Annotated in this window: 51 protein-coding genes (2 of these 51 cut by a window edge); 34 read left to right on the top strand and 17 right to left on the bottom strand. The window is 53.4% G+C overall.

Going from position 1 to position 57,671, the window contains the following annotated elements:
• The 4 genes from F7R27_RS13540 to F7R27_RS13555 all read left to right on the top strand — a co-directional run.
• A protein-coding gene (locus F7R27_RS13540; protein ID WP_151704801.1) for a TRAP transporter small permease crosses the window boundary here: on the top strand, positions 1 to 538 show its 3' portion. The gene continues 14 nt to the left of window position 1, outside the view; the window shows 538 of its 552 coding nt (coding positions 15–552); its start codon lies beyond the left edge, outside the window; its stop codon occupies positions 536 to 538.
• A 15-nt stretch (positions 539 to 553) separates the two neighbouring features.
• Positions 554 to 1,852 carry a TRAP transporter large permease gene (locus F7R27_RS13545; RefSeq protein WP_206060516.1) on the top strand — a complete coding sequence of 433 codons (1,299 nt, stop codon included), beginning with the start codon at positions 554 to 556 and terminating at the stop codon, positions 1,850 to 1,852.
• The gene (locus F7R27_RS13550) at positions 1,852 to 2,388 is read left to right on the top strand and encodes a winged helix DNA-binding protein (RefSeq protein ID WP_151704803.1); all 537 of its coding nucleotides are present in this window, start codon (positions 1,852 to 1,854) and stop codon (positions 2,386 to 2,388) included. The genes F7R27_RS13545 and F7R27_RS13550 overlap by 1 nt, the downstream gene beginning before the upstream one ends.
• Before the next feature lie 120 nt (positions 2,389 to 2,508).
• A complete protein-coding gene (locus tag F7R27_RS13555; protein WP_151704804.1) occupies positions 2,509 to 2,757 on the top strand; it encodes an HP1242/YdcH family protein in 249 nt (82 codons plus the stop codon).
• 49 nt (positions 2,758 to 2,806) lie between these two features.
• Here the strand turns inward: F7R27_RS13555 and F7R27_RS13560 are convergent, their stop codons facing one another.
• Positions 2,807 to 3,841: a DUF2157 domain-containing protein gene (locus F7R27_RS13560; RefSeq protein ID WP_151704805.1), complete on the bottom strand. Its 1,035-nt coding sequence runs from the start codon at positions 3,839 to 3,841 to the stop codon at positions 2,807 to 2,809.
• Positions 3,842 to 3,956: 115 nt separating this feature from the next.
• On the opposite strand from F7R27_RS13560, the gene F7R27_RS13565 reads away from it, so the two are divergent.
• Both F7R27_RS13565 and F7R27_RS13570 read left to right on the top strand, forming a co-directional pair.
• Positions 3,957 to 4,205, top strand: coding sequence for a GNAT family N-acetyltransferase (locus tag F7R27_RS13565; RefSeq protein ID WP_151704806.1), 249 nt, complete (start codon positions 3,957 to 3,959; stop codon positions 4,203 to 4,205).
• A 63-nt stretch (positions 4,206 to 4,268) separates the two neighbouring features.
• Complete coding sequence (locus F7R27_RS13570; RefSeq protein ID WP_151704807.1) at positions 4,269 to 4,715, top strand: DUF411 domain-containing protein; 447 nt, start codon at positions 4,269 to 4,271, stop codon at positions 4,713 to 4,715.
• Positions 4,716 to 4,822: 107 nt separating this feature from the next.
• Here the strand turns inward: F7R27_RS13570 and F7R27_RS13575 are convergent, their stop codons facing one another.
• From F7R27_RS13575 to F7R27_RS13595, 5 genes are read right to left on the bottom strand one after another with little or no spacing between them, the layout of a single operon-like run.
• Positions 4,823 to 5,089 (bottom strand): YfiM family lipoprotein, encoded by a 267-nt coding sequence (locus F7R27_RS13575; RefSeq protein WP_151704808.1) that lies wholly within the window; start codon positions 5,087 to 5,089, stop codon positions 4,823 to 4,825.
• Entirely contained in the window at positions 5,086 to 6,231 is a 1,146-nt protein-coding gene (locus tag F7R27_RS13580) for a glycosyltransferase (protein WP_151704809.1), read from the bottom strand. Before F7R27_RS13580 ends, F7R27_RS13575 begins: the two co-directional genes overlap by 4 nt.
• Complete coding sequence (locus F7R27_RS13585; RefSeq protein ID WP_151704810.1) at positions 6,215 to 7,576, bottom strand: TolC family outer membrane protein; 1,362 nt, start codon at positions 7,574 to 7,576, stop codon at positions 6,215 to 6,217. Before F7R27_RS13585 ends, F7R27_RS13580 begins: the two co-directional genes overlap by 17 nt.
• 9 nt (positions 7,577 to 7,585) lie before the next feature.
• The gene (locus F7R27_RS13590) at positions 7,586 to 8,911 is read right to left on the bottom strand and encodes an HlyD family type I secretion periplasmic adaptor subunit (RefSeq protein WP_151704811.1); all 1,326 of its coding nucleotides are present in this window, start codon (positions 8,909 to 8,911) and stop codon (positions 7,586 to 7,588) included.
• Between the two features lie 13 nt (positions 8,912 to 8,924).
• Positions 8,925 to 10,664, bottom strand: coding sequence for a type I secretion system permease/ATPase (locus F7R27_RS13595; protein WP_151704812.1), 1,740 nt, complete (start codon positions 10,662 to 10,664; stop codon positions 8,925 to 8,927).
• Between the two features lie 299 nt (positions 10,665 to 10,963).
• On the opposite strand from F7R27_RS13595, the gene F7R27_RS13600 reads away from it, so the two are divergent.
• The 8 genes from F7R27_RS13600 to F7R27_RS13635 all read left to right on the top strand — a co-directional run bounded on the left by F7R27_RS13600 (position 10,964) and on the right by F7R27_RS13635 (position 19,656).
• Entirely contained in the window at positions 10,964 to 12,373 is a 1,410-nt protein-coding gene (locus F7R27_RS13600) for a mannose-1-phosphate guanylyltransferase/mannose-6-phosphate isomerase (RefSeq protein WP_151704813.1), read from the top strand.
• An 84-nt stretch (positions 12,374 to 12,457) separates the two neighbouring features.
• Positions 12,458 to 13,438: a GDP-mannose 4,6-dehydratase gene (gene gmd / locus F7R27_RS13605; RefSeq protein WP_151704814.1), complete on the top strand. Its 981-nt coding sequence runs from the start codon at positions 12,458 to 12,460 to the stop codon at positions 13,436 to 13,438.
• Between the two features lie 49 nt (positions 13,439 to 13,487).
• Complete coding sequence (locus F7R27_RS13610) at positions 13,488 to 14,468, top strand: GDP-mannose 4,6-dehydratase (protein WP_206060517.1); 981 nt, start codon at positions 13,488 to 13,490, stop codon at positions 14,466 to 14,468.
• Positions 14,469 to 14,500: 32 nt separating this feature from the next.
• Positions 14,501 to 15,589: a glycosyltransferase family 4 protein gene (locus F7R27_RS13615; protein WP_168927510.1), complete on the top strand. Its 1,089-nt coding sequence runs from the start codon at positions 14,501 to 14,503 to the stop codon at positions 15,587 to 15,589.
• A gap of 3 nt (positions 15,590 to 15,592) precedes the next feature.
• Positions 15,593 to 16,672 carry an acyltransferase family protein gene (locus F7R27_RS13620; protein WP_151704817.1) on the top strand — a complete coding sequence of 360 codons (1,080 nt, stop codon included), beginning with the start codon at positions 15,593 to 15,595 and terminating at the stop codon, positions 16,670 to 16,672.
• A gap of 99 nt (positions 16,673 to 16,771) precedes the next feature.
• Positions 16,772 to 17,455, top strand: coding sequence for a transposase (locus F7R27_RS13625; protein ID WP_151704818.1), 684 nt, complete (start codon positions 16,772 to 16,774; stop codon positions 17,453 to 17,455).
• Between the two features lie 189 nt (positions 17,456 to 17,644).
• Positions 17,645 to 18,559 carry a DUF4214 domain-containing protein gene (locus F7R27_RS13630; RefSeq protein WP_151704819.1) on the top strand — a complete coding sequence of 305 codons (915 nt, stop codon included), beginning with the start codon at positions 17,645 to 17,647 and terminating at the stop codon, positions 18,557 to 18,559.
• 155 nt (positions 18,560 to 18,714) lie between these two features.
• Positions 18,715 to 19,656 (top strand): DUF4214 domain-containing protein, encoded by a 942-nt coding sequence (locus tag F7R27_RS13635; RefSeq protein WP_168927511.1) that lies wholly within the window; start codon positions 18,715 to 18,717, stop codon positions 19,654 to 19,656.
• A gap of 57 nt (positions 19,657 to 19,713) precedes the next feature.
• On the opposite strand, the gene F7R27_RS13640 is transcribed toward F7R27_RS13635, so the two are convergent.
• Complete coding sequence (locus tag F7R27_RS13640) at positions 19,714 to 21,081, bottom strand: glycosyltransferase family 4 protein (RefSeq protein ID WP_151704821.1); 1,368 nt, start codon at positions 21,079 to 21,081, stop codon at positions 19,714 to 19,716.
• 245 nt (positions 21,082 to 21,326) lie between these two features.
• On the opposite strand from F7R27_RS13640, the gene F7R27_RS13645 reads away from it, so the two are divergent.
• From F7R27_RS13645 to F7R27_RS13685, 9 genes are all read left to right on the top strand, one after another.
• Entirely contained in the window at positions 21,327 to 22,106 is a 780-nt protein-coding gene (locus F7R27_RS13645; protein ID WP_151704822.1) for an ABC transporter permease, read from the top strand.
• A 14-nt stretch (positions 22,107 to 22,120) separates the two neighbouring features.
• On the top strand, positions 22,121 to 23,341 hold the full coding sequence (locus F7R27_RS13650; protein WP_151704823.1) for an ABC transporter ATP-binding protein: 1,221 nt from the start codon (positions 22,121 to 22,123) through the stop codon (positions 23,339 to 23,341).
• The gene (locus F7R27_RS13655) at positions 23,338 to 24,411 is read left to right on the top strand and encodes a DUF4214 domain-containing protein (RefSeq protein WP_151704824.1); all 1,074 of its coding nucleotides are present in this window, start codon (positions 23,338 to 23,340) and stop codon (positions 24,409 to 24,411) included. The genes F7R27_RS13650 and F7R27_RS13655 overlap by 4 nt, the downstream gene beginning before the upstream one ends.
• 86 nt (positions 24,412 to 24,497) lie before the next feature.
• A complete protein-coding gene (locus F7R27_RS13660) occupies positions 24,498 to 25,112 on the top strand; it encodes a class I SAM-dependent methyltransferase (RefSeq protein WP_276612567.1) in 615 nt (204 codons plus the stop codon).
• A gap of 30 nt (positions 25,113 to 25,142) precedes the next feature.
• Entirely contained in the window at positions 25,143 to 26,171 is a 1,029-nt protein-coding gene (locus tag F7R27_RS13665) for a glycosyltransferase family 4 protein (RefSeq protein WP_151704826.1), read from the top strand.
• A gap of 8 nt (positions 26,172 to 26,179) precedes the next feature.
• On the top strand, positions 26,180 to 28,561 hold the full coding sequence (locus F7R27_RS13670) for a glycosyltransferase family 4 protein (protein ID WP_151704827.1): 2,382 nt from the start codon (positions 26,180 to 26,182) through the stop codon (positions 28,559 to 28,561).
• Positions 28,562 to 28,940: 379 nt separating this feature from the next.
• Positions 28,941 to 31,484, top strand: coding sequence for a DUF4214 domain-containing protein (locus F7R27_RS13675; RefSeq protein ID WP_151704828.1), 2,544 nt, complete (start codon positions 28,941 to 28,943; stop codon positions 31,482 to 31,484).
• Between the two features lie 96 nt (positions 31,485 to 31,580).
• On the top strand, positions 31,581 to 32,342 hold the full coding sequence (locus F7R27_RS13680) for a SapC family protein (protein ID WP_151704829.1): 762 nt from the start codon (positions 31,581 to 31,583) through the stop codon (positions 32,340 to 32,342).
• 14 nt (positions 32,343 to 32,356) lie between these two features.
• Positions 32,357 to 32,560 (top strand): DUF6447 family protein, encoded by a 204-nt coding sequence (locus F7R27_RS13685; RefSeq protein ID WP_151704830.1) that lies wholly within the window; start codon positions 32,357 to 32,359, stop codon positions 32,558 to 32,560.
• A gap of 505 nt (positions 32,561 to 33,065) precedes the next feature.
• On the opposite strand, the gene F7R27_RS13690 is transcribed toward F7R27_RS13685, so the two are convergent.
• The gene (locus F7R27_RS13690; protein ID WP_151704831.1) at positions 33,066 to 33,440 is read right to left on the bottom strand and encodes a transposase; all 375 of its coding nucleotides are present in this window, start codon (positions 33,438 to 33,440) and stop codon (positions 33,066 to 33,068) included.
• Between the two features lie 200 nt (positions 33,441 to 33,640).
• Between F7R27_RS13690 and F7R27_RS13695 the strand changes: the two genes are divergently transcribed.
• The 3 genes from F7R27_RS13695 to F7R27_RS13705 all read left to right on the top strand — a co-directional run bounded on the left by F7R27_RS13695 (position 33,641) and on the right by F7R27_RS13705 (position 37,138).
• On the top strand, positions 33,641 to 34,615 hold the full coding sequence (locus tag F7R27_RS13695; protein WP_151704832.1) for an Rpn family recombination-promoting nuclease/putative transposase: 975 nt from the start codon (positions 33,641 to 33,643) through the stop codon (positions 34,613 to 34,615).
• 103 nt (positions 34,616 to 34,718) lie between these two features.
• The gene (locus F7R27_RS13700; RefSeq protein WP_151704833.1) at positions 34,719 to 35,681 is read left to right on the top strand and encodes an Rpn family recombination-promoting nuclease/putative transposase; all 963 of its coding nucleotides are present in this window, start codon (positions 34,719 to 34,721) and stop codon (positions 35,679 to 35,681) included.
• A 236-nt stretch (positions 35,682 to 35,917) separates the two neighbouring features.
• Positions 35,918 to 37,138, top strand: a complete 1,221-nt coding sequence (locus F7R27_RS13705) for a methyltransferase regulatory domain-containing protein (RefSeq protein ID WP_206060518.1) — start codon at positions 35,918 to 35,920, stop codon at positions 37,136 to 37,138.
• 333 nt (positions 37,139 to 37,471) lie between these two features.
• Here the strand turns inward: F7R27_RS13705 and F7R27_RS13715 are convergent, their stop codons facing one another.
• The 3 genes from F7R27_RS13715 to F7R27_RS13725 all read right to left on the bottom strand — a co-directional run bounded on the left by F7R27_RS13715 (position 37,472) and on the right by F7R27_RS13725 (position 39,029).
• Positions 37,472 to 37,774, bottom strand: coding sequence for a type II toxin-antitoxin system RelE/ParE family toxin (locus F7R27_RS13715; protein WP_151704835.1), 303 nt, complete (start codon positions 37,772 to 37,774; stop codon positions 37,472 to 37,474).
• A complete protein-coding gene (locus F7R27_RS13720) occupies positions 37,768 to 37,953 on the bottom strand; it encodes a hypothetical protein (RefSeq protein ID WP_151704836.1) in 186 nt (61 codons plus the stop codon). The genes F7R27_RS13715 and F7R27_RS13720 overlap by 7 nt, the downstream gene beginning before the upstream one ends.
• Positions 37,954 to 38,078: 125 nt before the next feature.
• Positions 38,079 to 39,029 carry an RpnC/YadD family protein gene (locus F7R27_RS13725; protein ID WP_151704837.1) on the bottom strand — a complete coding sequence of 317 codons (951 nt, stop codon included), beginning with the start codon at positions 39,027 to 39,029 and terminating at the stop codon, positions 38,079 to 38,081.
• Positions 39,030 to 39,417: 388 nt separating this feature from the next.
• Here F7R27_RS13725 and F7R27_RS13730 point away from each other — a divergent pair, with 388 nt between their 5' ends.
• The gene (locus F7R27_RS13730; RefSeq protein WP_151704838.1) at positions 39,418 to 41,439 is read left to right on the top strand and encodes a DUF4214 domain-containing protein; all 2,022 of its coding nucleotides are present in this window, start codon (positions 39,418 to 39,420) and stop codon (positions 41,437 to 41,439) included.
• An 82-nt stretch (positions 41,440 to 41,521) separates the two neighbouring features.
• On the opposite strand, the gene F7R27_RS13735 is transcribed toward F7R27_RS13730, so the two are convergent.
• Positions 41,522 to 45,166, bottom strand: a complete 3,645-nt coding sequence (locus F7R27_RS13735; RefSeq protein WP_151704839.1) for a choice-of-anchor U domain-containing protein — start codon at positions 45,164 to 45,166, stop codon at positions 41,522 to 41,524.
• Positions 45,167 to 45,418: 252 nt separating this feature from the next.
• Here F7R27_RS13735 and F7R27_RS13740 point away from each other — a divergent pair, with 252 nt between their 5' ends.
• From F7R27_RS13740 to F7R27_RS13755, 4 genes are all read left to right on the top strand, one after another.
• Positions 45,419 to 46,378, top strand: a complete 960-nt coding sequence (locus F7R27_RS13740; RefSeq protein WP_168927513.1) for a DUF4214 domain-containing protein — start codon at positions 45,419 to 45,421, stop codon at positions 46,376 to 46,378.
• Between the two features lie 93 nt (positions 46,379 to 46,471).
• Positions 46,472 to 47,239 (top strand): SapC family protein, encoded by a 768-nt coding sequence (locus F7R27_RS13745; protein ID WP_151704841.1) that lies wholly within the window; start codon positions 46,472 to 46,474, stop codon positions 47,237 to 47,239.
• Positions 47,240 to 47,339: 100 nt separating this feature from the next.
• Positions 47,340 to 47,996 carry a hypothetical protein gene (locus F7R27_RS13750; RefSeq protein ID WP_151704842.1) on the top strand — a complete coding sequence of 219 codons (657 nt, stop codon included), beginning with the start codon at positions 47,340 to 47,342 and terminating at the stop codon, positions 47,994 to 47,996.
• 120 nt (positions 47,997 to 48,116) lie between these two features.
• The gene (locus tag F7R27_RS13755; protein ID WP_151704843.1) at positions 48,117 to 49,052 is read left to right on the top strand and encodes a SapC family protein; all 936 of its coding nucleotides are present in this window, start codon (positions 48,117 to 48,119) and stop codon (positions 49,050 to 49,052) included.
• Between the two features lie 191 nt (positions 49,053 to 49,243).
• Here F7R27_RS13755 and F7R27_RS13760 read toward each other — a convergent pair whose 3' ends face one another.
• The 5 genes from F7R27_RS13760 to rpmH form a co-directional block, all read right to left on the bottom strand.
• Positions 49,244 to 50,455, bottom strand: a complete 1,212-nt coding sequence (locus F7R27_RS13760) for a Calx-beta domain-containing protein (RefSeq protein ID WP_151704844.1) — start codon at positions 50,453 to 50,455, stop codon at positions 49,244 to 49,246.
• A 95-nt stretch (positions 50,456 to 50,550) separates the two neighbouring features.
• Positions 50,551 to 51,918, bottom strand: a complete 1,368-nt coding sequence (mnmE, locus tag F7R27_RS13765) for a tRNA uridine-5-carboxymethylaminomethyl(34) synthesis GTPase MnmE (protein WP_151704845.1) — start codon at positions 51,916 to 51,918, stop codon at positions 50,551 to 50,553.
• A gap of 130 nt (positions 51,919 to 52,048) precedes the next feature.
• Positions 52,049 to 53,734, bottom strand: a complete 1,686-nt coding sequence (gene yidC / locus F7R27_RS13770; protein ID WP_151704846.1) for a membrane protein insertase YidC — start codon at positions 53,732 to 53,734, stop codon at positions 52,049 to 52,051.
• A 17-nt stretch (positions 53,735 to 53,751) separates the two neighbouring features.
• Positions 53,752 to 54,123 carry a ribonuclease P protein component gene (rnpA, locus tag F7R27_RS13775; RefSeq protein ID WP_151704847.1) on the bottom strand — a complete coding sequence of 124 codons (372 nt, stop codon included), beginning with the start codon at positions 54,121 to 54,123 and terminating at the stop codon, positions 53,752 to 53,754.
• Positions 54,124 to 54,148: 25 nt separating this feature from the next.
• Positions 54,149 to 54,283 carry a 50S ribosomal protein L34 gene (gene rpmH, locus F7R27_RS13780; RefSeq protein ID WP_151704848.1) on the bottom strand — a complete coding sequence of 45 codons (135 nt, stop codon included), beginning with the start codon at positions 54,281 to 54,283 and terminating at the stop codon, positions 54,149 to 54,151.
• A 449-nt stretch (positions 54,284 to 54,732) separates the two neighbouring features.
• Between rpmH and dnaA the strand changes: the two genes are divergently transcribed.
• The 3 genes in view from dnaA to recF are tightly spaced (at most 33 nt apart) and all read left to right on the top strand, a layout consistent with a single transcriptional unit that may run on beyond the window.
• Positions 54,733 to 56,379: a chromosomal replication initiator protein DnaA gene (gene dnaA, locus F7R27_RS13785; RefSeq protein WP_151704849.1), complete on the top strand. Its 1,647-nt coding sequence runs from the start codon at positions 54,733 to 54,735 to the stop codon at positions 56,377 to 56,379.
• Positions 56,380 to 56,407: 28 nt separating this feature from the next.
• Positions 56,408 to 57,514, top strand: a complete 1,107-nt coding sequence (dnaN, locus tag F7R27_RS13790) for a DNA polymerase III subunit beta (RefSeq protein WP_151704850.1) — start codon at positions 56,408 to 56,410, stop codon at positions 57,512 to 57,514.
• A 33-nt stretch (positions 57,515 to 57,547) separates the two neighbouring features.
• Positions 57,548 to 57,671 carry the 5' end (the start) of a DNA replication/repair protein RecF gene (recF, locus tag F7R27_RS13795; protein WP_151704851.1) on the top strand. 974 nt of this gene lie beyond the right edge of the window, so only the first 124 of its 1,098 coding nucleotides appear in the window; its start codon is at positions 57,548 to 57,550; its stop codon lies off the right edge, out of view.

Raw genomic sequence — 57,671 nt, forward strand, 5'->3', positions numbered from 1 at the left:
GACTCCTCTGTACAAAGCCGGTGCCTATGGCTCGGTTATCTGCCTCTGCCTGATCTGTGGGATGATCACGACCCAGATTCTGGGTCGCATGGCAGACAAATTCATGGTCTGGATCGGACAGGACAGCCTGGGGCTAGCGATCCCCGGTCTGTCGGAAATCTCCGGGTTTCTGCTGGTTGGGGCCAGCTTTCTTGGTCTGGCCTACACCTTCGTTAATGGTGGGCATATTCGTGTCACACTGCTGATCAGCCATCTCTCTCCCAGAATCAGGGTTTATCTGGAACTCTGGTGTCTGACTCTGGCATTGGCACTCTGCAGCTACCTGGCCTGGTACACCTTCTGGCTGGTGGAGGACAGTATCGCGTTCAATGAAGTTTCCTACGGCATACTCCGGATACCTCTGTGGATTCCGCAAAGCGGCATGATGCTGGGCATACTGCTGTTCTGTGTGGCGCTGTTTGAAGCCTGGCTTCAGGTTGCCATCACGGCCTTTACCCGACCCACTGAGTTCATCATTGATGACAGTGGCCACGAATAAGAGCGGAGACTGATTATGTTATTCATGATGCTGGTGCTGACTGTAGCACTGTTTGTTCTGCTGGGGACGGGTGTCTGGGTTGCCTTTGCTCTGCTGGGGCTTGGTTGGCTGGGTATCAGCCAGTTCACCTCGATCCCGGTCGGCGATATGATGGCGTCGGATATCTGGAGTGCGAGCTACAGCTGGGAGCTGACTGCCCTGCCGATGTTTATCTGGATGGGCGAAATTCTGTTCCGTTCGCGCCTGGCCGAGGACATGTTCACCGGTCTGTCACCCTGGATGCAGCGTATCCCGGGCCGCCTGCTGCATACAAACGTGATCGGTTGTGGTCTGTTTGCGGCCGTATCCGGCTCCTCTGCCGCGACCTGTGCGACCATGGGCAAGATGACCATCCCCGAACTCAAGCGCCGAGGCTACGATGATAAGCTGGTGCTGGGAACGCTGGCAGGTTCTGCAACCCTGGGTTTGTTGATTCCACCATCAATCATTCTGATCGTTTTTGCCGTGGCAACCGATCAATCCATAGCGCGCCTTTTCGTCGCCGGTATTTTCCCCGGCCTGATGCTGATCGCGCTGTTTGCCACCTATCTGATGATCTGGTCCTGGCGTTATCCAGACAAGGTACCGCCGGCTGATCCGGTAATCCCTTTTCGGGAAAAACTCTATCGCTCACGTCGCCTGATACCGATGATGGCATTGATCATAGGTGTTATCGGCTCCATCTACGCCGGCTTTGCATCACCGACCGAAGCCGCCGCCATAGGCGTGGTACTGTCACTGGTGCTGGCTGCCTGTAATGGTGCGCTGAGCTGGAATACCTTCATGGAAGCGGCACTGGGAGCAGTCAAAACCTCCTGCATGATCGCCTTCATTCTGGCAGGTGCCTCCTTCCTGACGGCAGCGATGGGCTTCACCCGCATGCCGAGTGAGCTGGCATCCCTGATTGCGACGATGGATCTGTCACCCTTCATGCTGCTGGCGGTGCTGACGCTGTTCTTTATCGTGCTGGGATGTTTTCTGGATGGGATCTCCGTAGTGGTGCTGACCACCTCCATCATGCTGCCGATGGTCGAGGCGGCCGGAATTGATCTGATCTGGTTCGGCATCTATCTGGTGATCGTGGTCGAGATGTCGCAGATCACGCCGCCGGTCGGGTTCAACCTGTTCGTGCTGCAGGGGATGACAGGGAAGAATATCCTGCATATCGCCAAAGCAGCCTTGCCCTTCTTCTTCCTGATGCTTCTGGGTGTTATCCTGATCAGCTTGTTCCCGCAGATAGTCACCTATCTGCCAGAAGCCATGGGTAATCGTTGATGACACAGGAAAAAAACAGCCGTCGCGTGGCCGACCCACGCGGCCCGATTGTCTCCTCGGAACATCTGTCACGCAGTGCACAGGAGTTGTCGGAGTTTGAATTTGGTCTGATCATATCCAGCCATGCATTCAATCGCTGGATGGTGCGCTGCATGACGGCAGTTGGCTTTCCCGAGCTTGGCTCGCTGGATATTCTGGTGCTGCACAGCATCAACCATCGCGAGCGGGCCAAGCGCCTGTCGGATATCTGTCTGGTACTGAATGTCGAAGACAGCCATACCGTCAGCTATGCGCTGAAGAAACTGACCAAGCTGGATTTGATAGAGGGAGAGAAAATGGGCAAGGAGTCCTTCTTCAAGACCACGGAAGAGGGGCGTCGGGTGTGTACCAGCTATGCTGAGATTCGTGAGGCCTGTCTGATCGAATCTCTGGCATCGATTGGTATTGCCCGCGAAGATATGCACCAGATCGCCAACGCACTGCGCGCCATATCCGGCCTGTACGACCAGGCGGCTCGCTCCGCGGCTTCACTGTAAACGATTATGGAGTCTCTGGTCGCAGTGTCAGGTTGACTCCTTGCGCTGAATCAATGCTATGTGGCTGATAAAGGTATAGGATGATACTGAGCCTAATCTGATACACAAGGAAGCCGAAAAATGGTAGAAAAACACGACCTGATCCATGAACTGCCTGAGTTTCGTGAGCAGATTCACCAGATGAAAATGGACAATGCACACTTTGCCAAGCTGTTTGATGAGTATCATCAGCACGATCACGAAGTACGTCGCATCGAGAACGGTGCTGAAGTGAGCAGCGACGAATATATCGAAAACCTGAAAAAGCAGCGACTCAACCTGAAAGACCAGCTCTTTGCGATGCTGAAGAGCGCTGAAGCTTCAGCCTGATCAGAAAAAGTGCCCGGTAACGGGCACATTCTCCTTTTATATCTCTCCGCTAATGGCGCCTTGCCAGCAGCATCTGTAGCCGTTTTGGCAGCAGGTTCTGAATTCTGTGGTTGATGCGTTCTTCATGCCTTTGCCAGAGTATACCCAGCCAGATAATGCCGAGACCGATCATAGTCAGTATGAATGGAAACAGAATACTGTCCTGGAAGACGTTATAGGCCAGATGCCCGAGATAGGTTGCAGCGCCCAGAGCACCGAAAACCACGAACACACGGCGCGACAGCACTGCCCCGATCAGAATCATGCCCAGATTGATACAGAAGTAGACAAACTTGTTCAGCTCACTGTCGGATGAGAGCAGTGTCATGCCACTCCAGAAAGTGATCACGCCAAACAGATAGAGCCAGAAGGCAAAATCCTGACGACTGCTGGTGCGGATATCGATCCAGAAGGCCAGCAGTGTCATCAGCAGTCCGAACCAGATAGAAGTCAACTTGCGCAGCTCCCAGTTGTAGTCCAGATCGTTAAACAGAAAAGGTACCAGATCCATGCTCATGTACCAGAGCGTGACAGCAATCGGCATCACCAGAAATGGCAGGCGATAGCGCCAGAGCAGGATGGCACCGACCGCCAGTGTTGCCAGCTCCATGATCAACCAACGCCAGTCTATCCAGTGGTGCAGATCGCGATAGAAGCGCCCCTCTGCCCACAGGCCAAGGCCATTTTGCAAACCATAGATAGCCAGAGGCGTCAGCACCAGCACAAAAGTGGCCGTGATACCGGCCGGGATCGGTAAGCGCTTGCCATACAGCAGATACTCAGTCAGCCACAGACCGGCTACGGCATAGGCCAGCGCGATAAAGAGCAGCCCCCAGCCACCGAAGCTTTCCCAGCCCAGCGTCATGAACAGGGTCATGGCACCTATGGCGAGCATGCCTCCCAGATAATAGAGTATATGGGTAAAGCGAAACCCGGGCGTGTCCTGAGAAGCCTCTTTCAGAAACGTCCAGAGTGCCTGTGCCTGTTCCTCAGTGATAATGTCTTGATGACTGGCCTGTGTCAGCAGATCACGATTCAATTTCATGGCCACTCCTTGTGCGGAAAAGTCTGTTTCAAATGCCTGAGTAATTACCACAGCGGTCTGTTTGCTGTGCTAACATCAACGTTTGTCTTGTCTGCTTTAGTCTGTCGAGGTTGCAATGAACGAACAAATGGTCGAACACCAGATGGAGTATAACCGCTTTGTGCTCTCTCAGGATGGTCATGATTGTGTGCTTGAGTACCAGATTTCAGATGACCGGATCAACTTCAGCAGCACCTACGTGCCACCTGAACTGCGCAACCATGGGCTGGCAGAAAAACTGGTCAGAGCCGGATTGAAGTGGGCCAGAGACAATGGCTATCAAATCACGGCCACCTGCTGGTATGTGCAGAAGTTTCTGCACTGACAGAACCTGTATCGCTTCCAACTGTCTTATGATTAACCATTTTCCGACCTCCAGAGAATTACAATGCTATCACGTACAATTCTCCTGACAGCAGTGCTCAGCGGTGCTATGTTCAGCAGCAGTGCACATGCTGACTCCATCATGCAGGTATACAAAAGCGAATATTGCGGCTGCTGCAACGACTGGATCACTCATGTTGAGTCTGCCGGCATCAAGGTTGAAGCTGTTAATATTGATGACATTTATGGCAAGAAGGCAGAGTTGGGCCTGCCACAGGAACTGGCCTCCTGTCATACAGGTGTGATTGATGGTTACCTGATTGAAGGACATGTTCCCGCTGATGATATCCTGCGTCTGTTAAAAGAGAAGCCAGTGATCAAGGGGCTGTCAGTACCTGGCATGCCTCATGGCTCACCTGGCATGGAAACAGGGCGTCTGGATCATTACAGAGTGTTTGCGTTTGACCAGTCCGGGCAAGCACCAGAAGTCTGGTCGGAATATAACCAGTAGTGATAGGTTGGGGTCGATAGATTAGATAGGATAGATTGGGGTCAGAGTCGCTGACTCTGACCCCAATCTATCGACCCCAATCTATCCCCAATCTATCTCCAGCCTCTTTACCAAAGCGATAGGCAGAGTGCTGCCAGCAGGATACCCAGGATGTTGGCGATCATATCTATCCAGCAGAAACCTGAACCACGATAGTGATCCCATACCTCTTTTGCCAGCCCGATCAGCAAGGCAATGCTGATCCCTGCCGTCAGACCCAGTAGCCAGCCAAAAAACAGTGTCAGTATCAGGCTGTACACCAGGTGCTGACGTTTGTCGTGCTCCAGTAAATGCTGGCCCATTTTCAGTCGCAGTGTATAAATCATGCTTTTCATGAGAGCAACTTGCCAGCTAAGTCTGAATAAAGCTTCAAATAGGCTTCCCCCATGACTCTGGATGTAAACAGTTCATGAAAACGTTGATGTCCTGCTTCCCCGAAGATCTTCCTCTGAGTAGGGTTGTCTGCCAGGTCAAGCATGCTCTGTGCAAGTGCTTTACTGTTTGCTGGTGGGATGACAAGGCCCGTCTGTCGGTCGCTATTGACGAAACTTGTACCGGTGCCCAGTTCGCAAGTGATTAAAGGAAGCTTAGCAATCTGAGCCTCCAGCAAACTGATGCCAAAGGCTTCTGATCGCAGGTGGGAAGGAAAAACAAACACACTGGCCAATGACAACAATGCCCATTTATCAACTTCATCCACATCAGTGATAAAACGGATATTGCTGGCACCTGCTGCCTGCGCCCTTAACTCGCCCTCAAGTTCACCCTTGCCTGCGATGACGAGCGGCAAACCGGTCTGCCTCGCGGCATCCACCAGAAACGTCAGGCCCTTATAGTAGCGCAATGCACCAAGAAAAAGGAAAAACCCTCTACCCAGCTTTGCTTCCAGGTCAGTCATGCGCTGGCTTGGAACGTGTTCGAGACCTTCCGGATTCAGACCCAGATGAATCACCTGGGTTTTAGTCAAAAAGCGCTGGAGCACCGGACTGCTGTCGATATAGTTCTGCGAAGTGGCAACCACTCGATCCACACTTTGCAGAAAAGGACGGTTCAACAGCGCGTAGACCGCACCAGTAATCTTCTGTCTTACAACATCACTGTGATACGTGACGATGGATCGATAGCGGCGTTTGCGCTGGAACAGGTGTAACAAGTCCTGTACAGGGAAAGGGTGATGAAATTGCACGATATCGGCCCACTCCGACAGGCGTCGGAACTGGCGCAGCATCTCCAGGCTGAAAGGCAGGGACGCAAAACTGAAATTCTGAGGGCAGAAGAAAACCTCTGTGCCGCACGCCCAGCGCTCGATACGAGACGAGGACTCGCGCGTGGTGACCAGCACACGGTGCTGCACCCCCTGGGGTGCAGTAGTGGCTGTTATATTGGCTATGCAGACACCAACACCGCCTATATCCTCAGGTGGCGCCGTCTTGTAAAGATGTAGAACGCGGATGGGCCGCTCAGCCCTCTGCAGCATCAGATCTTACGCTCAACAGTTCATTAACCTGGATAATGTCACTCTCATCCAGGGTGCCACTCCAGCGTTTAAGAACCATGTAGCTCATGATGAAATTATACTGAGACTCGAGCAAGTCACGATTGGCACTGAACTCAGCTCGGGTTCTATCCAGCACATCCACCACGTTGGTTATGCCAAAGCTGAAGCTTCGCTCTGCTGCTTCTCTCGCTTTTGAGGCCGACTCGAGAGCAACAAGTGCTGCGTGAATTTTGGAGATGGACGCCTTGCTGTTCAAGTAAGCAACACGGGTTTCTCTCATCACCTGGCGGCGCACTGTTTCAAGATCCTGCTGGGCCAGTGTAATACCCTCATAGGCAGCCTGATTTCTTGCCGATACCGAACCACCGGAAAAGAGGGGTATCTGGAAGTTAAGCGCTGCCACACCTGACTCCGTGCGGCCAGACTGGGCATTTTCGAACCCGATATTGGTTTGCTGAGCACTTAACGAGGCTGTAACACGTGGAAGATGGCCACTGAAAGCCTCACGTTGTGCTGCACGTTGTGCATTCAGGGCTGCCATTCTTGCGATCAACTGATGATTGTTTGCGAGCGCCTGGTCTCGCCAGTAGTCCAAATCACTGAGTTGAAACCTTTCACCGAGATCGGGCTTTTCAGGCAGCCTTTTCAGTTTCTCATCAACCGGACGGCCGAGGATTTCGGTCAGACGCTCACGGGCTACCTGAACCTGATTATCAGCACTTATCTCGTCCGAGATGAGCCTGTCGAGCCGTGCTGCCACATCCAGTTGATCGGTAATCGGGACCAACTGACGCTCAAACAGGGAATTTATACGTGACAGGTTCTGAGCCACAACCTCTTTTTCGGCACTGATCAGGGCCAGGCTGTCTTCAGCGGCAAGCACTTCAAAATAGCGCTGTATCAGATCAATAGTGGCATGTTGAATGTTATCCACACCCTCTGCTGACTGCTGCTCGGCAATGGCACGGTAACGCTGGTAGCTTTGCCAGACAGCGCGGTCGAACACGATCTGATTCAGAGAGATGGAGAAACGTTCTCCAGCATAGTCGGTCTCTGTCTGCCCGGAGCGATAGTGAGTCTGCGTGATGCGGGCATCAGCCGAGATCTGCGGCAGCAGCGACCCGAATGCTTCACGCTCACGATACTCGCCAAGGCGTGTACTCGCCTCGGCAGAGATGATCCGCGGATCAGCAGACTGTGCCTGCTGATACAGTGTCAGCAAATCAGAATAGTAACCCGACTCGGTTACAGGTTGTTGTTCATCTGCCTGAGTCTGATTAAATGTCAGCAGCAAAGCCAGCGTCAGCGTGCTTAATCGTTTCATGCCGATCCTTTAGTCTTCAATCATCGAACGTGCAAAGGCATTGGTTGCCGGCTGAACGAGGTACTGCAGCATTGTGCGCTCACCAGTATTGATCAGCACTTCCGCAGGCATGCCGGGAACCAGCATCAGATCACCAAGTGTTCTGCGCCCTGTATCGGTCAGCTCTATTCGGCTCAGATAGTAGGGCATACCTGTCTGTTCATTAATCAGGCGATCCGCCGAAATATGGGTGACACGGCCTTCAATCACGGGTGTTGTCGCACTCTTGAAGGCACTGAAGCGCACATCTGCCAGCTTCCCGACATCAACCCGATCGATATCGATGGGGGATATCTGAGCCTCCACTATCAGCTCTTCCGATGCGGGCACTATATCCAGAATAGGTGTGCCCGACTGCACGACACCACCGATTGTATGCACTTTCATACCGAGCACCATCCCGGTATCCGGTGCCGTGATCACAGTACGGTTCACGCGATCCAGCAGTGCGCCGGCACGTTCGCGCAGATCGAAATTCCGAGTCTGAATTTCAGAGAGTTGGTTTACCACCTGCGTATGAAACTCTTTTTGCAGCTGTAAAATCTGCAGACGAGTTTCACCCTGCTGTATCCTGGTTCGAGCGATGGTTGATTGATACTCGGCAATCTCGCCCTTGAGCTGAGAAAGGTTGCGCTCCAGCTCACGCAGGCGCTGCTTGTCTACAAAACCATCGGACAACAACTCAGAGAGATCTTTCATCTCAGACTCATACGAGGTCATCAGTTCCTGCTTGCTGCTGATGATCGATTGCAGGCCACTGATCTGCTCCGTCAGTTGCGAGATGCGTTGCTCCAGAACACCGACTTCACCGCGGTGAGCGTTCATGCGTGCGGTAAACACCTGATTTTCGCTCTGCATCGACTCGATGACACGCAGGTCCATCAGGTCAAAATCTTCCGGGTAGACAACCTCTTCGAGTTGATCTCGCTCAGCGCGCAAGCGGGCTTCCAGCGCGCGCATGGCGATCATCTGGCTGCGCGTCATCTCAAGCTCTGCACGCGGCTGTGTATCATCGATTGTCAGCAGCACATCGCCGACGGTGACCAGATCTCCGTCGCGCACCTCAATGGTGCGCACGATGCCACCTTCGAGATGTTGCACGGTTTTACGATAGCTCTTCACGGTCACAACGCCCTGCGCCAGAGCTGCACTGTCGAGCGGTGCAACGGCTGCCCAGGTTCCGAACATGCCAAAGGTGATAAACAGAATAATCATACCGATGATCCGGGGGGCTTTGTCCGAAACATCCAGCGTGAAGTCTCCCTCACGAATTGCCTGTAGCGCCTCTTTACTCATTGAATACCTCTACTCACGCCTGGCCTGAGCCGCTGACAGTTGGCTTGATGGGGCTGACCGTTGCCTGTGCTGCGCGTGCAGCACTGTTCAGTTCAGCCAGCACCTTGTCCCGGTCACCAAACATGGTCATCACGCCCTCTTTCAGCAGCATCAGCTTCTGCACCTGAGACAGCACATTGATTCGATGAGTGATGATAAAGACCGTCGCACCCGATTGCTTGAGGTTGGTCAATGCCTGGGCCAATGCGGCCTCGCCCTGATCATCCAGATTCGAATTGGGTTCATCCAGCACGATCAGGCAGGGGTCACCGTAAACCGCACGGGCCAGGCCGATACGCTGGCGCTGACCGCCCGACAGAGCGCCGCCGGTAGCACCTATCACCGTGTCATAACCTTCGGGCAGTCGCAGTACCATCTCATGCACACCGGCAAGCGTGGCTGCCTTGACGACCGCGTCAGGGTCTATATCACCAAAACGGGCAATATTCTCACTGATGGTGCCTTCAAACAGCTCAATATCCTGAGGCAGATAACCGATATAAGGACCCAGAGCGGTGCGGTCCCAACTGTAGATATCGGCACCATCGAGCCTGATCTTGCCGCCCATGCTGGGCCAGATGCCCAACAGCGCTCGTGCCAGCGTGGACTTGCCTGCCGCACTCGGGCCGATAATGCCAACCATTTCGCCGGCATTCACCTGAAAACTGACCCCTTTGATGATGGGAGTACGCGAGCCTGGCGCTGCCACAATGACATTTTCTGCCTGAATATGACCCTTGGGGGCCGGTAGTGCCATACGCTCAGGGTCGGCTTCCACCTTCTCGAGCATCTCATTAAGACGCCCGTACTGCGCACGTGCAGTTACAAACTGCTTCCATACGCCGATCATCTGATCAATGGGGGCCAATGCCCTGCCGAGCAGGATGGAACCGGCAATCATCAGCCCGGGCGTGATCTGCTGCTGCACCGCCAGATAGGCGCCTATGCCGAGCACCAGCGACTGAAATATCAAGCGCAATGTCTTGGACAAAGAGGTCAGAACCCCTGAGCGATCACTGGCAATACTCTGCAGCGCCAGTACCTTGCGATTCTTCAGCTGCCAGCGCTCACGGATGCGCTCCAGCATGCCCATGGACTCAACCACTTCGGCATTTCTAAGATTCTTGGTTGTAAAGTTCATCGCAGAGGTGTTTTCTCTGTTGGCTTCACCCAGTGCCTTACTGGTGACTTTCTCGTTGATGATCGCCAGCGTCGTGAGAACAATCACGCTGAACACCGCCATCCAGCCAAACCAGGGGTGGAACATGAACATGATCGCGATATAGATGGGTACCCAGGGGGAGTCGAAAAATGCAAAAAGGCCATTGCCGGTGATGAACTGACGCAGCCCGGTAAGATCCATCAGCGGTTGTGCTGAAGCCTGCATGCCGCCGGTATGCAGCGCCTGTTTGAAGCTGACATCATAGAGGCGACCGCCCAGCAGCGTATCGATCCGTGTGCTGACGCGCACCATGATCCGGGAACGAACCCACTCCAGCCCACCCATGGTGGTCATCAGCAGCAGCATCACCAGGGTCAGCATGACCAGTGTTGAAACACTGCCGCTGGTAATGACACGATCATAAAGCTGCAGCATATACAAAGCCGGTACCAGCATCAGCAGGTTGACAAACATGCTGAAAAAACCAACATTCATAAAGCTGGATCGGCAAGCGTCCAGAACGGCTTCAAGATCCGTTCGCTTTTTCTGCATAACAGGCTCCGTGTGGGAAGGGGTTTGTTACAGGCATCAGCATCAAAAATGTGGGTAAGACATTATTCAGGTTGCCCCGCTCATCAAGCGACAGGCGTGTCCTGTCAGTGTTTTGATTAGAGGGATAAATGCTCTACGCGTTCAATAAAGGCAGCGATTGTATCACGTTGATAAGATCAAATTCCATGGTTTGTCAACTATCATTCCTGCACTGATGTGGACTCATGTCCTGAGTTGGTGGATAATTAGCGGCTCAAAAACTGCACAACGTCACCACTTCCAGATATTCAGGATTGATAATGCTCATACCCGTCATAATGGCCGGAGGCAATGGAAGCCGTCTCTGGCCCATGTCGCGACACAGTACCCCAAAACAATTTCTCTCGCTGACGGGTGATGACAGTCTGCTGCAGCAGACCATCGAAAGGCTCAGACCCTTGCAGCACGGCTCCCCCATCATCGTCACGAACAGCGAGCACCGCTTTCTGGTGGCTGAGCAGCTCAGAGAGATCAGTGTCACTGCGCACGATATCATCCTTGAGCCGGTTTCCCGCAACACCGCACCAGCCGTTGCGCTGGCAGCGATTGCTGCGAAGCGCGAAACCGACCCGGTGCTGCTGGTACTGGCTGCAGATCATCACTTTGAAAATCCAGCTGCGCTGATAGAAGCCATCAATAAAGGCATGCAGCTGGCAGAGCAGGGGCTCATGGTCACCTTCGGGATCAAGCCGACACGTCCAGAAACCGGATTTGGCTATATTCATCGTGGTGAGGCACTGTCTGAGGCAGGCCATCGAATAGATCGATTTGTCGAAAAACCGGACCTTGCCACAGCAACAGACTATGTCAGCTCAGGAAACTATCTCTGGAACAGCGGCATGTTCATGTTCCGTGCTTCCCGATACCTGGAAGAGTTGCAGAAGCATCATCCCGAGATACTCACCGCCTGCGAGCAGGCGATCGGCAGTGCAACCAGAGATCTCGACTTCGTGCGCCTGGACCACGATCTGTTTGCGGCCTCCCCGGATGACTCAATCGACTATGCCGTGATGGAAAAAACCGATGCAGCAGCGGTTGTCGAACTGGATGCCGGATGGAGCGACGTCGGCAGCTGGCAGGCTCTGTGGGAAGTCAACGAAAAGGACGAGAACGACAATGTATGCCAGGGCGATGTTATCACTGTAGACAGCCACGGCTCTTTCATCAGTGCCCAACACCGCCTTGTCACCACCCTGGGTGTACAGGACCTGATCGTCGTCGAAACCAAAGACGCCGTCCTCGTCGCAGATAAGGGTCAGAGTCAAAATGTGAAGGCGATTGTGGATCAGCTTAAATCGGCTCAGCGCTCAGAGTATATTACTCATCCACATGTTCCACGGCCCTGGGGTGAGTTCGACACCATCGACTCGGGCGATCGCTATCAGGTCAAGCGGATCACCGTTAATCCCGGGCAGCGCCTGTCTTTGCAACTTCACTATCACAGAGCAGAGCACTGGATCGTGGTATCCGGTACCGCGCGTGTTGTCTGTGGCGATAAAGAGCAGATCCTGACAGAAAACCAGTCAACCTATATTCCGTTGGGCGTGAAGCATAGCCTCGAAAACCCGGGCAAAGTCCCGCTGGAACTGATCGAGGTGCAGTCAGGTAACTATCTGGGTGAAGATGATATTGTCCGCTTTGAGGATATGTACGGTCGATGCCCGCCCTGAGCAGGTGACCATTGTCAGCGAACGCCCTTTTACATTATCCCTATCAAAAGCCACCTGGTGGCTGAAGTAAAAACTGGAACAGAGATGAACAAGAAAATTGCATTGATTACCGGCATTACAGGTCAGGATGGCGCATACCTGTCGCAACTGCTGCTGGAAAAAAACTATACCGTATATGGTTTGCTCCCGCGCAGAAGTACATCAGAGGTCAATCTGAATCGTCTGGAGTGGCTGGGAGTGGATGACAAGGTTCATCTGATCGATGGTGACCTCACCGACCTGTCCAGTCTGATACGCATCATGCAGAAGGTACAGCCGGATGAGGTCTACAACCTGGGGGCTCAGTCCTTTGTTAAAACCTCATGGGATCAGCCCCTGCTGACCGGGCAGGTGACGGGTATCGGTGCCGTCAACGTGCTGGAAGCGATTCGCCTGATCAAGCCGGATGCCCGCTACTATCAGGCGTCCACGTCTGAAATGTATGGCCTGATTCAGGAACCGATGCAGAGTGAGCAGACACCCTTTTACCCGCGCTCACCCTATGCCGCAGCCAAGCTCTATGCACACTGGATGACGGTCAACTACCGCGAAAGCTTTGATATGTTTGCCTGCAGCGGCATCCTCTTCAATCACGAGTCGCCACTGCGTGGGCTGGAGTTTGTCACCCGCAAGGTCACCGACGGTGTTGCCCGCATCAAACTGGGCATGGAAACCGAACTGCGCCTGGGTAATATCGATGCCAAGCGCGATTGGGGTCATGCTAGAGACTACGTCAAGGCGATGTGGCTCATGCTGCAGCAGGACACCCCGGATGATTTTGTCATTGCGACCGGCCTCACGACAACCGTACGTGACATGTGCAAGATCGCTTTTGATGTTGTTGGCCTGAACATGGATGATCATCTGGTGATAGATCCACAGTTCTTCCGTCCTGCTGAAGTGGAAATTCTTCTGGGTAACCCTGCCAAAGCTAAAGAAGTATTGGGCTGGGAAGCCGAAACCAGTCTCGAGAGCATGATTACCGAGATGGTGGAAGTGGATCTCCAGAGGCTGACACGCGGCTGAAGGCGCACGCCTTGGCTGACACACAGGAAGTCATAAACAGGAGATGGCCATGTCAGACCCCAGCAGAATACTGATTACCGGTGCCAGCGGGTTTGTTGGACAACACCTGTTGCCGGCGTTGCAGTCAGCTTATCCACAGGCCGTACTGACAGCGACAGGTCATAGCCGTGTGGATGGGGATAGTCCTGCAGATGGTAATGGCAAGGTTGCTTTCAAGGAGCTGGATATCACCGACCCGCGTGCCGTCAGCCACCTGATTGAACAGCTTAAGCCGGATGCCGTCATTCATATGGCGGCACAGTCGAATGTGCCCCAGAGTTTCAGAGAGCCTGAGCGCACCTGGCAGATCAACCTTCAGGGTAGTCTGAATCTTTTTGCGGCCTTGCGAGAGCACGCGCCCCGATCGCTTCTGCTGCAGATTGGGTCATCAGACATGTACGGCACAAGCTTCAAACAGGGGGGAGCGGTAACAGAGCAACACCTGTTGCAGCCCCTGAACCCTTACGCGGCCAGCAAGGCGGCGGCAGATCTGGCCGCCTATGAACTCTCTCAGACCAGTGATATCAGGGTGATACGTGCGCGCCCCTTCAACCATACCGGCCCGGGCCAGAGTGAAGCCTTTGTCGTGAGTGCCTTTGCCGCACAGATGGCGCGTGCAGAGCGTGGTGAGCTGGATGAGATCAATGTGGGCGACCTCTCGGCCCAGCGCGACTTTCTGCACGTTCAGGATGTCGTCAGTGCTTACACGACACTGCTGTCTCAGGCCGGGCGTTTTGAATCCGGTGAGTGTGTGAACATCTCATCAGGCAGGCCTGTTTCCGTGCAGCAGGTACTGGATCAACTGTTGCAACTGGCAAGTGTACGAGTGGTCGTCAAACAGGACCCGGCACGGATGCGACCCAGTGATATACCTTTTGCCGTGGGCGACAACACCCGCCTCTCAACCCGAACAGGTTGGGTACCCGCCATCACCTTCGAGCAACTGATGTCGGATGTGCTCGATTACTGGCGTTCCGCAACCTCGTCATGAGGGAGGGGCAGAGGGCGGACCTTAAAATAGGCATGGGGCTCAGCTCACTGGCGGCAGGGCGCAAGGCCGATGGAATAGCGCACTACAGCCGCGAACTTTATCGAGAAATGAGCACCAGATCCTGTGTGGTCCCACTGCTGCATGCCGGTGAGCAACTCAAGGCAGAATGGCTGAAGACACCTGTACGGCAGGGGTACAGCTTTGCATTGGCAACGCTGCGTTCTCAGGCCGGCTTCAACAGCCTGCCAGATGATCTCATCAGCGAACTGGATCTCTATCACGCAACGGATAATCGTATCCCCCGCTTGAAAGACACACCCGTTGTTGCCACCATCTTCGACGCTGTTCCTCTGGCCTATCCACACTGGGCCAGAAGTCGACTGCGAAAGCTCAAGAACACCCTGATGCGCAGATCAGCCCAATGGGCCGACAGGGTTATCTGTGCCTCTGACTACGCTGCCGAAGAGATTGCCCATTTCTGGGGCATAAAACCTGACCGAATCAGCGTGATCCCACTGGCTGTTGATAAGTTCCGTTTCAGTCAGGATTACGGCCATTTGGAGTTGCCATGCGGGCTTGGCCAGAGTGAGGGTTACTTTCTCTTTGTAGGGACCTTGCAACCGCGTAAGAACCTTTTACGTCTTATCGCTGCACATCAACAACTTACACGTGATGAACGACAGGCATTTCCGCTTGTAATTGCAGGCGGAGGCGGTTGGAAATCAGCTGCCGTGGTTGCGGCGGCACAGGCAGACTCCCTGGGGATCAGATATTGTGGATATCTTGAGGATAAACAGATAACGGCGCTCTATCTTTCGGCAACAGCTGTCGTCGTGCCCTCACTACACGAAGGGTTCGGCTTACCGGTGCTGGAGGGCTTTGCCGCCGGCAAACCCGTGCTCTGCTCCAACACCACCTCATTGCCTGAAGTTGCCGGCGATGCCGCCATCCTGTTTGACCCGGAAACCCCGGCAGAAATCGCAGCAGCGATGCGCCAGATCCTACATGACGAAACATTGAGATCCAGTTATGCTGCCAAAGGTCTGGCACGGGTGGAACCCTTCACCTGGGCAAGAACCGCAGACCAGACCCTTCAGCTCTATCGGCAACTCACAGGCTGACATATGAAATCACAGAATATTGCCCATAATCCGCGCCTTGACCACCTGCGTTGCCTGGCTGCTGCGATAGTATTTCTGTTCCACACCTACCATTACTACTTTCTGAAATGGCAACCAGTCGAAAGCAAACCCTGGTTTGGTATTATCAGCGAAGGTCACACGGGTGTCGGGCTGTTTTTTACCCTGTCCGGTTTTCTGTTCATGCTGATCGCCCTGAATAACGACCAGATCAGCTACCGTAACTTCATCACCAACCGTTTTCTGCGCATCTTCCCGCTGTTTCTGGTGATCTTCTTCATCGCCATCTCGGTGAGTCGAGATCAGTTCCGCGCGGCTGACTGGGGCTATATGTTCTTCTCCAACCTCGGTGAAGCCCCTACCTCGGGCAGTTTCATCACCGGCGCCGCCTGGACCATCTCCATCGAGTTTACCTTCTACCTTGTATTCCCTTTTCTGGGGCGTTTTGCAAAAGAGCGAGGCACAGGATATCTGATTCGGTTGATACTGCTGATGCTGCTGTTCAAGATGGCGGCCTATGGCGTCGCCGGCAATCCGATGCATATGTACTACTCAACCCTGCTGGGCCGATTTGACCAATTTCTGATCGGCATGCTGTTTGCGCTGCTTTATACACAACACCATGAATGGCTGTCGCGCCGCGGGTGGTTATGGGTAATCGGAGCCGGATTACTCGTTCTGCTCAACAGTGGGATTCAAGCACGCTATGCCAGTTACTTCATGGCAGAACCCTGGCATGCCTTCTGGGTGACCTGGTCAATGCAGGAAGCACTCGGTTGGGGGCTGTTCATACTCTTCTGGGCATCGGCGGCGATTAACCTGCCGCGCTGGCTGGATCGTCTGCTGCAAAAAGGCGGCGAAATCAGCTACTCCTTCTATCTGCTGCATGGACTGATCATATTCCTCAGCTTTCAACTGGTAGGCCCCATCCACCTGACTGGCAAGATCCTGCTGGATGGCTTGATTGTGTCTGTGCTGCTGTACCTGATCACCTGGTGGGTCGCCTGCCTCAGCTACGACACCATAGAAAAACCCTTCCTTGCCCTGCGCCGTCGCTATGGATAGATTTGGGGTCTGTAGATTGGGGTCAGAGTCGCAGACTCTGACCCCAATCTACAGACCCCAATCTCCAGTTATTTAAAGCCATAACTCAAGGAGGAGAAAATGGCACGACTGAATCGCATATGTGTGCCAGGGATACCCCAGCACATCATTCAACGTGGCAATAATCGCCAAGCCTGTTTCGTGACCGAAAACGATTTCAGTACCTATGCAAACTGCTTGCTGGAGGCATCCAGGAAGTATGGGGTAGAGGTACATGCATGGGTATTCATGACTAACCATGTCCATCTTCTTGCGACCCCTGCCGCTGAAGATAGCATCTCTCGCATGATGCAATCGGTTGGGAGGAAGTATGTCCGCTATTTTAATGACACCTACTCCAGAACAGGTACTCTCTGGGAGGGCCGTTTCAAGTCTTGCCAGGTCGAGACCGACAACTATTTCTTAACATGCCAACGCTACATAGAACTCAACCCAGTTCGTGCTGGTATGGTGCGTGATCCTGCGGAGTACCATTGGTCCAGCTATTGCTCTAACGGGCGTGGTGTTCAGGCAGAGCTTTGGACACCTCATGAATGCTATCTGAAACTGGGAGATACTCAGCAATCCAGGCTGTACAGGTACAGAGACTTGTTCCGCACAGCGATAAGCGATGAGCTCATGAATGAAATCAGAAGCACTGTTAACAAAGGGCTGGCTTTCGGAAATGACCGCTTCAGGGAAGAGCTTGAACATCTAACTAATAGAAGGATGTCAGTACTCAAGCCTGGACCAAAGAAGAGTTAGAAGATAGATCGAGATAGATTGGGTGAATAGATTGGAATAGATTGGGGTCAGAGTCAGCGACTCTGACCCCAATCTATTCCAATCTATTCACCCTGCGCCGTCGCTATGGAAGTTAACTACCTTTTCATGGGATCTACTGCTATAAAACATTAGCAGCAGTTAAACCTACACATCAAAGGGAGATTGGCTATGGCCAGCGCACAGTCACTTGAAGCCGTTCAAAAGCTATACATCGCATTCTATGGCAGACCCGCCGATCCGGGTGGATTGCAGTTCTGGGCAGGTCGGCTCGATGAGGCAAATGGTGTTATTCAAACCATCATTAACTCGTTTGCGAACTCAACCGAGTACCAAGAGCGCTTTGGTAGCCTCCCGGATGATGCTTTAGTCAACAACCTGTATCAGCAAGCTTTTGGCAGACCAGCCGAGCAAGCGGGCCTTGATTACTGGGTTGATCAGATCAGCAATGGTGCAATAACACTTGGTGAGTTGGCGCTTACTATACTTGATGGCGCTCAAAATGATGACCTCGCTGTCATCAATAACAAGAAAACCCTGGCAGAGCTGTTCACAAATGCGCTGCAAGCGCAGGGCCGTGACTATGGGCTGGACCAGGTACCGCTTGCAAAATCTATTCTTGATGCAGTCACAGCGGCATTCGATGTCAGCTCATTTGATATCAATGCATTCCTTCAATCCTTTCCACAGTCTGGAACGCCTGTGACGGATGAGATGTTTGTTGAGTTTGATGCCAATGCCTTTTATGAATGGGTGAATACTATTCTGCAACTGGCAGATAGTGGGAGTTTGCCAGGCTTTGATGCAAATGAGATACGAACTGCATTGGCAGAACTGGAAGGCATCGATTTGAATGAAGTGTTCAGCCTTATCTCCGGCGGTTTGAATACCGGCGAAGGTGGTCTGATCAGCTACACTGACTTTTTCAATATGGTCTTATCGCTGATTCAGTCTGGAGGACTGCTCGACCCGAACAGTATTGATTTCAACGTCATGAGCAGCGGCGCCATGGAGCCAGGCTACCAGGAGGTCGTGATTGTAGGCGAGACCACTGGGTTGCAGGATGAGTCTAGTCTTTTGATATAAGCCCTCTTGATTGGCAGAGCTGCTGCAAGCGTGTTGTTGGCTCTGTCACTTTAGTTTTTTGGCTTGAATAGCCGAGGTCTGATGATTGACTTGAACCCAGCGTAACATTAGCATCAATTCATGTATAAAATATGCTCAATCAGAGGGAGTCTGACGTGCCATCCAATTCATCACTGAACGCAGTTCAAAAGTTATACATCTCATTCTATGGCCGCCCTGCAGATCCGCTGGGCCTGGATTTCTGGGCGACGCAGCTTGATAATGCGAATGGGGTTGTTCAAAACATCATCAATGCTTTTGCAAATTCAGAGGAATACCAGTCACGTTTTGGCAGTCTTGATGACTCATCTTTAATCAATAATCTTTATCTGCAGTCTTTCGGACGCTCAGCAGAGCCTGCAGGGTTGGAGTATTGGCTAGGCCAGATTTCATCAGGTGCCATCACCTTGGGTGAGCTTGCACTGGTGATTCTGGATGGAGCGCAAGGCAACGATCTGAGTGTGATCAACAATAAGCGCGCCTTGGCTGATCAGATCACCTTCTCTCTGGAGTCGCTGGGTAAATCCTATGGGCTGGAGCAGATTCCGCTGGCAAAGTCGCTTCTGGATACGGTGACTGCCAACACTGACATAAACGCCATTAACCTGGCGGAACTGCTGAATGATTTTCCATCAGCCTTGCCCTCTACCCCAGCTGAAAACGATCTGTTTACCCAGTTTGATGCAAACGAGTTCCAGCAGTGGATAGCTTACTTCAAAGCGATGGCTGAAAATGGCACGATTCAGGGGCTGTCAGCTTCGCCGGAAGAGGTGGTGGCGATTGTTAATCAATTTGTCGGTTATGATCTGGATGAGATCTTTGCAGAACTCTCGCCGGACCTCCTGTCCTACTCAGATGGAACCATGAGTTATGCAGTGCTTTTCGATGCAATGATCACTTGGTCGGGATACCTGTTTCAGATCCTCGAACCACAGCCGATGCCGGGCGACAGTTCAGCATTTGTTCTGACAGAAGCTCATGAGCCACTATCCACAGAGATTATACTCGTTGGCAGTCATGCTGGTGTTAATGGCTTGTTTTCAGACGATATAATGTAGAGATAGATTGGGGTCAGAGTCAGCGACTCTGACCCCAATCTATCCGCTCTATCGCAATCAAAGCTTGGACAGCAACATCTGGCTGCTTTCTCGCCAGCTCAGCCATTTGAAATGATCACTGACCTGCAGCTGTTCAGGGACGCCATCGTGCTCAATGCGTTGTATCCACTCAACCAGCGCCAGATGATGTTCCAGGCTGAAATAGCCTATCTGCTCGCCACCCACTTCACGGTGCACCGGTGTATCACTGGCCAGAACCGGCAGGCGATGGTGCAGGCTTTCGATGATTGGCAGGCCAAAGCCCTCCACCACTGATGGGAAGATCAGCATGCGCGCATGGCGGTAGCAATAATCCAGCTCGCTGTCGGAGAGATCATGCCAGCAGAAAAGGCGCTTGTTGAGCGCCGGATGGTAGCGGATGCGCTCCAGCAGGGCTTCCACCTTCCAGCCGGGGCGTCCTGCCAGCAGCAGATTCACATTCCTGCCCTCAGACCACAGCTCATCAAACGCATCCAGCACAAACGCGTGATTCTTGCGCGGCTCGATGGTGGATACCATCAGATACGTATGGCGCTCGGCCAGGGCTTCTTTCAGTTCCGGGCGGACAGACTCATCCGAGGGGGACTCATAGCCAAAGTCGGCCCCGAGCAAAAAATACTCGAATTGCTTATTATCCACCCGACTGCCATGCTCCTTGCGCATATAGGCCTGAAGATCATCCCGCACCGTGCGTGAGATAGCGACGTAGCGCTCCACATGCTCAAGTGACTCGGTGAACCAGCGTGCAAACACCTGGGCCAGAAAATCATCACAGAACTGGCGATGCGTGATGGGAATCAGATCATAGATCACAGCCGTAACCGACGCACCTTGTGCTCTGGCCTGTGCCACGCTTGGCCAGATATTGCAGTACCAGGAGGAGTCCAGCAGCAGTAACAGATCGCCCTCTCGGATCACACTGAATGCACCACTGTCGGCTTTAACGGATTTTCTGGCCGACAGCTTGCCAAGGCACCAGCGAGCAGGGGACAGCAGCGACAGCTCGATGATCCTGTTCAGGCCGAACTGCTGCCTGGGAGCATAGAGAAAGCGGCGTACACCGGAGTGATGGCCCGCCAGAGCCGACAGCATCTCGCGGCCAGCATGATAAACACCCTTCAGATAACTGATCAGCGCATGACGAAAGCTGACGCGAGGCTTGCGCAGCGTGCCGCCATCTGTGTCGTCGGTGTGGGCAGGGTAGAGCATCGCCTGGGTCAGCAACTCAAAGCGACCATGACTGATCAGCACCGGCTGAACGCGAAACCCCTGCTCATCACCAAATTGATAAAAATGCTGCACCACCTGTCTGACCACGCGCTGAATACCCGTATTCAGGTCGACATGATCTGCCAGATAGCTGCAATCGATATAGATGGTTCTCACAAATAATCCAACATGCGAAAAATGGCGATGATATTACCACAACAGTCAGAAAATGGGGGTCAGAGTTAGGGAAATGGGGGTCAGAGTAAAAATTCCGGGAAATGGGGGTCAGAGTAAAAATTCCGTGGAGTTTTTACTCTGACCCCCATTTCCCTTCCCCGGTTAAGCTGTTTCAGCGACCGGCCTTGTGATATATTGCAGCCCGACTTTACACAGCCAGAATGCACGCCGGAGAAGCACCGGGCATGAAGCCAGCATTATTACTCCAATTTACCCGCCAGGATCTGATCGATCGCCACGCATCCTCCATGCTGGGCGCGTTCTGGACATTTCTGCTGCCACTGGCCAACATCCTGATCTTCACTCTGGTGTTTTCCAACATCATGGCGATCAAACTGACGGATATGGGGATGGATCACCTCGGGCGATTCGGCTACAGCGTCTATCTTGTATCCGCACTGCTGGCCTGGAACTGCTTCGCCGGAACCCTGACGCGCACCACCCAGGTGTTTCAGGAAAAAGCACCGCTGATCGGCAAGGTACACATCTCACTTTTCTCCCTGCCGCTCTATATTCTACTCAGCGAAACAGTTATCTATCTGATCTCCATGTCTTTTTTCATGGTGTTTCTGCTTATAATAGATTTTCAATGGAGCATCCACTGGCTCTGGTGGCCGGTGATCTTTGCGGTCCAGCAACTGCTTGCCTATGCGATAGGGCTGGGTTGCGCCATTCTCGGCGTGTTTCTGCGTGATATCCGCGAAGTGGTCACGATAGTCGTGCAGCTCTGGTTCTGGATGACACCGATTGTATACGTCATCACCATCCTGCCCGAAAAATGGCTGCCGATGTTTCAGCTCAACCCCTACTACCATCTGATTGATGCGCTGCGCACCGCGTTGCTGGTCGGAGAAGCCCCTGCTTTCTGGCCGCTGTTCAGCATAGCCGTCATCGCGTTACTGATACTCTTTGCTGCCCTCTATGTCGGGCGTCGACTGGAACGCGATATTCGCGACTTCCTCTGATCGGGCCCTGAATCATGATAGACGTCAAGCACCTGCACAAACGCTTCAAGCTCTACACCAAACCGGCAGATCGCCTGAAAGAGATCTTGCTGCGTCGTCCGTTTCACACCAATTATCATGCACTGAACGACGTATCCTTCCGCGTTGAAAATGGCGAAACCCTCGGTATTCTGGGACAGAACGGCGCAGGCAAATCCACCCTGCTCAAGCTGCTCAGTGGTGTGCTGCTGCCGGATGCCGGCGAGATCAACATCGCCGGGCGCGTCACCGGCCTGCTGGAGCTGGGCACCGGATTTGATTCTGCACTCAGTGGCACCCACAACATCCGTACCAACGGCCTGCTGATCGGCATGACAGAACAGGAGATCGTCGAGCGCGAGCAGAAGATCATCGAGTTCTCGGAGCTGGGCGACTTCATCCATGAGCCGCTGCGCACCTACTCCTCAGGCATGCTGATGCGCCTGGCTTTCTCTATCGCCATTCACGCTGATCCGCGCTGCTTCCTGATCGACGAAGCCCTCTCGGTGGGTGATGGACACTTTCAGCAGAAATGTATCAAGCGCATCAAACAGTTCCGCGAGAGCGGCGGCTCCATCATATTCGTTTCGCATGACCTGAACGCAGTCAAGATGATCTGTGATCGCGCCATCGTGCTGGATCAGGGCGAAGTCGTGTTTCAAGGCTCCTCAGAAGGTGCCGTTAATCACTACAACCAGATCATGGCCAAGCTCGACAAGCAGGAAGCCAGAATCGCTGCGCGTGTGCGCGAAGAGAATCACTACGGCACAGGCGAAGCGATGATCCGTGATGCCAGCCTGACCGGCAGCCACTCACGCAGCCATGTTGTCAGCAGTGGTGAGCAGGCCGAGCTGTGTGTTACCTTCGAATCCACCGTCGAGCTGGAATCCGTGTCTTTGGGGTTCATGATACGTGATCGCTTCGGCCAGGATATCTTCGGAACCAACAGCTGTCTGCTCAAGCGCGAAATACCGATGCAGCCGGGCCAACGCTATCAGGCACGTTTTGTGTTGCCGATGAACATAGCCGTGGGCAAATACACTATCACCCTGGCGCTGCACAGTGATGAAAACCACCTGGAACGCTGCTATCATTGGTGCGATAACTACCTCCAGTTTGAAGTGGCAGGTAGCCATGTTCCGCTCTTCTCCGGAATCACCTACATACCTACCACTCTTGATATCGAGTGCCAGTCAGAAGAGAACACCTGCACATGAGTATACCCGCCAGCAAAGAGGATATTCTGGCCGCGATCAGAGCAGAGGCTGCATCGCGCAAGGATGCAACACCGGCTCCGGACGTACAGCCGATCCTGCCTTCGCGTATAGAAATGTCGGCATTTGATCTGGAATTGCGTCTGCCGTTTCAGCCTGCCTACCCGATTCAGGATTTTCTGCGCTTCGAAGGCGAAGCCTTTATCCGTAACGCCTACCGCGGCGTGCTGCATCGCGATGCAGACGCAGGCGGAATGCAAACCTTCATGGCAAAACTGTCTCAGGGCGAGCTTAAGCAACTGATCCTGTGCCAACTCCTCCTCTCTCCGGAAGGGGCAAAGATCGGGGTCAGAGTCAGAGGTCTTGGCCTGTTCAAACTGGCGATGAAAACGCGTCTGGTCTGGCTCATCAAGCCCCTGCTGAGTCTGATCAGCTACCTGCAGCAGCGCAGTACTCCCGCCAGGGTCTCTTCCGAAACCCAGTTTCTGGCCGAAACCTTCCGTCAGACAATGGACGAGATGAATCAACTGCTGCTGGCGCAGGGCAGTGAACAGTACATGGCGCAGAATCGCATCCGCCAGCTTGAGCAACAGCTGGAGATGCTGCACGCCACCACACAGGACGAGATAAATCACGCAACCGCGCAGATTGCAGCGCTGGAAACTGCACTCGCCGCCCAGCACGACACCCTGGAGCAGCTGCAGACCCGAATGGATGATCAGCAGGCTCAGGCAGAGCAGTTGCAGTCCTCTGTTGAATCCAGACTGGAGCAGGTAGATAGCACTCTGACCCCAATCTCGGAGCGGCAGGAACAGGTGCGCCAGGCGTTGGAGAATGTGAATCACAAGATTGCCTACAGCCATCAGCAGATGAACTTGCTGCTGAGCAGCCTGGCCAATGCCAATGATGCCACACCGGCAGCGGTACAGCCGCAATCCCAGTCCCAGTCCCAGCCCCAGCCCCAGTCCCAACCACAAGAGGCAACCGGCCCGACACGCGCCGAAAGTGCCGGCACGCGTGCCAGCCAGTCAGTGACTGCCCCCGCGGCAGCAAAAAAAAAACACCAGCCCTGACCGAACTGGCCCAACGGCACCTGCAGGATGACGTAGACGCCTTCTACGTTGCCTTCGAGGATGCCTGTCGCGGCACACGCGAACAGATCACAGAAAAACTCTCGGCATACCTGCCCTATATTCCGGCCCCTGCACAGAACCATAACCGCGTTGTGGATATCGGCTGCGGTCGGGGCGAGTGGCTGATGCTGCTCAAGGAGCAGGGCTATGATGTCACCGGCATCGATATCAATCAGGTCATGGTCAGCACCTCCAACGAGCAGGGGCTGGCGGTGCTCAACACCGACATGCTCGACTGGCTGCGCCGACAGCCGGATGCCAGCCTGAATGCGATCACGGCGTTTCATGTGATCGAGCATATCCCCTTCGATCTGCTGATGCGTACCACGGTGGAAGCCTACCGTGTGCTGATCCCCGGCGGTGTGCTGATCTACGAAACCCCCAACCCGGAAAACCTGCTGGTGGGCAGCCATACCTTTTATCACGACCCTACCCATCGCAACCCGGTCACCCCCACGCTGGTCACCTTTCTGGCGGAATACAGCGGCTTTATCGATCACCAGATCAAACGTCTGCACCCCTATCCCGAGAGTGCTCGTCTGCCCGGCAATGATCCGGTCAGTGAGCGCCTGAACGGGATGCTCTGTGGCCATCAGGATTATGCCCTGATCGCCCGCAAGTCGATGCAACAGGAGATTTAACCATGAAGGTTCACCCATGAAGGTTCACCCATGAAGATTTTGGTCACGGCCAGCCATACCCCCTTTCTGCACGGTGGCGCCGATCATCAGATCCATGGTCTGGTGCAGGCATTCAAGGACGCCGGTCATCAGGTTGAGCTGCTGCGCTTTCCCTTCCGCTTCAGCCCGGAAACCGCCATCAGCGATCTGATGCGGCACTGCGAGGGGCTGGATATGAACCTGCCCAATGGCGTACAGATCGACAAGGTGGTCAGCCTGCAGTTTCCCGGTTATGGGGTGCAGCACGATGACCACCGCGTGTGGGTGATGCATCAGCATCGCGCCGTGTATGACCTGTTCGATGCCGAGCAGGCCAGCCCTGAGCTGAAAGCACTCAAGCAGGAGATAGAAGCCTACGACCTGGCCGCCTTTAGCCGTGCCACCAAGCTCTTTGCCGAATCGCATACCGTCGCCAAGCGCCTGCAGACGCACAACAACCTGATCGCGCCGCCGCTTTATCATCCGCCCTATGGCGAGTCGCACTTTTACCACGCCGACCCCTATCCCTACATCTTTTACCCGAGCCGGCTGGAAACGCTCAAGCGCCAGTCACTGCTGATTCAGGCCGCACGTTACATGAGATCGCCGGTACAGATACTGATCGGTGGTGTGGGTGGTCAGCAGGAGAATTATGCGCGTGAAATAGAGCAGGCCGGCGTGGGGGATCGCGTGCACCTGATCGGGCGCTTCTCCGATGAAGAAAAATACGCCCTCTATGCCCGCTCACTGGCGGTGTTCTTCGGCCCCTATGAGGAGGACTACGGCTATATCACACTCGAAGCGATGCTTTCGGGCAAACCGGTAATCACCTGCACCGACTCAGGCGGCCCGCTGGAGTTTGTCAAAAATGGCGAGACCGGCCTGATCTGCCCACCCGAACCCCAGGCAATTGCCGAAGCGATCGACAGCCTGCACAGCCAGCGTCGATACAGCACCGAGATGGGACACAATGCACGCCACCACTACCGCGCCATGAATATCCGCTGGTCCCACGTGGTTGAAACCCTGTTGCAGGAGTGAGATAGAAGGTGAAAATCGCAATACTGGCCCCCAGCCCCGTTCCCTATACCATCGGCGGCGCCGAAAAGCTCTGGTGGGGCATGCTCGATTATCTGAATCAGCAGACCTCCCATCAGGCCGAACTGATCAAGATCCCCTCGCCGGAGCGCAACTTCCGCGAAGTGATCCAGAGCTACGAAGCCTTCAGCCGCATGGACCTGAGCCATTTTGACTGCGTGATCAGCACCAAATATCCCGCCTGGATGATCGATCACCCCAACCATATCTGCTACCTGCAGCACACACTGCGCGGGCTATACGACACCTACCACTTCTGTGGCCAGCCCGAGTCGCTCCCGGCACTGCCGGACGCCTTCGTCCCGCTGCTGGCACTGCTCAAGGCCACGCCTGCACGCGAACAGCTTCAACCGCTGTTCGCTCAGGTGCAAACCCTGATGGCAGATCCCGCGCATGACAGCCATTTTGCCTTTCCCGGCCCGCTGACCCGCGCCATCGTGCACCATCTGGATCGCATCGCGCAGCGCCCCGGCGCGATCCAGCGCTATGCGGCGATCTCCCATACGGTTCGGCGGCGACGTGATTACTTCCCCGCAGATGCCGAGGTGCTGGTGATGCACCACCCCTCGGATCTGAAGGGGATACGCAGTGGTGACTACCGCTACCTGTTCACCGCCAGTCGGCTGGATCAGCCCAAGCGGATCGAGCTGCTGGTGCGGGCTTTCCTGCAGCTGCCGGATCAGATCGACTTCCTGATTGCCGGCACCGGCCCGCAGGAAGCGTTGCTGCATGAACTGGCAAAAGATGACCCGCGTATCAAGTTTCTGGGCCGAATCACCGATAGTCAGATCATCGACTACTACGCCGATGCGCTTTTTGTGCCCTTCATCCCCTACGATGAGGACTACGGTCTGATCACCATCGAAGCGATGCAGGCAGGAAAAGCGGTGCTGACCACTACCGATGCCGGTGGCGTGAATGAGTTTGTCGTGAATGGCGAAACCGGCCTGAGTGTGGCGCCGGATGAAAGCGCCCTGCGCGATGCCATGGCGCAACTGATCCGCCAGCCGGAGGACACCGCCCGCATGGGGCGCGAGGCGCAGTCACGAATCAGCCGCCATATCAGCTGGCAAGCGACCATGACCCCGCTGCTTGGAGAAGCGCTAACGCCAATGCCAGCACAAACACCAAACAGACAAACCGGCCTGCCAAGCCCGCGCAAGCGCATCGTGGTCACCTCCACCTTTCCCGCCTGGCCGCCGCACGGTGGCGGGCAGAGCCGCTTGTATCATCTATACAGAGAGGTGGCGCGTGAGCATGATGTCACCATCCTCTCTTTTGGCCAGCAGGGGCACGAGCTGCAACTGACCGCAGGGCTGAGCGAGATCTGCATCCCCTATAACGAAGCGCAGCGCCGGGTAAACGGCGAGCTGTCGGGCAAGGTGCAAACCGATATCAGCGATATTCTGGTGATCGACAGCGTGTTCCTTAACCCAGCTTATATGAACACCCTGAAAGCACTGGCCGATAACAGCGATCTGATCATCTCCTCGCACCCCTTCTTCTATAAGGCGATCCGTGCCGTGTGGCAGGGGGCGGTGGGATACGACGCTCAGGATGTCGAGGCCGACGTGAAGGAATCGATCCTCGGCGGACGCCCGGGCGGCGAAGTCTGGCTCGATAAGGTGCGCTGGATCGAGCGCCACTGCCTGCACGACAGCCGCTGGGCCGTCAGCTGCAGCGCCCGCGATGCCGACCGCCTGCTGCAGCTGTATGGCGAGCGCGAAACCCCCTGCGCGGTGGTGCCCAACGGTGTGGATACACAACTCACCCCCTTTACCGATCTGCAGACACGACGGCACCAGCGCCAGCGCATGGGGATCAATCAGGAGGTGATCCTGTTCATGGGCAGCTGGCATGGCCCCAATATAGAAGCCGCTCTGATCACCATCGAACTCGCCTGCAAATACCCGCAGTGGCAGTTCTGGCTGCTCGGTAGCCTGTGCGACCATCCCGATATACCACCGCCACCGCCCAATGTACTGCTGCTGGGCGCTCTGCCAGAGGCAGACAAGCAGCAGGTGATGGCCACCGCCAGCATCGCCCTGAACCCGATGCTGTCGGGATCGGGCACCAACCTCAAGATGCTGGACTACGCCGCCTGCGGCCTGGAGATCATCTCCACCCCCTTCGGCAACCGTGGTATCGAGTTTGTGCACGAGCACGAGATCAGCGTGGCACCGATCGAACGCTTCGGCCCGGCGATAGAAGCCCTGCTGGCGTTGCCGGATGATCAGCGCAACGAGCGCCTGCGTAATGCCAGGCTGCGCACCGAGGCAGACTATGACTGGTCGGTATGCGCCAGACCGCTGCTAGAACTGGTCAAATATTAACCATTTACTAAATTTTCATGCTGCAATGCATGAAAGGTTGCATATTACCGACGAACGGGCTTTAACATATCAAACAGTTATAGTAGGATCATGTGTGTTAAGCCCGTATAAGCAGAGGTGTCTGTTAAAAACGGCGGCTGGTCTGTTCACTTAGCCGGCTTTTTGCCTACACTTATCAGGCCACTATGCGGCGGCGCTTGACCATTACTAGCAATTTCGGCAGGCCATAAGGCGCTTGCCTTGTGCCTGTAACATTTTGCGGATAAACTTTCCGCAATCAGAAGTGTGTATTGGCCATGCGCTTCTGCATAACAAAGCAGCTACGCTTTGTCATATAAATGACCGAGTGACTTGGATACTACGAAAGGAGCTACAAAAGATGGCATTCTCTGATGATGTACAAAAAGCATACATCGCTTACTACGGTCGCCCTGCAGACCCAGCTGGTCTGGCATTCTGGGTTGATCAGCTGGAAGGCGTAGAAGGAAATCTGGACGAAATCATCCAGGCGTTCGCCAACTCTGCTGAATCTCAGGCACTGTTCGGCACCATGGACCCTGAAGATCAGATTGATTCTCTGTATCAGCAGTTGTTCAATCGTGCACCGGATGCAGCAGGCAAGCAGTTCTACGTTGATCTGCTGGCTGAAAATGCCGGTGAGCCAGGCTTCCTGGGTAAAATTGCTCTGATGATTCTGGATGGCGCTCAGAACGAAGACCTGACCACCATCAACAACAAACTGGCTGTAGCTGTTCGCTTCACCGCAGCGCTGGAAGCTGATGTTGATGCCAATGCGGCATATGACGGTGATGCTGCTGCCGCAACTGCACGCGCAATGCTGGCCAATGTCGATGACGCGACTGACACTGACGCGTTTGATATTGCCACGACTATTCAGCAGTTGAAAGATGATGTTCCCGGCGTACCAGGTCAGACGTTTGTACTGACGACCGGTCAGGACAACATCCAGGGTACTGCTGACGATGACACCATCCTCGGCATAGTGGATGGTGCCAACAACACCTTCACTCTGGGCGATGTGATCAATGGCGGTGCCGGTACCGACACCCTGAAGATCACCACTGACCAGGGCGCGCTGAACCTGGGCATTGCTACCATCAGCAATGTCGAGAAGTTTATTGCCGACATCCGTGATGACGGTTTCGACACGCTGAACCTCGCCAATAACGCCTTCACCAAGGCAACGCTTGACTTCAATGGTATGGAGCATAATGACAGCGTTGACGTGCTGAGCGTCAACCGTTCTACGGCACTTGAAGTCAAGAACGTTGACCTGGATGGTAACACCCTGACGATCTCGTATGCCGGTAGTGCTGCGATTAACAACTCCTTGTCGCTGACCAACGTTGAGAATGGTGATGTCAATGTTGAGTTCAATCACACTGACGACAAGGCTGCAGGCTCCTACACGGTTAACCTGGATAACGTGAAGGATGTTGAGCTGGACCTTGACGACGAAGGCGCTGCACTCGAGTTGAACGTTGTTGTGAATGGTGACTCTTCGGGTCTGGATATCAGGAACTACAGCTCGTCTGCTTTTGCTGGTGCTGCTGCTGTTGTGAACGTGACCCTGAATGCCGATCTGCAGGTTGATTGGTGGGATCTGTCGGATGCGAACGACAGCACCACTTCTTTCAACATTATGGGCTCTGGTAATCTGACGATCGATAGCCTCGACGACGGTTCAAGCGAGCTGACAGTGAATGCTGGCACTGCGACCGGTAACATCGACATCACTTTCGGAACCAGTGACTTGGTGTCCGTCACCACTGGTTCCGGTGATGACCGTATCGTGCTGGATAACGACTACTTCGTTGCTGACAGTGAGCTGGTCGTAGCCCTGGGTACGGGCTTCAACACGCTGGGTATCAGTGATGTAAGTAATCAGACTGACCTAGCTGATCTGGACTTCTCCGACGTCACCCTCTCAGGTGTCGGTGCGCTGGAGTTTGCCGACTCTATCACCTTGACTGGCGATGCTACCCTTGACCTTGAAGGCGTAGGTAACATCTCCAAGCTGGTAGTTGCCGACCTCATTGGTGCTGGATGGGAGTTCCAGATCGACAATGCACAGGCAACCTTGAACATCGAGTCCAAGGACACGTTTGATGATGTGTATCTGTATCTCGATGCCGTCAGCACGCTGAACCTGTCGGCTGAAGACTACATCGATGTCCAGTTGGATGATGCCAACAACGGCTACAACGATGTGCTTGAGAATGTCACCATCACCTCTGCAGAAGGCAGTGTGGATGCCAACATCTACGACCTGGCCATGCTGAAGAACCTGACCATCGTTGCTGATGCAGACAACGAGAACAACGGCTCTGTCAATCTGGACCTCGACGGTGCACCCGAACTGCTGACCGTATCACTGACAGCAGGTGATGAAGTGTATGCGGTCATCCAGGACGCTGCCAAGCTGACCACGGTTACCGTGGTGGCGGGGGACGATAATGGCAACAACTACCTTGAACTGAATGATACTCCGAAGGTCACCCTGATTGACCTGAGCGGCCTGACGGGTAACGACGACGGTGGTGCCAACGAGAATGGCTATATCGAAGTCTACGCTGAATTTGCTGCCTTTGCTCAAGCCGTAACCATTATGATCAGTGCTGCTGATCTGGATTACATCGCCGAGGGCGATGGTACTGCTCGTGAAATCATCAAGTTCGTGGGTGACGATATCGGTACTGTCGATATCAGCAACTTCACCGTTGGTGTCGGTAGTAACGGCGACCGTCTGGACTTCAGCGCCTTTGCAGGCGTAAACAGTCTGGACGACCTGGTAATCGTGTTGGCTGGAGCTGATACAGTCATTACTTCCACAGCTTTCGAAGGCGAGATCACGGTTATTGGTGCGGATGTGTCGTCTGACGCATTTAACTTCATCTTCTGATTCACGCCCTCACTCGAGGGCCTGAACTGAAGTGATACACTCGGAGGGGGCTGTTTACAGCCCCCTCTTTTTTTACAGAACGCGAAAGGTGGCCACATGTACAAGAAACCTGTTCCGCTCAACGCCACGCAGCACGGGGAGCTGAAGCTCACTGAGACCGACGACTGGCGTTTTGCGTCGGCCGAAATGGTCGTACCCATCGTCTACAGCGAAATCGCCGATGTGGCCCGCGAGTACCCCCTTGTCTTCCTTAAAGGCAAGCATCTACCTTTTGCCTTACTGGGTGTGGAACAAGGCCGCAACGCCTACGTGGATGACACAGGCCGTTGGCTTTCAACTTACATCCCCGCCAAGATCCGGGCCTATCCGCTGACGCTGTCACCAATTCCAGATAATCCCCATGAATTTGTAATCGGCATCGACAGTTCAGCGCCGCAACTGCATAAAAATACCGGCTATCGTCTGTTTGAAGCAGGGCAGCCCAGCGTCTACCTCAACACGCGCATGGAACAACTCAAGAAGACCCGCGCAGCCGAGCAGGTCACCGCCAGGCTTGTTACCGTAATCGCCGACGCAGGTGTGTTGATCGAACGCTTCATCAACGTCAACCAACCCGGACAGGAGGGCACCTCCCTGGGCGGGATGCTGGTGGTCAGTGAGGAGAAGCTCAACAACCTCACGCACGAAGACTTTGCCAAGCTGCGAGATCAGGGCGCCTTGCCGCTGATCTACGCGCACCTGCTCTCCATGGCCAACCTCAGACAAGGCGCCATCGCTGGCAAATACCCACAACTCGCCCAGCAGACGCAAGAGCTGTGGTCCGAGATGCTGGCAAACGACACAATTCGATTCAATTGAACAAAGGAAATACCATGGAAACCAAAGACACCGTCAAGATCAACGACAAGGAATACAAACTGGCTGACCTCTCGGAAGATGCCAAAGCCCAACTGACCAATTTGCGCGTGTGCGACGCCGAGCTGCAGCGATTGAAGGCCCAGATCGCCATCGTCGAGACCGCCAAGGCCGCCTACGGGCGCGCGCTGACAGAAGAGCTGTCGAAGATCGCGAACTGAACACTCGCCTGCTGGCAATCACTTGATAGATTAAGAGATTGAAGAGATTGAAGAGATTGGGGTCAGAGTCTGCGACTCTGACCCCAATCTCTAGTCCAGTCCAGTCGAGATCGGGGTCACCCATTAATCAGCCGTGTCAAGTAAACAACAATACCCATTCCGATATTTTAATGATATCGAGATGTTTGAAGAGTGATCTCCGCCTGGGGGATCCGTTTCGCTTCGTTTTTTCGTCGTCTGGTGTCGACTCCGTTCGCACCAGTCACCCATCTGGATCAAGGCGACATTCATACTGCGAATGAGCCCCTAACGCTTATGCGTTCCAAAAAATTTCCGGTACCCTGACCTGTCCATCTGATAAACATTAACAGATGCTGTGGCTCAAACTGCGTCCAACCCTTAGTGGCTCAGCTCAGGGGCGAACAGGATAACACAGGCGGAAGGGCCATCCATTCAGAGTATTGGTTGTTGAACAACCCCATTACTGGCTTGGCCCTTCCTGAACTTATTGAAATGCCAGAGCCATATTAAACGCTTCTCTTTTTTTCAACACATGGAAACAGGCCCGCGGCAGTTTGTGGGCCACCGCTCGGATGGCAATCATGCCATTGGTTTTACGCTTCTTACGCTCATAGAAAACCTTGATTGGCGGGTAATGCGCCAGACTATGGTGCGCTGCTTCATGAAAGGCCCAGGACAGGTAGCGATTGCCACATTTGCGATTGTTCTGGCCTTTCTTTTTGTTGTTGCTGATACACTTGCTTTCCACACACCGGGCATAGGAGGAGAAGTCGCCTACTGAGTCAAACCTGCTGATGTTGCCGATTTCCAATAACACGGTCATCCCCAGTACCTTCCCGATACCCGGTACCGAGCGCACCCGATCAAAGTCTTCCTGAGATCGGGGTCAGAGTCATAACTCTGGATTTGATCACATGCCTCTTTGCTTGAGCTGGTCAGTATTGCTGAGCATAATGGCTTTCGTGAGATCGGGGTCAGAGTAACAATTTCAGGTAATCTATGACCCCAATCTAAGTCCTCAACCAAAAGTACCAAATCACCAAGCAACAAGGAGGTTGCATGGCAAGCCAACATCACGATACCGGCTACAAGGAGCTGTTCAGTCATCCTGAATTCGTGCAGCAACTGATTGAAGGCTTCGCACCATCAGAAATCGCACAGATCATGGACTTCTCCACCCTCAGGAATCACAGCGGAAACTATATTACCCCGCTGTTCGAAGAGAAGTTCGAGGATGTGGTCTGGTCCGCCGAGGTCAACTGGCAAGGGAGCCGGCAGCGGGTTTTTCTGTATATCCTGCTGGAATTTCAGTCTCGGATTGACCACAGTATGCCTATCCGGCTGATGCACTATGTCGCCTGCTTCTATGAGCATCTGCTGAAAACCAGGGAAACAACCCCCAGGCAGGGCCTGCCGCCGATCTTGCCGATAGTGCTGTATAATGGCTCCAGGCGCTGGCGAGCGCGACAGGATATTTACGAGATGGTGAAACCGGAACCCCCGGCCTTCCTGCGAGTCTATCAGCCGCACCTGCGCTATTACCTGATAGACGAAGGGCGTTATACTGATGAGGAGTTGGGGCAGCGACGAACACCCTTGAGCGGTGTGTTCAGTATCGAAAAAGCCTCTGCAGACAGGGCGGGATTGCAGCGGGCCGTGGATCGGATAGTGAGCCTTATCAAGGCTGATCCACACAAGGGTCGAATTGATACAATCATCACCCGCTGGCTGAAACGCCATCTGCAGCGACTGGGTGCAGATGTCAGTCTGGATCAGGTGCATAGTTTAGTCGAGGATAAAGATATGTTGGCAGAAAACTTAGAGAGCTGGGCTAAAAAAGAACGAAAAGAGGGACGGCAAGAAGGCGAGCAGATAGGGCTTCAGAAAGGGATTCAGAAAGGCCGGATGGAAACCATGCGAGAGACCGCCCGCAACTTGATTATTCGTACCGAAATGGACGACGCCATGATAGCTGATATATCGGGGTTGTCTGTTGAGATGGTTACAGAGCTCCGCGCCGAAGCCAGGCACTGAAGATCGGTGAAGATCGGGGTCAGAGTAACAATTTCAGGTAATCTATGACCCCAATCTAAGACCCCACCAAAAGTACCAAATAACCAAGCAACAAGGAGGTTGCATGGCAAGCCAGCATCACGATACCGGCTACAAGGAGCTGTTCAGTCATCCTGAATTCGTTCAGCAACTGATTGAAGGTTTCGCACCATCAGAAATCGCACAGATCATGGACTTCTCCACCCTCAGGAATCACAGCGGCAACTACATTACCCCGCTGTTTGAAGAGAAGTTCGAGGATGTGGTCTGGTCTGCCGAGGTTAACTGGCAAAGGAGCCGGCAGCGGGTTTTTCTGTATATCCTGCTGGAATTTCAGTCTCGGATTGACCACAGTATGCCTATCCGGCTGATGCACTATGTCGCCTGCTTCTATGATCATCTGTTGAAAACCAGGGAAACAACCCCCAGGCAGGGCCTGCCGCCGATCCTGCCGATAGTGCTGTATAATGGCTCCAGGCGCTGGCGAGCGCGACAGGATATTTACGAGATGGTGAAACCGGAACCCCCGGCCTTCCTGCGAATCTATCAGCCGCACCTGCGCTATTACCTGATAGACGAAGGGCGTTATACTGATGAGGAGTTGGGGCTGCGACGAACACCCTTGAGCGGTGTGTTCAGTATCGAAAAAGCCTCTGCAGACAGGGCGGGATTGCAGCGGGCCGTGGATCGGATAGTGAGCCTTATCAAGGCTGATCCACACAAGGGTCGAATTGATACAATCATCACCCGCTGGCTGAAACGCCATCTGCAGCGACTGGGTGCAGATGTCAGTCTGGATCAGGTGCATAGTTTAGTTGAGGATAAAGATATGTTGGCAGAAAACTTAGAGAGCTGGGCTAAGAAAGAACGAAAAGAGGGGCGGCAAGAAGGCGAGCAGATAGGGCTTCAGAAAGGCCGAATGGAAACCATGCGAGCGACTGCCCGCAACCTGATTACAATGAATGTACTTACCGATGCTCAGATAGCGCAGGCCTCTGGCTTGAGCGAAGCAGAAGTTAAAGCCCTGCGGGCAGAGGCCAGGCACTGATTTTCAGATCGGGGTCAGAGTAACAATTTCAGGTAATCTATGACCCCAATCTATCTACCTCTCCTTATTTAGTTGCTTGAAGTACCAATCTTCATGCGGCAGCCTCTGTCACCCACTGGTCGGGTACCGACTTCAACCCCAGTCAGGCTGGTTTTGCGCAGGAACAGGCGTCTATCTCAACCTCCGGTGCCGCGCTTTATGATGAAGCTTTCGACCAGTTTGCCCAGCGGTCTGACTTGCCTGATTTCGATTTTATAGCGCTGCATGGTATCTGGAGCTGGATCTCGGATGAGAACCGCGCAGTGATCGTCGATTTTATCTGTCGTAAGCTCAAGGTGGGTGGCGTGCTGTATATCAGTTACAACACACAACCCGGCTGGGCGGCCATGGTGCCCATGCGTGATCTTTTGACCGAGCATGCTGAAGTCTTGGGGGCGGATGGTGCGGGCATTGTCAGCCGTATTGATGGTGCACTGACATTTGCCGATCAGTTAATGGCTGTAAATCCTGGATACGCCAGAGCCAATCCGCAGATTGCCGAGCGCATCAATAAAATAAAGGAACAGAACCGCAATTACGTTGCCCATGAGTATTTCAACCGTGACTGGGCACCCATGAGCATCAGTAAAATGGCGGTCTTTCTGGAACCTGCCAAACTCGAATACGCCTGCTCTGCCCACTATCTTGATGCCATAGATGCGATCAACCTGTCTACTGAGCAACAGGCATTGCTGAATCAGATCCCCGATACTATTTTCCGTGAAGCGGTCAGAGATTTCTGTGTTAACCAGCAGTTCCGCCGCGACTACTGGGTGAAAGGCGAGCGCCGACTGACTCCGCTGGAACAGGCCGAAGCGCTGCGAGCAGTACGCGTGATGCTGTGTGTGCCCCACAATAGTGTGTCTCTCAAGGTGACCGGCAGTCTCGGCGAAGCGACGATGCAGGAGTCTGTGTATCAGCCGATCCTGGATAAGCTGGCAGATCATAAACCGAAAACCCTCGGACAACTGGAGGCCGAGCTGCAGCCACAATCGATCAGCTTTGTACAGCTGTTGCAGGCCACTATGGTGCTGGCCGGCACTGGTACCCTTGCCTCAGTGCAGGAGGATAGCCAGATCAGCAAGCTGAAAAAACGTACAGATGCGCTCAACTTGCATCTGCTGAATAAGGCTCGCAGCGTAGGTGATATCACAGCCCTTGCCAGCCCGGTAACCGGTGGCGGTATTACGGTGCCACGTTTCCAGCAGCTGTTTCTGCTGGCCAGACTACAGGGGCACAAAAAAGCCACTGAGCTGGCGGAGTTCACCTGGAATATCCTCAACGCTCAGGGGCAGCGCCTGATTAAAGAGGGCAAGGCGCTGGACAGTGCAGAAGAAAACCTCGCAGAACTGACCACCCAGGCCGAAGAGTTTCTGGAACAGCGCCTGCCAGTCCTTAAAGCACTGCATATCGGATAGATTGGTGGGGAGAGATTGGGGTCAGAGTAACAATTTCAGGTAATCTATGACCCCAATCTATCTACGAACTCAGCAGTTGATCCAGGCTTTCCGCTGACTGGAATTTAGGGAATTTAGGGTCAGAGTAAAATTTCCCTGCTGGTAAAGACCGCTTCATTATCGGTGCGGATGATCTGTGGTTTGCCAAACTGCTTGATGGTATCCAGCAGACAGCGAAGTATTGTTCTGGTATGAAAACTGGAATGAAGTTGCGGAGAAAGTATCACGGTTAAGGTAGTGGGTATTTGAAGATTACACGGAATGAGACAAAGCCCGCTTCGACGGGCTTGTTCATTACTGTTCCCTCGGAATATCTTCTGGCTCCACATGCCGCCGTTTATGAATCACTGCCAGCACATTGATCAGGTGATCCGGTTTGATCTCGTAAATAATCCGGTAGGAGTAAAGGCCCAGTTCGCGTACAGCGTCCTCGTTCAGTTCCGGCACCTTGTGTCCCTTGCGGGGCAGTTCATCCAGGTCAATAGTTGTTTGCACCAGTTCTTCACTGACGCGCTTGGCGTAAAGCGGTGAATCCTCGGCGATGTAATCGTGAATATGACGAAGTTGGTCTTTGGCGTGAGCCGTCCACTTCACCATGTTTGAATTTCCTTGAGCACCTCTTCAGCCGGTTGGGTTTTGCCTTCGGCGGCGTCTTGCTGGCCGCGGCGGATGTTCTCCAGTACGTACAGCCGGTACATGATTTCTTCGGTGTTGGCGTTGTCGGGCAGTCGCTGGATGGCGTCCAGGGCTTCTTGTTTGGCTGTATGGGCTTGCATGTTTGAACCTCCTTAACGGGCGGCTACAGAATTATATAGTTTCGGTTAGATTGGGGTCAGTAGATTGGGGTCAGAGTCGCAGACTCTGACCCCAATCTACTGACCCCAATCCATCCATCTCTATCTCACGAACTCAGCAGTTGCTCCAGGCTTTCTGCCGACAGGATATGAGTCACCCAACGATCTAACTGCTCATCACTGGCTGCATGCAAGCGTTCTTCAGCCCAGTCGGGCAAAGCGCCGAATTTAAGGGTGATCTGTTTGCGCAAGGTGGCTTCTACACCTTGGTGAATGCCTTCATCCAGCCCCTTGTTATAAGGCACTCGTTCAAAATGAGCAACATAACGCATTGTGTCGTCCTCGTAGGGATTGATCCTGTTCATTAATTGTACACTTAAAGTTTCCGGCAGGTGAAGCAGCCAGTCGATAAAACGCAGTAGCTCATAGACCCTTTCGGTACTGTAACCGCTACGTAACAGTCGGCGCATCAAGGCTGCCTTTTCCACCATGCGCTGCTCATTCGGGCGGGTGCGGTGTGCAATCAGTTGCGCCAGCACCACGCAGGCAAAGGGGTTGTCCGAGTGAAGCAGTTCCTCTTCCTTGTCTGCCCAGTCTTGCAGGCAGACCAGCGGGTACTGAAACGAGATACCGCTGCCCCAGCGTTGCTGCTGATACCGGCCCAGTTTATGGGTAAGCTGTTGATGTGTGAGTACCGCCAGGTTGACAATCTCCCGGTCCGGATAGGCATCCTGCAAGCGGTAGAAATAGCGAAACATGCGCTGGTTGAACCGCACACTGGCGCGCCCCTGTATTTCGATATGGATCAGCAGCCAGGTTTCCGTGTGTTCCTTTGTATAGACCTGCACCAGTTTATCCACACGCTTTTTGCCGGAGCCGGCGTCGCGGACAATCTTCTGCAGCTCGGTATCGAGAAAGGTCACTGGCTGTTGCCAATCAATGCCGTCATGAACCTGGGGAAAGAGTAGAGCCAGAAAATCCTGAAAGAGTAACGAAAGGGCTTCTTTCCAGGGTGAATCGAAATCATTGGTTGCAGTGCCAACATCCTTGTCAGTCATGCTTATTCCTTTGTGCTGGAGCAGATAGCCATTATGTTGCAGGATAGGAGCGTCGAAAGCAATATTCCCTATACCGGCTACAATGAATGTGCTGACCGATGCTCAGATTGCTCAGGCCTCTGGCTTGAGCGAAGCAGAAGTTAAAGTCTTGCGGGCTGAGGCCAGGCACTGATTTTGGGTAGATAGATTGGGGTCAGAGTCAGCGACTCTGACCCCAATCTATCTACCAATCTAATCTCCAATCCCCCCCCAATCTCCGCATTCAATTTGATATAAATAATTATTATTTTCATTTATATCTATTCAATTAGTCTGGTCGCATACTCATACATTGCTCAGGCACTTTTCTGTCCGATCCCGCTCTTTAACAATCATCCAAGGATGAGCCATGTCTGCAATTTATCACGATACTATTCAGAGTCTATATATTGCGTATTATGGCCGTCCTGCTGATCCTGCAGGCTTGCTCTTTTGGGCCGATCGTCTTGATCAGGCTGATGGTGACCTGACTCTGATGCTGGATGCCTTTGCCACGTCGGCTGAGTCTCTGTTGCTCTTTGGTAATATCCCGACCGCGGATGATCAGGTAGTCGCTATCTATCTGAACCTGTTTGGCCGCGCACCTGAGGCCGAGGGACTGGCTTTCTGGAGCGCTCAGCTGTCCAGTGGTGAGCGCAGCCTGCAGAGTATTGCTCTGGTAATCCTCGAAGGCGCGCAGGGCATAGATGCTGAGGTGATCAATATCAAGCTTCAGGTTGCCAATGCGTTCACACAAAGGGTGGCCGATGAGGGCTTGGTCTATAACACACCTCAGGCTGCTGCTGTGGCTCGTGTGCTGCTGGATCAGGTATCGGCCAATAATCTGACAGACAGTACCCTGAGTACACTACTGGCAAAAGTGGAGATCTATACCCAGGCCGCCAATAAAGCCTCATCCGATCCAGATCTCTTTTCGCAGATCGGTAATGATCTGAGTGAGCAGATCGAATTTATTGAAGGTACTGATGAGCCATCTCCTGCACCGACACCGGCACCGCCGCTGCCGCTGCCTGTGAGTTTCAGTGTAACCGAGAGCAGCAATCAATCTGGTGTCTGGATGGTTGCAACCACTTTTGGCAAGGTTGTGCTGAGTGAGGGGGTGGAAAAGGGTACAGCTGTTTACATCTTTACCCCTGCCACTGGCTCACCTGTCTTGGTGGAAAAAAGCAAGATCAGCAGTCTGGTTGTGAATGATATTGAGCTGTCTGGCAATATTGCACTGCTGAACGGCATGCTGGTCAGTGGTACTGGCTCAGTTGCAGCAACGGGGGCTGGTCTGTTTGATTACCACCAGTCGCTTGATCTTTCTGGCCTGAAAACACAGCAGGTTGTTGCGCACTTCGGCGATGGTGCTTTGAATCAGTTTACGTTTATGCATTATGGTGAGTCTGAGCACGATTTCGGGCAGGCGGTATGGGAGATCAATGCTAACAACATGATCATTGCCCTGAATCCCGGTGTGATTCAGGGGCGTTTGGTCAAAGGGGCTGGCGAACTGATATTGATTGCGGGTGCAGATGAGCAGTCCCTGTTTATGCAGGTTAATATTGAGGGGCTGAGAAGTCTGTATATCTCTAATGAAGCTAACAGCGGAACCCTGATCTTCTCGGATACCAGCCGAATTTTTCTTAACAAGGATGGTTCAAGCATTCAGACGAATGGAACAGTCGATTTTTCGCTGATCAAGGCAGAGCAGCTGCAGGCCACGAGCCTGCAAACCTCGAGTAATATGGGTGGGCAGCATCAAGTCATTCTGACCGCTGCGCAAGCGGCATCACTGAAGCTTTCGGGCACTGCAGCCCTGGCGATCGTCGGCTCTGATGGCGACCAGTCGATTGATCTGAGCCACTACAGTAATGTTTATCAGACCAATGTCATTGAAGCCGGGTTGGGGGCTGATACCCTCTTCTTATATCATGGCCAGGATATCCGGGATGAGATAGTGATCAAGGGTGGAGTGCTTGCTGCCACTATTCAGCTGACCCTCAATACATATGACGAAAATGGTGACAACGATACGACAGAGCTGTTGAACGCCACAGAGTGGACTCTGGCAGACTCCTTTTTCAGCCTTGAGGGCGGAACCTGGGATATCATCCATCACTTCAACATCAACGATGACAAGCTGGTACTGGGTACTACTCTTATTGATAACCAGGGCATCATCACCCTTGATGAGAATCTCAGCTTTGCCGAGCGCGCCTATGCGGTTGCTGATCTGATCGCGACCGATAGCACGATTGCAGCCTTCATTTATGACGGTGATACTTTTATTTTCCGGGGAGATGGACAAGCGGGTATCCAGAGCAGCGATATTTTCCTGCAACTGGTTGGTGTGCAGCTGAGCAGCCTTGATGGCCTGTTTATCTGAGATAGATTGAGTGGTTAGAGATTGGGGTCAGATAGATTGGGGTCAGAGTCTGCGACTCTGACCCCAATCTATACCAATCTATCTAGAACGCCAACTCTATGCTGGCTCCACTGCCGAGCAACTGGATGGTGTCGCCCTCGTTGGAGATCTCCTGCAGCATAAGCTCATACAGGTCGCGCATACCGGGCAGGTCATTTGTGGTGGTGATGTCGTTCAACCAGTCGCGGGCAAAGGATTCGTCCGCCGCATCGTAGGTCACCAGCAGATTTCCGTCACTCATGGGGTCCTGCAGCCAGGTAAAGAGGCGGGCAGCATCCAGTTTGGCGCCGATCACAGCCTGATCCTCATTCTGGGCACCGAGCAGTATATCCAGCATGATAGTGGCGGCGCTGCTCGGGCGGCCGTCGGGATAGGCTCCCTGCGTGAAGGCATCGGCATAGAACTGCTTGCCTCCGCTCTCGGCTTCGCGGCCAAAAAGTGCAAAGTAGATATTGTCGATAAACGGCTCAATATTGTCTGCCGTGATCTCGCCATACAGGCGCAGAGACTCTTCCGATCCGGCAAAGGCTTCGATGATGGCGCGAGGGTTGCCATCCGCTGCATCCAGGTGCTGCATCCAGTAAGTCAACCCTGGCGCATCTGCCGGGCGCTGGTAATAAGCCATGTAGAGCGTCTGGATAAGGTCTTGCTGGCCGTTGCTGAGAAAGGCCGGCGCACCGGGGTCCAAGATCATGCCATTGGCGCTGCCGCTAGCGTCGAACTCGCCACCATCGGTCAGGCTGAAGTCCAGACGAATCTTGTCACCCTCCAGCACTACACGACCGCCATGCTCCTTGCTGGCCAGATTGACCCACTCGTTCAGGTTATTCTGCTTGAAATAGCCGTTGGTACTCACCTTGCCTTCAACATATAGGGAAAAGTTCTCAGTTATGCCTGGTGCGTTGACCTGAGCATCAAACGAGATCATACCAACCGACATTTTCAGGTTATCCGGAGCATCAAAGGGTTTATCCAGCTGCAATACATTACTGAACTGTACCGTATCGTTGCTCACCTTGCCCTCATTACCGCCACCAACCAGTGTGATGAACACAGATGGAGCCATGGGTTCTGTCGAAGGGGTCGGGGTGAAGAGGAAGGGCACGGAGGCAACCGATTGCTGCAGATGATCCGGAATACCATCACCGTTGCCATCGCCAACACCACTACCATCCGGATTGGGGACGGGGATTACTTCCGGCTCCGGTTCGGGAGAGCTGGGAGGATTGCTGATCTGAAGTGTCACTGTGCTCGTGGCTTTACCACCCTGCCCATCGGTCAGTTCCAGCTCAAAGCTGCGCTGGCCTGCCGTTGTGGTGCGATAGGCCAGGCTCTGTAGCAGCACGCTGGCGATGGCTGGTGTTGCATCCTCATTCAGCGTGATGACTAGATTGTGTCCACCCTGACCGTCATCAGTGGCGCTGACGCTGCCGATCTCGGTGCCATTGTGGAACACCTTGTCGTCAGCCTTAATTGCGGTATCAGCACTGCCGGCATCGACACCCGATTTGATACTGCTGCCGCCAAACAGGAAGTTGCCATCGGCAGTACCGGACTGAGTCGTGGCAGTGAGCGTGCCATTGTTGAAGTTGGGGGAGTCGACGTCGGCCACGGCTGCGTCACTGCCCTGATCCAACAGCAGTGTCTGGCCGGTCCTGCCGCTGCCGCTGTCACCATCCAACTGGCTGATGACTGGCGCATCATTGGTGCCATTGATGGTCAGCGTGAGTGTTTGATCCACGCTGCCTTTGCCATCGCTGGCGGTCAGGGTGTATTCGAATACCAGCTTTTGCCCTGCGCCAAGGTAGTTGAAGGCTTCACTGCCGGAGTTAAAGGTCCAGTTCAGCGTGCCGGTGGTGGAGCTGCTATTAATCACCGGGTTGCCAGACAGACTGAGCATCGCTTGCAGGTCGGCCAGCTCAGGCTGATCCGGGTGAGCAGGCAGGTCGCTGTTGTCTGAGTCCTTATAGGTCACGTCCAGTGATGTCACGGATACGCTGACTTCATCCGCTTCGTCGTCATCGGTCAGCGGCATGCTGCCACTGCTGGTGAGACCGGCATCAGTTTCGGTCATGATAAAGCTGGAGGAGAGGTTGGCCGAGTACTCCATTGCACCGGGGACGATGCTCTGCACCCAGTCACTGTTACGCTGACTGCCGTTTGTGACATCGGCGCCATACTGAGTGGCTGTGGCGGTAAATCCGGTACCGGCGATACCGGCATCATAGAAGTCATAGCCAAGGAAGATTACATAGCCACCACCATACTGGATAACGGCGACGGTAGCGTTTTCGTCCGTACCGTAGATGGGGGTAAAGTTGGCAACGCTGCCACGTCCGATCGCATCGGTGGCACTCAGGTTAGGCAAAGAGGCCGGGCCATCGGCAAAGGGAGTGCCTGCAGCGTTGGCTGCATTGAAATCCCAACTGCTGCCGTACTCGGTGGTCAGGTCCCAGTTGAATATCAGGTTAAGGAATTCGGTATCTTTGCTCCCGGCAGTGCCGGTCATCATCATGACACCGCCGCTATTGACCCAGTCCTTCAGCGAATCCCGGGCACTGATCGGCAGAAAGTCCTCATCCGCCGGGTTGGCAAAACCAGCCTCCATATCGGTCATGAAGAAGAAGCCACTGGCGTCCAGCTTGTCGGCAAAATCGGCATCGGTGAAGTTCTGGATCGAGGTATCCAGCGTATAGTCGGCATTGTTATTGATCTGATACTGGATGATGCTGGCCAGGTTAGCGCTTTCATTACCGTTGCCGGGGGTGGCATCGTTGCCGTTCATGTTTGGCTGGCTGAATATGGACACCTGGGTTATTGTCTCAGGCGCCCCGAAGCCGGGCAGGTTGTTGGCTGGATCATTGAAGTCGATCACAAGATTGTTTCTGACCGCGCCAAGTACATCGGCTGCTACAGTGTCGGTGAAATAGGAGTCAGTGAAGGCAACGGTCAGGTTACTGATGTCGTCAGCATCGGCATGATTAGTTGCATTGCCAGTCAGCGTCAGGGTTGCTGTGGTATCGCTGGTGCGGATCAATACGGCTGTCAGGCCAGCAGGGACATTACTTACAAGCCCTGACCAATCGTCACCGTTTGTACCGGTGAAGGTATCGCCCAGCAGGGTGAGAGTGATAACGGTATCGATCGAGCCATCATTATCGGCGCTCTCCTCGAAGACGCTGCTGCTGTAGGCGAGCAGAGGCCAGCTTTCACCGGCGGCGAGGGGCATGGTGGTGGCGGGGTAGGCCTGCAGGTCAGCTACATCAGTCACCAATGCATTATCTGGCACGTAGCTAAATGAGTCGCCGTAATTGTAACCGGCAGCATTGGATATGAAGTAACCTAACTCGTCATGCCCTTCATAAAAGAAGCCCTGATCATCGAGTGCCCATACCGTTCCCCAGTCAGACACACTACGGACAAAGGTGCCATCGGCTTCAAACAGATCAAGGCGAACCGTGTGGCCGCTCGGGTTATTGACTGAGGGGGCCGATGCAGTGTCAACAAACATCACATAGCGGTCATTGTCAGTACCCCAGTCGACATTTTGTAGTGGTCCCACCTCATTGGCCAGAAAAATGTTCTGGAAGTTGGTGAGATCGAACAGACCGTCTGCTTCAGGGTAGGCAGGGTTACGTTGTACATCGAAAGCCTGTGCTGCACCGAACTTTCCATCGAACAAAGACATAGAAGGACTCCATTTAGGCTGGCAGATCACCCCTGAGTAAAGCAGATGACAGAGCCTGATTTCACTCTAGGTGAATAAATTAGGTTATTCTTAATATACGCAATGCTATATCACTTGGCTCTATATAAGTATGAGCAGGATCAAAAAACCTCACAAGAGATTGAAAGATTGGGGTCAGAGTCGCAGACTCTGACCCCAATCTTTCAATCTCTGACCCCACTGACCGTTAGCATCAAAGGAGTGAACTCACACATGCCAAATACAACATCTCTCACCCAGATTCAGAAACTCTATGTTGCCTTCTATGGCCGCCCGGCTGATCCGGCAGGTCAGGTCTATTGGGCTCAGCAGCTTGATACGGCACAGGGTAGTCTGCAGCGGATCATTGATGCTTTTGCCAATTCTGTTGAATATGCCATGCGCTTTGAGCAACTGGATACCGAAACGCTGGTGAGCAATCTTTACCGCCAGGCGTTCGGTCGTGATGCCGAAGAGGCCGGCCTCAGCTATTGGGTGGGCCAGTTGCAAAGCGGTGCGGTGAGTATTGGTCAATTGGCGCTGGCGATCCTTGAAGGTGCGCAAAATCAGGATCTGGCTGTGGTTGAGCAGCGCCTGTCGATGGCACAGCGGTTTACTGATGCGGCTGAGCAGCAGGGGCTGGGGTATGGTGATCTGCAAATACCTGCTGCGGTGGCACTGCTACAGGCGGTCAATCAAGACACGCCGGTTGACACGATCGATCTTACCGAGTTGTGGCAGCATTTCGCAGCATTCTCTGATCCACTGCCCTATGACCCAGACTGGAGCCCAGAGCTGAGCCCTGCCGGTTTTGAGCTGTGGTTCCTGACTCAGAGCGCGCTGTCCAGGCAGGGGCTGGACACTTTGTACAGCGTCGAAACGCTTGAGCAGGTGTCGGATAATCTGGCGCTGAATGGCACGAATCTGCGTGATACCTTTGCACTTATCCGTCCGCTGATAACCGATACGGGAACATCTGAAGAAATTTATGCACGGGTGCTCGACTCTGTTATCGACATATTGAACTCACCCCCACTGGTTGAGTCTGAGTTACTGTCTGCGGTGATCCTGCAATTTCAGGATAATGATGACGATCCGGCATGGACCGATGATGAACATTTCGATACTGTCGGTCTGGTTGAGATATCAGGCGGGGCTGCAATCCATGAAGTCGGTGGCGATTTCTGGCTGTAGTGTTATGTAGTGTTGTGTAGTGCGGCTGCAGTTTGCAGAGGAGTTGTGACTCTGACCCCAAACTCTCAAACTCTATTTACATGGGTATTATTGATGACGTTGTTGGTTGCTGTTTCAAAGGTTGAACATCTGAATAAGTGCTGGAATCGCTATGCTGATTATCAGTTTGCCGCCGGGGATGCTGTGGCTCCTCTGGTGGTGGCTGAGATGTCGCGTGCTGCCGTTCATTTGCCGATTGCGTTTATTGCGCAGGGTGAAGAGTTTGTGCCGGTAGCGCTCCAGGGGTTGGCGCCGGGTAAGAATCTGCTGGTGGCTCCGGACGGGCGCTGGTTGGCTGGCTATACTCCTTCACTCTATCGCAGCTATCCCTTCCAACTGGCCACCGCCGAAGATGGACAGATGGTGCTGTGTGTCGATCAGGACTCCGGTCTGGTGGTGGATGGCACCGAGGGTGAGCCGTTTTTTGAAGGTGATGCGCCATCCAAAAGTGTCAGTGATGTGCTGGAGTTTCTGAAGCAGACTCATGCAAGCCGGTTGGCTACCTCGCGCATTTGCCAGGTATTGCAGAAGCATGACCTTTTCGAGCCTTGGCCAATTACGCTTAAAGATGGCGATAAAGAGCAGAAGGTTGAAGGGTTGTTCAGAATTAATGAAACGGTATTGAGCGCTCTGTCCCCAGACGCGTTGGCTGAAGTACGCGACGCCGGAGCGTTAGTGATTACTTACTGTCAGTTGTTGTCGATGCAGCACCTGAACATGCTGGCTGAGCTGGCCAGAGTACGCAGTCATGCTGATATCACCAGGGATGAAGAGCTGAATCTCGATTTCCTGAACAAGAGCGATACCCTGACCTTCAACTGATGGGGTGGTTGAAATAAGCGTTGTTGCCCCGATCTACTCATTAATGACTAAACGAACAGGCCATAATGAATGGATGGTCTGTAACAGGGGCACTATGAACATGGCAGATGATACTGCAGAGACCACCTACCCGGTCAGCAAACAACTTAACATCACCTTCAGCCCTTATGAGGATCGCTTGATTCTGCAGGCTGATCGCGGGCCACATGGCCGGCTTTGTCTGTTGTTGACGCGCCGGATGGTGATGTTGGTTTTACAGCAGTTGCTGAATAAGCTGCCAGAGATGTCCGATCTGGATAAAACGCCCAGCCAGTACTGGCAGGATGTGCTGAAAATGTCGCATCAGCAGGCAATGGATTCCAAGCGGGAGAACGATGAGACAGCCAGAGAGGCAGCATCCGGCTCGCCTGAGACCACATCTACGCAGACTGAACCTGCCACTCACACATCTGACACTGATAAATCAGCTATGCCCGACAGCCCCCCTCTTTATCTTGCAACCGAGCTGTCACTCAGGCACCAGGATAAGGAGTTGTATCTTGCCTTTAAAGGGTTACCGATCCCCCAGGCCATGACTCACCCTTGTGCCCATGAGCCGGTTCTTGCGACGCCACTGCAGGTTGAGCATGTTCATCAGCTGCTTGAGCTGCTGATCAGCAAGGCTCAGGATGCTCATTGGCACCTGCCTGTTAACCTGCCATGGATGGATAGCGGCCCCGGCCCTAAAGGGGCGGTGTTAACGAGTCAGACCCATTAGCCTTGCTTCGGATGCAGGCTGTGTGGCAATGTCGTATTTTCTATGTGCAATTGTAGTGTTGGAAAGGATGATGCCCTATAATTGGCTGTTTTATATACAACCGGCTGATAACGATACGATATGAATCTGGTCACGTTCTCTGAGCAGTCTGTGCAGCTTTTTTCAACTGATAAGCATGCGGATCTTCGCTTTCATATTGAGACCTCTTTTAATTATGCGCGCGAGTGGCCAAGTGTCACGATTCATCATCGTGAGGCTGCTTTGCTGGCCGGTGATCTCCCGCTGCTTTTCCTGCGTGATGGATCAGGCAGGCTGCATCTTGTCGTGTTGCTGCATGATACCAAAAGCTCTCCGATCAACCCTCAGGGGCGTTGGGTCTTGAAGTACACGCCGGCTAAGTTGCGCTTTTATCCTTTTACCTGGGTAAAGCAGGGCAGCGAATCCAAGCTTGCTGTTTATCATAATGCTCCGCACTTTAAGGGCAAAGGTGAAAAGCTGGTAACATCCAGACACAAGCCGACCCAGCGGATGCGTTCGATTCTTTCGCATTTACAGCCCGTTCAGGCTGCTTTTGATGAAACTGCCCTGCTACTGGAGGAGCTCAAGGGGCTGGATCTTCTCAAGCCGATGGGGCTGACATTCAAGGCCGGCGATAAGCAGCAGCAATTGAATGCCCTGATTGTAGATAAAGTGTTATATAAGCAGCATCGTACGATCTCTCCGCGTTTGAGGCGGTTGCTTCATTTGCATCTGCAAAGTCTGTCTCCGCTGATGGCGGTTCTTGAGCAGAACAGCGTGCCTGAAGAGCCGACGCTGGAGGCTGTTGCCGCTTCTGGTGATATGAGCGGTGCTGTTGAATTGTTGTTGATGGATGCTTGTCGGAAATACAGTGTAACAGCCGATGAGCTCAAGAGTAGAAAACGTCATGATGATATCAACAAAGCACGCCAGTATCTGGCTCAGGAGAGCGAGTCACAGGGTATTTTGAGTGATATGGCGGCGCATCTTTCACGCCAGCCAGCGACCTTGAAGCGCTGGCTTTCAGACGCCAGCTGACCTGAAGCTCGCTGGGTATCATTGCTCAGCAGAATCTGTCTGTATCCACTAGTTGTATGTGGCAGGATATGCTAGTCTTTGTTGTGTAGCAATTTAGTAAATATCCAAGTATGTAGCATCCAAGTAAGAGTGTCCCCTTAGATATTTATCGCCCGCCCCCCTCAGGGGCGGGCTTTTTTATGAGAACCGATCTATAGAAAGAAGCCATCATCATCAATGATGGTTCTCATGGCTGATAGCATCTCCACCCCATCGCCAAAGCTTCCTCCGACCGGATTGAAGATATCAAGATAGAAGGTTTCGTCCGGTTCAGGAATATCATCCCCAAGGATCTCTACCACGATAACGGCCTGATTTTCACCTGGGTACAGGATTAATGTGCCACTGACCGCGACATAATCCTCACCCGCTGTTGCCGTTCCATCGCGTGTGGAGTAGTCAACGCTGAGCCATTGCTGGGGGTGCTCGCGCATACCGGTAAACTGGAGCAGGAAGTAAGTATAGGTGATGTCGCCGCTGTCGCCTTCCAGAATCGAGGTTTCGACTTCGTCGGGTGATGTGGGTGCGTCCGGATATTTTTCACGCAGGCTCTGATCCACCCATTGCTGGTAAAAGCTGGCTCGCTGCCAGAAACCCACTTCACCGAAGCTGCTGTTCAGGATGTTATCGATATCGGGTCGAACAGTGCTTGTTGATAAGCTCGATATATAGCTGGCAATGCCGGCCACCTGGTTGTTGATAAAGGCAGGGCCACCGCTGTCGCCACGTGTGATCATGCCTTCGTCTAGCCCCAGCCCTGTGTCGTTGATGTTCAGTAATCGTCCCAGCGCATCCTGGGCAAGCTGGCCATTATCAAAATCTGCAATCAGTTGACTACCGGGGAAGGGCGTCCAGCCCATGCCGCTGCCGAATTTGACTTTCAGTGCGCTGGCATCGGCATCAAAGCGGTTAAAAGCCTGCAGCCTTAACAGTGGACCTGAATAGCCAGAGTCTTCGCCATTGTTGCCAGTGCCGGGAATACCATAGCCGCTGAAGTTGAATACCTGTCCTATTTCATCATCGTCTCTGTAGATCTCATGACGCTGTGCTTCCTTTGGTGCTGGATTGGTCAGCCAGACCAGTGCAAGGTCATGGTTGCCATTGGCTGCGTCATACTCTGGGTGAAGCAGCAGATGGTTTGCCGATCTGGATTGCTTACCGGCAATTGTATCAAAATGAACGGTGATGGATGAGGGGGCATCATCACGAAAGATATGGGCAGCTGTTAAAATAGCCCTGCCGTCGAACAGCAGGGTTCCTGTGCCATAAAAACTACCATTACTGACCCGTACAACCCCATCAAAGCCTTCACCTGGCTGTGTTTGGTAACGTGGATTGGTGTAATGCTCTACAGTTGCAACCATGGCGTCAGATTTCTTGGCTTGTTGGTAATATCAAAGTGTATATCTGCAGGTGTTGTTTATCCAGTTGTGGTACGGGGTGCAGATTCTGCCCGTGTCTATTTCCCGATACAGAACGAACTGAATATCCTGCCCAGCAGATCATCAGAGGTGAATTCGCCGGTGATCTCGCTCAGGCTCTGCTGAGCCTGACGCAGATCCTCTGCCAGCAACTCACCAGCCCCTGCGCCCTGTAGTTGCTCCAGCCCCGTTATCAGTTGCTGATACGCTCTCTCCAGTGCATCCAGATGACGCCTGCGCGCCATAAAGCCACCCTCGGTGGTGGTGTTGAAACCGATACAGCGCTTCAGGTGCTCTCTGAGCAGCTCAATTCCATCGGAATTCTTCGCTGAGATAGATAGAAGTGAGTATTCACTTCTATCTATGATTGAGGGTGATTCCTGCTGCAGATCGATCTTGTTTCTGATCACGGTGATGTTGTTGGGGTGCCCCAGTCGTTCAACAAACTCAGGCCAGAGTATGGCAGGGTCTTCTGCCGGGTTTTCGCTGCTGTCGACTACCAGCAGGATTCTGTCAGCCTTGTGAATCTCCTGCCAGGCTCGGTCTATCCCGATCTTTTCGACTGCATCCGGGGCATCACGAAGTCCTGCAGTATCAATGATATGCAGAGGCATGCCGTCGATATGGATATGCTCACGCAGCACATCACGCGTGGTGCCGGCAATATCCGTGACGATGGCTGTTTCGCGCCCGGCCAGCGCATTGAGCAGGCTGGATTTCCCGGCATTGGGTTTTCCGGCGATGACCACGCTCATTCCTTCACGAATAATGCTGCCTTGTCGTGCTTCAGCTTGTACTTTTTTCAAGTCAGTGAGTACTTGCTTCAGGTCACCTAAGACCTTTCCATCAGTAAGGAAATCGATCTCTTCTTCCGGAAAGTCAATTGCCGCTTCGACATAGATGCGAAGCTGGATGAGTTGTTCTGTCAGTGCATGTATGCGGCGCGAAAACTCCCCTTGCAGTGAGCGCATGGCGCAGCGTGCTGCCTGCTCCGAGGTGCTGTCGATCAGGTCGGCTATCGCTTCGGCCTGAGTCAGGTCCAGCTTGTCATTCAGGAAGGCGCGCTCCGAGAACTCTCCGGGGCGTGCTGCACGGGCACCCAGCTCCATGACTCGTTTGAGGAGGAAATCGATGATCACCGGGCCACCGTGGGCCTGTAGTTCGAGTACATCTTCGCCGGTGAAGGAGTTGGGACCCGGGAAGTAGATGGCAATGCCTTCATCGATGATATCGGATTCAGCGCCATGGAAAGGCCCGTAGTGAGCAAAGCGTGGCCGGGGTAGCTGCTTGAGCACCTGGTGCGCTATCGTTTCAGACAGCGGCCCTGAGACGCGTACGATGCCGACGCCACCGCGTCCGGGAGGTGTGGCCTGAGCGGCAATGGTATCCTGTTGATAGAGTGTCATCTGAATCTCGCTCGATAGACGGTATCTGCTAAGCCTTAGGGGCCAGGTACAGTGGCTTTAGCATAAGTGCTTGGGCCCGTAATTGAAAAGGGCTCCCGAAGGAGCCCTTTTCTGTTTAGCCTGGCACCGATCAGGCCTTGGCTGGTTTGGTGTCTTCTTTTTCGATCTGTTTGGTGATCACATACTGCTGTGCGATCGACAGTACGTTGTTGACCAGCCAGTACAGAACCAGACCTGCCGGGAACCAGAGGAAGAAGAAGGTGAAGATGATCGGCAGCATCTTCATGATCTTGGCCTGCATCGGGTCCGGTGGTGTCGGGTTCAGCTTCTGCTGCAGGAACATGGTGATACCCATCAGAATCGGCAGGATGAAGTAGGGGTCCATCACCGATAGATCCTGGATATAGCCGAAGAAGGGTGCGTGGCGTAGCTCGACCGACTCCATCAATACCCAGTAGAGTGCAATGAAGACCGGCATCTGAGCCAGAATCGGCAGACAGCCCCCCAGTGGGTTGATCTTCTCGCGCTGGTAGAGCTTCATCATCTCCTGTGACATCTTCTGGCGATCATCACCATAGAGTTCTTTCATGCGCATCATCTCGGGGCCGAATTTGCGCATTTTGGCCATGGAGCGGAAGGCTTTGGCATTCAGATGGAACAGCGCGAGCTTGACCACAACGGTGATGCCGATGATAGCCAGACCCCAGTTACCGACTATGCCCTGAATGAAGGTCAGCAGCCAGTAGAGTGGATAGGCGATCCACCAGAGCCATCCGTAGTCCACAGTCAGTTTAAGATGCTGTGCTGTGGCTTCAAGCTGTTCCTGATCTTTCGGACCAACAAATAAGTTGGCGCTTACTTCGGTTGATTGCCCCGGCATCACCTCAAATGAAGGTGACAGGAAGCCGGCGATATACTGATTATTGACCTTACGTGTCAGGTAGGTGTAATCCGCACCCGGTGAGGGTATCCAGGCACTCAGGAAGTAGTGCTGCAGCATGGCAACCCAGCCATCAGGGCTGACTTCGCGGAAGGCACCTTTATCCATGTCCTTGAAGGTGACCTTCTGGTACTTGCTGTCGGCTGTTGAGAAGACAGCTCCCAGATAGGAGGACATTGCAAGTGCGGAGGATGAGGTCGGATCTGAGGTGTTGTCACGCTTCAGCTGGCCGAAGAGGATACCCTGGAAGGGGGCATCGCTCTGGTTGTTGACCAGATAGTCCATCTCGATATTGTAGCTGCCACGCGTAAAGGAGAAGCGCTTGATGAACTCAATGCCCTTGTCGTCTACGTAGGTCAGGTCAACAACCAGCCTGTCCTGGTCTCCCATCTCATAGCTGCTCTGCTGGCTTGAGAAGAGCGGGCGACCTTCCGGGTTGGCATCAGGGCCATCACGGCCAACCAGACCACTCTGTGCGACATAGACACGGCTGGTGGTCTGTTCCAGGAGTACAAATGGTGAATCCGAGTCGATCTGTGCCTTGTGCTTCAGCAGGGCTGCGCGGATGATGTCACCACCGCGGGCGTCTACAGTCAGATCCAGTACATCTGTTCTGATGTTGATGAACTGTGTCTGCTCTGTCTGGGCAGCTGGAGTCGGCACAGCTGTTTCAGATACAGAGGTGGGAACATCGCCACTGGCTTGTGTGCTGTCGATCTGCGGAATTTCGGATTGAGGAGAACCACTGTATGCAGAGATGGTGGCCTGCTCTGTCTGAATCTGCGGCGGCTGGTTATAGTCATTATTCCACTGCAGAACGATCAGGTAGGTGATCAGGGCCAGGGCTGAAATTAATATGACTCGCTGTACATCCATCGCGATAGAACCATTAGTTAATTTGATTGGATTTTCGACGCTTTCTTACTCAATCGGGACCAGTTGCGATTCATCAGTTGAAAAAGTGCAACATTATCAAGCTTGTCCAGATCCTTTCGTGCAAGGATCACCATATCAATATTGGGTAGATTATGCTGATTGAGGCGAAAAGACTCGCGAATGATACGCCGAACGCGGTTACGTTTGACAGCCCGACGGATATTTTTTTTGGATATGACGAAACCTATCCGGGGATGGTCGAGGTCATTGGGTGAGGCCAGTATCAACAGGGGCTGTTCAGAGACCTTGAAAACGGCTCCGTCGAATACTCGTTTGAAGTCCCCGCCAGTCAAGAGTCTTAACTGGCGGGGGTATCCGAAATCGGCCATTCAGTCGATTAACCTTAGAGCTGTATTATACAGCCAGCTCGTGACGGCCTTTGGCACGACGACGGTTAAGGACCTGGCGGCCGTTTTTGGTTGCCATGCGAGCACGGAAACCGTGTGTACGAGCGCGTTTTAATACGCTTGGTTGGAAAGTTCTTTTCATTGCCCCGTCCTGCTTTGCGTTTAGTCCGTGAATGTGGTTAGTAAATCCACGATAAAAATCAGACGCGAAATTATAGGAGACAAGCGCGTTCGATGCAAATGGTTTCAGCGCGATATTGCCAATTATTATGCAGGCACAGTGTGAGGTAGAGGGTCTGGCTGCTCTACATATCAACAGGGGTTGATGTGCCTTCCTGTGTATAACTCTCTATAATTTCTTTAAATCATGCTCCTGTGGTTTGCTTTTGTTGTATATAAGCTGTGGTCTTTTTTAGCTGCTTTGGGTTTAAGCGTTTGTTGTTAAATATCATTGTCTATTTATTCGATCAAAGGTGGCAAAAAACCACTTCACTTTGTGGATAACTTGCTCCTGACGTTATAGAATAGCCAACAGTTTATTTTGCTTTGATTCGGCTGCACCTTTTTCAGCCGTGCACAGGGGGTTACAGGATGTCTGAAGAGTTATGGGAGCGTTGCCTTTCCAGTCTACGGGAGGAGTTTCCTGCTCAACAGTTCAATACCTGGATTCGCCCGCTGCGTCTTGCCGAAATTCACACTGAGTTGCTGGTTCTGTTCGCACCCAATCGTTTTGTCAAAGATTGGGTTAATGACAAGTATCTGGCCCGTATCCGTCAGGTTTTCAGCGATGTGGTGGGCAGTGTCAGTGCGGATGTCAGGCTCGAAGTGCAAGCCCCGGCTGCACCTTTGCGGGCAGGGCTCCATCAGGAGCGTTTTGCCACTCAGGTTCCGCCAGCGCCTGCTCCTGCCACCATGATGAACACCGCCGCGTCCATGATGGCGCCTGATCGAGAGCCTGTTCCACAGGGTTTGTACCCTCAGCACCCGGGCAATCAGTCAGTGATGCTGTCTCCTGAACAAAACCCTGTTCAGCCAGTGAATGATTTTAATGTTCATCAGCCGTCTCAGCATAATGGGTCGGTTCATGGTGGCGGGTATTCATCTCCCGGTGTTGATGCCGTATCTCCAGAGCCTCAACTCGAGTTTGAAATGCCGCAGCCGGTAGATGAGCAGCGTCAGCGTCCCCGTAAAGTGAATGTTGAGGGCAGTCTTAAACACCAGTCGAACCTTAATCCGGCCTTTACTTTTCAATCCTTTGTACAGGGTAAGTCGAACCAGCTCGCGCTGGCTGCGGCGCAGCAGGTCGGCGATAATCCGGGCGGTGGCTATAACCCGCTCTTTATCTATGGCGGTGTAGGCTTGGGTAAAACGCATCTGATGCATGCGGTCGGTGCACAGATGCTCAAGCATAATCCCAATGCGCGTATCGTGTATCTGCACTCCGAGCGCTTTGTGGCTGATATGGTTAAAGCGCTGCAGCTCAATGCGATCAATGACTTCAAGCGCTATTACCGCTCCGTGGATGCGCTGTTGATTGATGATATTCAGTTTTTTGCCGGTAAGGAGCGCTCGCAGGAGGAGTTTTTCCATACCTTTAATGCGCTTCTTGAGGGTGGTCAGCAGATGATTCTGACCAGTGATCGCTATCCCAAGGAGATCTCAGGGGTTGAGGAGCGCCTCAAGTCTCGTTTTGGTTGGGGGCTTACGGTGGCCATTGAGCCGCCAGAGCTGGAGACCCGTGTGGCGATTCTGATGAAAAAGGCCGAAGAGGCGCGGGTGATATTGCCGGATGATGCTGCCTTCTTCCTGGCTCAGAAGATACGTTCCAACGTCCGTGAGCTTGAAGGTGCCCTGAAGCGAGTCATTGCCAATGCGCACTTCACCGGAAGCGCCATCACGACCCCTTTTATCAAGGAGTCGCTGAAAGACCTGCTGGCTTTACAGGATAAACAGGTTAGTATTGATAATATTCAGCGTGTGGTTGCGGATTACTACAAAATCAAGATTGCGGATCTGCACTCCAAGCGCCGCAGTCGCTCAGTCGCCAGACCAAGACAGGTTGCCATGTGTTTATCCAAAGAGTTGACTAATCACAGTTTGCCGGAGGTCGGCAGTGCGTTCGGTGGGCGTGACCACACGACAGTGCTGCACGCCTGCCGTAAGATTAAAGAGCTTCGTGACACTGATGCCGATATTCATGAAGATTACAAAAACCTGCTGCGTCATTTGACTGCGTAGCACCGGATCCTGACTAAGGTAGACAGCCATGAGATTCGTTATTTCCCGTGAAGCCCTGATTAAACCACTCTTGCTGGTGGCGGGTGTTGTAGAGCGCCGTCAGACTTTGCCGGTGCTATCCAACATACTGCTGGTGGTTGAGGAGGGTCGGCTCTCCATGACCGGTACCGATCTTGAGGTCGAGTTGGTCGCTCATGTTCAGTTGCTTGAGGCGCCTGAAACCGGCTCAATCACTGTGCCTGCGCGCAAGCTGATGGATATCTGCAAATCCTTGTCGGATGATGCGATGATCGAGATCTCTGCCGGTGAGCAGGGCAAGGCACAGATCAAGTCTGGCCGAAGCAAGTTCTCGCTGACCACGCTGCCGGCATCCGACTTCCCGAATGTAGAGGACAGCCCCGAAGCCCTGACGCTGAGCTTGCCGCAGTCGTCGCTGCGCCATCTGATCGAGAAAACAGGCTTCTCCATGGCTCAGCAGGATGTTCGTTATTATTTGAACGGCATGCTGCTGGAGGTCAAGGAGCAGGAGCTGCGTGCGGTTTCCACCGATGGCCATCGCCTGGCGACCTGTAAGGCTCCGGTTGAGGTGCTGCCTGGTTCTGATCATCAGATCATCGTGCCGCGCAAGGGTATTCTGGAGCTGGCTCGTTTGCTGCAGGGCGGTGATAATCCGGTTGAGTTGGTGATAGGTGCCAGTCATATCCGTGCCAATGTTGGCGACTTTACCTTTACCTCCAAGCTGGTGGATGGCAAATTCCCCGATTACCGTCGTGTTATTCCGCGTAATGGTGAGAAGGTGATGCTGGGTGATCGCCAGGAGTTGCGTCAGGTGTTCAGCCGTATCGCGATCCTGTCCAACGAGAAATATCGCGGTGTTCGTCTGACACTGGGTAACGGTATGCTGCAAGTGATGGCGAACAACCCTGAGCAGGAGGAAGCGGAAGAGACGGTTGCAGTCGATTACGAAGGCGAATCGCTGGAGATCGGCTTTAATGTCAACTACCTGCTTGATGTGCTCTCTATTCTCAATTCCGATGTTGTGCGTTTCGTGCTCTCCGACTCCAACAGCAGTGCGCTGGTGCAGGGGTTCGATGAAGAAGACGCTCTCTACGTCGTCATGCCAATGCGTATGTAAGGGGTGGGGAGCATTGCTCCTCACCGATCTTTGATGTCTATACGCACACTTCAGATTGCTCGTATCCGTAACCTCGAGAGTGTCAGTTTTGAGCCCTCGCCGCGCATCAACATCATTCATGGTGCGAACGGCAGTGGCAAGACCAGTATTCTCGAGG

It is taken from the genome of Nitrincola alkalilacustris (assembly GCF_008973755.1).
In the GTDB taxonomy this organism is placed as follows: Bacteria; Pseudomonadota; Gammaproteobacteria; order Pseudomonadales; family Balneatricaceae; genus Nitrincola; species Nitrincola alkalilacustris.

What these genes read in the sequence shown, in the direction of transcription:
- F7R27_RS13545 (WP_206060516.1), top strand. Translation starts at nt 554, where the DNA reads ATGTTATTCATGATGCTGGTGCTGACTGTAGCACTGTTTGTTCTGCTG.
- F7R27_RS13550 (WP_151704803.1), top strand. Translation starts at nt 1,852, where the DNA reads ATGACACAGGAAAAAAACAGCCGTCGCGTGGCCGACCCACGCGGCCCG.
- F7R27_RS13555 (WP_151704804.1), top strand. Translation starts at nt 2,509, where the DNA reads ATGGTAGAAAAACACGACCTGATCCATGAACTGCCTGAGTTTCGTGAG.
- F7R27_RS13560 (WP_151704805.1), bottom strand. Translation starts at nt 3,841, where the DNA reads ATGAAATTGAATCGTGATCTGCTGACACAGGCCAGTCATCAAGACATT.
- F7R27_RS13565 (WP_151704806.1), top strand. Translation starts at nt 3,957, where the DNA reads ATGAACGAACAAATGGTCGAACACCAGATGGAGTATAACCGCTTTGTG.
- F7R27_RS13570 (WP_151704807.1), top strand. Translation starts at nt 4,269, where the DNA reads ATGCTATCACGTACAATTCTCCTGACAGCAGTGCTCAGCGGTGCTATG.
- F7R27_RS13575 (WP_151704808.1), bottom strand. Translation starts at nt 5,089, where the DNA reads ATGAAAAGCATGATTTATACACTGCGACTGAAAATGGGCCAGCATTTA.
- F7R27_RS13580 (WP_151704809.1), bottom strand. Translation starts at nt 6,231, where the DNA reads ATGCTGCAGAGGGCTGAGCGGCCCATCCGCGTTCTACATCTTTACAAG.
- F7R27_RS13585 (WP_151704810.1), bottom strand. Translation starts at nt 7,576, where the DNA reads ATGAAACGATTAAGCACGCTGACGCTGGCTTTGCTGCTGACATTTAAT.
- F7R27_RS13590 (WP_151704811.1), bottom strand. Translation starts at nt 8,911, where the DNA reads ATGAGTAAAGAGGCGCTACAGGCAATTCGTGAGGGAGACTTCACGCTG.
- F7R27_RS13595 (WP_151704812.1), bottom strand. Translation starts at nt 10,664, where the DNA reads ATGCAGAAAAAGCGAACGGATCTTGAAGCCGTTCTGGACGCTTGCCGA.
- F7R27_RS13600 (WP_151704813.1), top strand. Translation starts at nt 10,964, where the DNA reads ATGCTCATACCCGTCATAATGGCCGGAGGCAATGGAAGCCGTCTCTGG.
- gmd (WP_151704814.1), top strand. Translation starts at nt 12,458, where the DNA reads ATGAACAAGAAAATTGCATTGATTACCGGCATTACAGGTCAGGATGGC.
- F7R27_RS13610 (WP_206060517.1), top strand. Translation starts at nt 13,488, where the DNA reads ATGTCAGACCCCAGCAGAATACTGATTACCGGTGCCAGCGGGTTTGTT.
- F7R27_RS13615 (WP_168927510.1), top strand. Translation starts at nt 14,501, where the DNA reads ATGGGGCTCAGCTCACTGGCGGCAGGGCGCAAGGCCGATGGAATAGCG.
- F7R27_RS13620 (WP_151704817.1), top strand. Translation starts at nt 15,593, where the DNA reads ATGAAATCACAGAATATTGCCCATAATCCGCGCCTTGACCACCTGCGT.
- F7R27_RS13625 (WP_151704818.1), top strand. Translation starts at nt 16,772, where the DNA reads ATGGCACGACTGAATCGCATATGTGTGCCAGGGATACCCCAGCACATC.
- F7R27_RS13630 (WP_151704819.1), top strand. Translation starts at nt 17,645, where the DNA reads ATGGCCAGCGCACAGTCACTTGAAGCCGTTCAAAAGCTATACATCGCA.
- F7R27_RS13645 (WP_151704822.1), top strand. Translation starts at nt 21,327, where the DNA reads ATGAAGCCAGCATTATTACTCCAATTTACCCGCCAGGATCTGATCGAT.
- F7R27_RS13650 (WP_151704823.1), top strand. Translation starts at nt 22,121, where the DNA reads ATGATAGACGTCAAGCACCTGCACAAACGCTTCAAGCTCTACACCAAA.
- F7R27_RS13655 (WP_151704824.1), top strand. Translation starts at nt 23,338, where the DNA reads ATGAGTATACCCGCCAGCAAAGAGGATATTCTGGCCGCGATCAGAGCA.
- F7R27_RS13665 (WP_151704826.1), top strand. Translation starts at nt 25,143, where the DNA reads ATGAAGATTTTGGTCACGGCCAGCCATACCCCCTTTCTGCACGGTGGC.
- F7R27_RS13675 (WP_151704828.1), top strand. Translation starts at nt 28,941, where the DNA reads ATGGCATTCTCTGATGATGTACAAAAAGCATACATCGCTTACTACGGT.
- F7R27_RS13680 (WP_151704829.1), top strand. Translation starts at nt 31,581, where the DNA reads ATGTACAAGAAACCTGTTCCGCTCAACGCCACGCAGCACGGGGAGCTG.
- F7R27_RS13685 (WP_151704830.1), top strand. Translation starts at nt 32,357, where the DNA reads ATGGAAACCAAAGACACCGTCAAGATCAACGACAAGGAATACAAACTG.
- F7R27_RS13695 (WP_151704832.1), top strand. Translation starts at nt 33,641, where the DNA reads ATGGCAAGCCAACATCACGATACCGGCTACAAGGAGCTGTTCAGTCAT.
- F7R27_RS13700 (WP_151704833.1), top strand. Translation starts at nt 34,719, where the DNA reads ATGGCAAGCCAGCATCACGATACCGGCTACAAGGAGCTGTTCAGTCAT.
- F7R27_RS13715 (WP_151704835.1), bottom strand. Translation starts at nt 37,774, where the DNA reads ATGGTGAAGTGGACGGCTCACGCCAAAGACCAACTTCGTCATATTCAC.
- F7R27_RS13720 (WP_151704836.1), bottom strand. Translation starts at nt 37,953, where the DNA reads ATGCAAGCCCATACAGCCAAACAAGAAGCCCTGGACGCCATCCAGCGA.
- F7R27_RS13725 (WP_151704837.1), bottom strand. Translation starts at nt 39,029, where the DNA reads ATGACTGACAAGGATGTTGGCACTGCAACCAATGATTTCGATTCACCC.
- F7R27_RS13730 (WP_151704838.1), top strand. Translation starts at nt 39,418, where the DNA reads ATGTCTGCAATTTATCACGATACTATTCAGAGTCTATATATTGCGTAT.
- F7R27_RS13735 (WP_151704839.1), bottom strand. Translation starts at nt 45,166, where the DNA reads ATGTCTTTGTTCGATGGAAAGTTCGGTGCAGCACAGGCTTTCGATGTA.
- F7R27_RS13740 (WP_168927513.1), top strand. Translation starts at nt 45,419, where the DNA reads ATGCCAAATACAACATCTCTCACCCAGATTCAGAAACTCTATGTTGCC.
- F7R27_RS13745 (WP_151704841.1), top strand. Translation starts at nt 46,472, where the DNA reads ATGACGTTGTTGGTTGCTGTTTCAAAGGTTGAACATCTGAATAAGTGC.
- F7R27_RS13750 (WP_151704842.1), top strand. Translation starts at nt 47,340, where the DNA reads ATGGCAGATGATACTGCAGAGACCACCTACCCGGTCAGCAAACAACTT.
- F7R27_RS13755 (WP_151704843.1), top strand. Translation starts at nt 48,117, where the DNA reads ATGAATCTGGTCACGTTCTCTGAGCAGTCTGTGCAGCTTTTTTCAACT.
- F7R27_RS13760 (WP_151704844.1), bottom strand. Translation starts at nt 50,455, where the DNA reads ATGGTTGCAACTGTAGAGCATTACACCAATCCACGTTACCAAACACAG.
- mnmE (WP_151704845.1), bottom strand. Translation starts at nt 51,918, where the DNA reads ATGACACTCTATCAACAGGATACCATTGCCGCTCAGGCCACACCTCCC.
- yidC (WP_151704846.1), bottom strand. Translation starts at nt 53,734, where the DNA reads ATGGATGTACAGCGAGTCATATTAATTTCAGCCCTGGCCCTGATCACC.
- rnpA (WP_151704847.1), bottom strand. Translation starts at nt 54,123, where the DNA reads ATGGCCGATTTCGGATACCCCCGCCAGTTAAGACTCTTGACTGGCGGG.
- rpmH (WP_151704848.1), bottom strand. Translation starts at nt 54,283, where the DNA reads ATGAAAAGAACTTTCCAACCAAGCGTATTAAAACGCGCTCGTACACAC.
- dnaA (WP_151704849.1), top strand. Translation starts at nt 54,733, where the DNA reads ATGTCTGAAGAGTTATGGGAGCGTTGCCTTTCCAGTCTACGGGAGGAG.
- dnaN (WP_151704850.1), top strand. Translation starts at nt 56,408, where the DNA reads ATGAGATTCGTTATTTCCCGTGAAGCCCTGATTAAACCACTCTTGCTG.